Annotated in this window: 74 protein-coding genes and 2 pseudogenes (1 of these 76 cut by a window edge); 67 read left to right on the top strand and 9 right to left on the bottom strand. The window is 35.1% G+C overall.

Annotation, left to right across the window (positions count from 1 at the left end):
- Positions 1–990 precede the first annotated feature (990 nt).
- Both V1L66_RS10490 and V1L66_RS10495 read left to right on the top strand, forming a co-directional pair.
- Complete coding sequence (locus V1L66_RS10490) at positions 991–1,842, top strand: hypothetical protein (RefSeq protein WP_016993761.1); 852 nt, start codon at positions 991–993, stop codon at positions 1,840–1,842.
- A gap of 247 nt (positions 1,843–2,089) precedes the next feature.
- Positions 2,090–2,569 (top strand): GNAT family N-acetyltransferase, encoded by a 480-nt coding sequence (locus tag V1L66_RS10495; protein ID WP_016993759.1) that lies wholly within the window; start codon positions 2,090–2,092, stop codon positions 2,567–2,569.
- A 130-nt stretch (positions 2,570–2,699) separates the two neighbouring features.
- On the opposite strand, the gene V1L66_RS10500 is transcribed toward V1L66_RS10495, so the two are convergent.
- Positions 2,700–3,641 (bottom strand): DMT family transporter, encoded by a 942-nt coding sequence (locus V1L66_RS10500; protein ID WP_312754619.1) that lies wholly within the window; start codon positions 3,639–3,641, stop codon positions 2,700–2,702.
- 248 nt (positions 3,642–3,889) lie between these two features.
- On the opposite strand from V1L66_RS10500, the gene V1L66_RS10505 reads away from it, so the two are divergent.
- Positions 3,890–4,450, top strand: coding sequence for a hypothetical protein (locus tag V1L66_RS10505; RefSeq protein WP_016993757.1), 561 nt, complete (start codon positions 3,890–3,892; stop codon positions 4,448–4,450).
- Positions 4,451–4,910: 460 nt separating this feature from the next.
- Here V1L66_RS10505 and V1L66_RS10510 read toward each other — a convergent pair whose 3' ends face one another.
- On the bottom strand, positions 4,911–5,540 hold the full coding sequence (locus tag V1L66_RS10510; protein WP_312754623.1) for a TetR/AcrR family transcriptional regulator: 630 nt from the start codon (positions 5,538–5,540) through the stop codon (positions 4,911–4,913).
- Positions 5,541–6,124: 584 nt separating this feature from the next.
- On the opposite strand from V1L66_RS10510, the gene V1L66_RS10515 reads away from it, so the two are divergent.
- Entirely contained in the window at positions 6,125–6,523 is a 399-nt protein-coding gene (locus tag V1L66_RS10515; RefSeq protein ID WP_312754629.1) for a MerR family transcriptional regulator, read from the top strand.
- A gap of 605 nt (positions 6,524–7,128) precedes the next feature.
- Positions 7,129–7,518 carry a VOC family protein gene (locus V1L66_RS10520; RefSeq protein WP_036076378.1) on the top strand — a complete coding sequence of 130 codons (390 nt, stop codon included), beginning with the start codon at positions 7,129–7,131 and terminating at the stop codon, positions 7,516–7,518.
- 729 nt (positions 7,519–8,247) lie between these two features.
- On the opposite strand, the gene V1L66_RS10525 is transcribed toward V1L66_RS10520, so the two are convergent.
- Complete coding sequence (locus V1L66_RS10525) at positions 8,248–9,465, bottom strand: type I restriction endonuclease (protein ID WP_312754632.1); 1,218 nt, start codon at positions 9,463–9,465, stop codon at positions 8,248–8,250.
- A 959-nt stretch (positions 9,466–10,424) separates the two neighbouring features.
- Between V1L66_RS10525 and V1L66_RS10530 the strand changes: the two genes are divergently transcribed.
- Positions 10,425–10,745, top strand: coding sequence for a DUF1827 family protein (locus V1L66_RS10530; RefSeq protein WP_016993748.1), 321 nt, complete (start codon positions 10,425–10,427; stop codon positions 10,743–10,745).
- Positions 10,746–11,315: 570 nt separating this feature from the next.
- On the opposite strand, the gene V1L66_RS10535 is transcribed toward V1L66_RS10530, so the two are convergent.
- Positions 11,316–11,804: a hypothetical protein gene (locus V1L66_RS10535; RefSeq protein ID WP_312754635.1), complete on the bottom strand. Its 489-nt coding sequence runs from the start codon at positions 11,802–11,804 to the stop codon at positions 11,316–11,318.
- A gap of 1,403 nt (positions 11,805–13,207) precedes the next feature.
- Between V1L66_RS10535 and V1L66_RS10540 the strand changes: the two genes are divergently transcribed.
- The 3 genes from V1L66_RS10540 (at position 13,208) to V1L66_RS10550 (ending at position 15,043) form a co-directional block, all read left to right on the top strand.
- Entirely contained in the window at positions 13,208–13,447 is a 240-nt protein-coding gene (locus tag V1L66_RS10540; RefSeq protein ID WP_016993743.1) for a hypothetical protein, read from the top strand.
- Positions 13,448–13,458: 11 nt separating this feature from the next.
- Positions 13,459–14,175 carry a hypothetical protein gene (locus V1L66_RS10545; RefSeq protein WP_312754640.1) on the top strand — a complete coding sequence of 239 codons (717 nt, stop codon included), beginning with the start codon at positions 13,459–13,461 and terminating at the stop codon, positions 14,173–14,175.
- A 514-nt stretch (positions 14,176–14,689) separates the two neighbouring features.
- Positions 14,690–15,043, top strand: a complete 354-nt coding sequence (locus V1L66_RS10550) for a hypothetical protein (protein WP_036074861.1) — start codon at positions 14,690–14,692, stop codon at positions 15,041–15,043.
- Between the two features lie 542 nt (positions 15,044–15,585).
- On the opposite strand, the gene V1L66_RS10555 is transcribed toward V1L66_RS10550, so the two are convergent.
- Together V1L66_RS10555 and V1L66_RS10560 are read right to left on the bottom strand one after the other, a co-directional pair.
- Positions 15,586–16,332, bottom strand: coding sequence for an Ig-like domain-containing protein (locus V1L66_RS10555; protein ID WP_312126372.1), 747 nt, complete (start codon positions 16,330–16,332; stop codon positions 15,586–15,588).
- 154 nt (positions 16,333–16,486) lie between these two features.
- A complete protein-coding gene (locus V1L66_RS10560; RefSeq protein WP_036074858.1) occupies positions 16,487–17,080 on the bottom strand; it encodes a DUF4352 domain-containing protein in 594 nt (197 codons plus the stop codon).
- A gap of 300 nt (positions 17,081–17,380) precedes the next feature.
- Here V1L66_RS10560 and V1L66_RS10565 point away from each other — a divergent pair, with 300 nt between their 5' ends.
- The 16 genes and pseudogenes from V1L66_RS10565 to V1L66_RS10640 all read left to right on the top strand — a co-directional run bounded on the left by V1L66_RS10565 (position 17,381) and on the right by V1L66_RS10640 (position 24,157).
- Positions 17,381–17,596, top strand: coding sequence for a hypothetical protein (locus tag V1L66_RS10565; RefSeq protein ID WP_312126369.1), 216 nt, complete (start codon positions 17,381–17,383; stop codon positions 17,594–17,596).
- On the top strand, positions 17,596–17,742 hold the full coding sequence (locus V1L66_RS10570) for an XkdX family protein (protein ID WP_312126367.1): 147 nt from the start codon (positions 17,596–17,598) through the stop codon (positions 17,740–17,742). Before V1L66_RS10565 ends, V1L66_RS10570 begins: the two co-directional genes overlap by 1 nt.
- Positions 17,743–18,033: 291 nt before the next feature.
- The gene (locus tag V1L66_RS10575) at positions 18,034–18,294 is read left to right on the top strand and encodes a hypothetical protein (protein ID WP_016993143.1); all 261 of its coding nucleotides are present in this window, start codon (positions 18,034–18,036) and stop codon (positions 18,292–18,294) included.
- Between the two features lie 238 nt (positions 18,295–18,532).
- On the top strand, positions 18,533–18,772 hold the full coding sequence (locus tag V1L66_RS10580; protein WP_312126364.1) for a hypothetical protein: 240 nt from the start codon (positions 18,533–18,535) through the stop codon (positions 18,770–18,772).
- A gap of 21 nt (positions 18,773–18,793) precedes the next feature.
- On the top strand, positions 18,794–19,021 hold the full coding sequence (locus tag V1L66_RS10585) for a hypothetical protein (RefSeq protein ID WP_016993145.1): 228 nt from the start codon (positions 18,794–18,796) through the stop codon (positions 19,019–19,021).
- Positions 19,022–19,039: 18 nt separating this feature from the next.
- Positions 19,040–19,216: a hypothetical protein gene (locus tag V1L66_RS10590; RefSeq protein ID WP_016993146.1), complete on the top strand. Its 177-nt coding sequence runs from the start codon at positions 19,040–19,042 to the stop codon at positions 19,214–19,216.
- Between the two features lie 259 nt (positions 19,217–19,475).
- Positions 19,476–20,087, top strand: coding sequence for a hypothetical protein (locus tag V1L66_RS10595; RefSeq protein ID WP_081977433.1), 612 nt, complete (start codon positions 19,476–19,478; stop codon positions 20,085–20,087).
- Between the two features lie 50 nt (positions 20,088–20,137).
- Entirely contained in the window at positions 20,138–20,479 is a 342-nt protein-coding gene (locus V1L66_RS10600) for a hypothetical protein (protein WP_312126360.1), read from the top strand.
- A gap of 461 nt (positions 20,480–20,940) precedes the next feature.
- Positions 20,941–21,102 carry a hypothetical protein gene (locus tag V1L66_RS10605; protein WP_016993149.1) on the top strand — a complete coding sequence of 54 codons (162 nt, stop codon included), beginning with the start codon at positions 20,941–20,943 and terminating at the stop codon, positions 21,100–21,102.
- Positions 21,103–21,316: 214 nt separating this feature from the next.
- Positions 21,317–21,622 (top strand): hypothetical protein, encoded by a 306-nt coding sequence (locus V1L66_RS10610; protein WP_333004181.1) that lies wholly within the window; start codon positions 21,317–21,319, stop codon positions 21,620–21,622.
- A gap of 367 nt (positions 21,623–21,989) precedes the next feature.
- Positions 21,990–22,286: a hypothetical protein gene (locus tag V1L66_RS10615; RefSeq protein ID WP_036075073.1), complete on the top strand. Its 297-nt coding sequence runs from the start codon at positions 21,990–21,992 to the stop codon at positions 22,284–22,286.
- A 14-nt stretch (positions 22,287–22,300) separates the two neighbouring features.
- Positions 22,301–22,471, top strand: a pseudogene (locus V1L66_RS10620) (hypothetical protein); the annotation flags it as partial.
- Positions 22,472–22,473: 2 nt separating this feature from the next.
- On the top strand, positions 22,474–23,217 hold the full coding sequence (locus V1L66_RS10625) for a hypothetical protein (RefSeq protein WP_333004182.1): 744 nt from the start codon (positions 22,474–22,476) through the stop codon (positions 23,215–23,217).
- An 11-nt stretch (positions 23,218–23,228) separates the two neighbouring features.
- A complete protein-coding gene (locus V1L66_RS10630; RefSeq protein ID WP_016993154.1) occupies positions 23,229–23,438 on the top strand; it encodes a hypothetical protein in 210 nt (69 codons plus the stop codon).
- Between the two features lie 19 nt (positions 23,439–23,457).
- The gene (locus tag V1L66_RS10635; RefSeq protein ID WP_333004183.1) at positions 23,458–23,745 is read left to right on the top strand and encodes a hypothetical protein; all 288 of its coding nucleotides are present in this window, start codon (positions 23,458–23,460) and stop codon (positions 23,743–23,745) included.
- On the top strand, positions 23,726–24,157 hold the full coding sequence (locus tag V1L66_RS10640) for an ASCH domain-containing protein (RefSeq protein WP_333004184.1): 432 nt from the start codon (positions 23,726–23,728) through the stop codon (positions 24,155–24,157). The genes V1L66_RS10635 and V1L66_RS10640 overlap by 20 nt, the downstream gene beginning before the upstream one ends.
- Before the next feature lie 352 nt (positions 24,158–24,509).
- Here V1L66_RS10640 and V1L66_RS10645 read toward each other — a convergent pair whose 3' ends face one another.
- Positions 24,510–24,737, bottom strand: a complete 228-nt coding sequence (locus V1L66_RS10645; protein ID WP_333004185.1) for a hypothetical protein — start codon at positions 24,735–24,737, stop codon at positions 24,510–24,512.
- A gap of 233 nt (positions 24,738–24,970) precedes the next feature.
- Here V1L66_RS10645 and V1L66_RS10650 point away from each other — a divergent pair, with 233 nt between their 5' ends.
- The 3 genes from V1L66_RS10650 (at position 24,971) to V1L66_RS10660 (ending at position 26,139) form a co-directional block, all read left to right on the top strand.
- A complete protein-coding gene (locus V1L66_RS10650; RefSeq protein ID WP_333004187.1) occupies positions 24,971–25,249 on the top strand; it encodes a hypothetical protein in 279 nt (92 codons plus the stop codon).
- Between the two features lie 97 nt (positions 25,250–25,346).
- The gene (locus tag V1L66_RS10655) at positions 25,347–25,523 is read left to right on the top strand and encodes a DUF3954 domain-containing protein (protein ID WP_333004189.1); all 177 of its coding nucleotides are present in this window, start codon (positions 25,347–25,349) and stop codon (positions 25,521–25,523) included.
- 49 nt (positions 25,524–25,572) lie between these two features.
- A complete protein-coding gene (locus tag V1L66_RS10660; protein ID WP_333004190.1) occupies positions 25,573–26,139 on the top strand; it encodes a sigma factor-like helix-turn-helix DNA-binding protein in 567 nt (188 codons plus the stop codon).
- Between the two features lie 101 nt (positions 26,140–26,240).
- On the opposite strand, the gene V1L66_RS10665 is transcribed toward V1L66_RS10660, so the two are convergent.
- Positions 26,241–26,501, bottom strand: coding sequence for a hypothetical protein (locus V1L66_RS10665; protein WP_333004192.1), 261 nt, complete (start codon positions 26,499–26,501; stop codon positions 26,241–26,243).
- Positions 26,502–26,775: 274 nt separating this feature from the next.
- On the opposite strand from V1L66_RS10665, the gene V1L66_RS10670 reads away from it, so the two are divergent.
- The 38 genes and pseudogenes from V1L66_RS10670 to V1L66_RS10855 all read left to right on the top strand — a co-directional run bounded on the left by V1L66_RS10670 (position 26,776) and on the right by V1L66_RS10855 (position 52,391).
- Positions 26,776–27,228 carry a hypothetical protein gene (locus V1L66_RS10670; RefSeq protein ID WP_333004193.1) on the top strand — a complete coding sequence of 151 codons (453 nt, stop codon included), beginning with the start codon at positions 26,776–26,778 and terminating at the stop codon, positions 27,226–27,228.
- A 162-nt stretch (positions 27,229–27,390) separates the two neighbouring features.
- Entirely contained in the window at positions 27,391–27,969 is a 579-nt protein-coding gene (locus V1L66_RS10675; RefSeq protein ID WP_333004195.1) for a hypothetical protein, read from the top strand.
- 145 nt (positions 27,970–28,114) lie between these two features.
- Positions 28,115–28,972: a DUF456 domain-containing protein gene (locus tag V1L66_RS10680; RefSeq protein WP_333004197.1), complete on the top strand. Its 858-nt coding sequence runs from the start codon at positions 28,115–28,117 to the stop codon at positions 28,970–28,972.
- Between the two features lie 108 nt (positions 28,973–29,080).
- On the top strand, positions 29,081–29,698 hold the full coding sequence (gene terS, locus V1L66_RS10685) for a phage terminase small subunit (RefSeq protein WP_333004200.1): 618 nt from the start codon (positions 29,081–29,083) through the stop codon (positions 29,696–29,698).
- A 55-nt stretch (positions 29,699–29,753) separates the two neighbouring features.
- Complete coding sequence (locus V1L66_RS10690) at positions 29,754–29,888, top strand: hypothetical protein (RefSeq protein ID WP_333004202.1); 135 nt, start codon at positions 29,754–29,756, stop codon at positions 29,886–29,888.
- Complete coding sequence (locus tag V1L66_RS10695) at positions 29,881–31,155, top strand: PBSX family phage terminase large subunit (RefSeq protein ID WP_333004204.1); 1,275 nt, start codon at positions 29,881–29,883, stop codon at positions 31,153–31,155. The genes V1L66_RS10690 and V1L66_RS10695 overlap by 8 nt, the downstream gene beginning before the upstream one ends.
- 9 nt (positions 31,156–31,164) lie before the next feature.
- Positions 31,165–32,607, top strand: coding sequence for a phage portal protein (locus V1L66_RS10700; RefSeq protein WP_333004205.1), 1,443 nt, complete (start codon positions 31,165–31,167; stop codon positions 32,605–32,607).
- The gene (locus V1L66_RS10705; protein WP_036075144.1) at positions 32,600–33,613 is read left to right on the top strand and encodes a minor capsid protein; all 1,014 of its coding nucleotides are present in this window, start codon (positions 32,600–32,602) and stop codon (positions 33,611–33,613) included. The genes V1L66_RS10700 and V1L66_RS10705 overlap by 8 nt, the downstream gene beginning before the upstream one ends.
- Before the next feature lie 98 nt (positions 33,614–33,711).
- The gene (locus V1L66_RS10710; protein ID WP_036075108.1) at positions 33,712–34,299 is read left to right on the top strand and encodes a phage scaffolding protein; all 588 of its coding nucleotides are present in this window, start codon (positions 33,712–33,714) and stop codon (positions 34,297–34,299) included.
- A 15-nt stretch (positions 34,300–34,314) separates the two neighbouring features.
- A complete protein-coding gene (locus V1L66_RS10715) occupies positions 34,315–34,623 on the top strand; it encodes a hypothetical protein (RefSeq protein WP_036075109.1) in 309 nt (102 codons plus the stop codon).
- A 30-nt stretch (positions 34,624–34,653) separates the two neighbouring features.
- Entirely contained in the window at positions 34,654–35,679 is a 1,026-nt protein-coding gene (locus V1L66_RS10720; RefSeq protein ID WP_333004206.1) for a major capsid protein, read from the top strand.
- A gap of 13 nt (positions 35,680–35,692) precedes the next feature.
- Positions 35,693–35,872 carry a hypothetical protein gene (locus V1L66_RS10725; RefSeq protein ID WP_036075112.1) on the top strand — a complete coding sequence of 60 codons (180 nt, stop codon included), beginning with the start codon at positions 35,693–35,695 and terminating at the stop codon, positions 35,870–35,872.
- An 11-nt stretch (positions 35,873–35,883) separates the two neighbouring features.
- Complete coding sequence (locus V1L66_RS10730; RefSeq protein ID WP_036075113.1) at positions 35,884–36,228, top strand: hypothetical protein; 345 nt, start codon at positions 35,884–35,886, stop codon at positions 36,226–36,228.
- A gap of 1 nt (position 36,229) precedes the next feature.
- Complete coding sequence (locus V1L66_RS10735) at positions 36,230–36,622, top strand: hypothetical protein (RefSeq protein WP_036075114.1); 393 nt, start codon at positions 36,230–36,232, stop codon at positions 36,620–36,622.
- Positions 36,622–37,020 (top strand): HK97 gp10 family phage protein, encoded by a 399-nt coding sequence (locus V1L66_RS10740; RefSeq protein ID WP_036075115.1) that lies wholly within the window; start codon positions 36,622–36,624, stop codon positions 37,018–37,020. Before V1L66_RS10735 ends, V1L66_RS10740 begins: the two co-directional genes overlap by 1 nt.
- The gene (locus V1L66_RS10745) at positions 37,013–37,471 is read left to right on the top strand and encodes a DUF6838 family protein (RefSeq protein WP_052125288.1); all 459 of its coding nucleotides are present in this window, start codon (positions 37,013–37,015) and stop codon (positions 37,469–37,471) included. The genes V1L66_RS10740 and V1L66_RS10745 overlap by 8 nt, the downstream gene beginning before the upstream one ends.
- Positions 37,419–37,622: a hypothetical protein gene (locus V1L66_RS10750; RefSeq protein ID WP_036075116.1), complete on the top strand. Its 204-nt coding sequence runs from the start codon at positions 37,419–37,421 to the stop codon at positions 37,620–37,622. The genes V1L66_RS10745 and V1L66_RS10750 overlap by 53 nt, the downstream gene beginning before the upstream one ends.
- Positions 37,622–38,917, top strand: coding sequence for a phage tail sheath subtilisin-like domain-containing protein (locus V1L66_RS10755; protein WP_036075117.1), 1,296 nt, complete (start codon positions 37,622–37,624; stop codon positions 38,915–38,917). Before V1L66_RS10750 ends, V1L66_RS10755 begins: the two co-directional genes overlap by 1 nt.
- Positions 38,918–38,934: 17 nt before the next feature.
- Positions 38,935–39,402, top strand: coding sequence for a phage tail tube protein (locus tag V1L66_RS10760; protein WP_036075118.1), 468 nt, complete (start codon positions 38,935–38,937; stop codon positions 39,400–39,402).
- A gap of 14 nt (positions 39,403–39,416) precedes the next feature.
- Complete coding sequence (locus V1L66_RS10765) at positions 39,417–39,818, top strand: phage tail assembly chaperone (RefSeq protein ID WP_036075119.1); 402 nt, start codon at positions 39,417–39,419, stop codon at positions 39,816–39,818.
- A 244-nt stretch (positions 39,819–40,062) separates the two neighbouring features.
- Entirely contained in the window at positions 40,063–40,425 is a 363-nt protein-coding gene (locus V1L66_RS10770) for a hypothetical protein (protein ID WP_036075121.1), read from the top strand.
- 68 nt (positions 40,426–40,493) lie between these two features.
- Positions 40,494–42,995 (top strand): tape measure protein, encoded by a 2,502-nt coding sequence (locus V1L66_RS10775; protein WP_036075124.1) that lies wholly within the window; start codon positions 40,494–40,496, stop codon positions 42,993–42,995.
- Positions 42,992–43,690, top strand: a complete 699-nt coding sequence (locus tag V1L66_RS10780) for a LysM peptidoglycan-binding domain-containing protein (protein WP_036075127.1) — start codon at positions 42,992–42,994, stop codon at positions 43,688–43,690. Before V1L66_RS10775 ends, V1L66_RS10780 begins: the two co-directional genes overlap by 4 nt.
- A 1-nt stretch (position 43,691) precedes the next feature.
- The gene (locus tag V1L66_RS10785) at positions 43,692–44,657 is read left to right on the top strand and encodes a hypothetical protein (RefSeq protein ID WP_036075129.1); all 966 of its coding nucleotides are present in this window, start codon (positions 43,692–43,694) and stop codon (positions 44,655–44,657) included.
- Positions 44,657–45,094: a DUF2577 domain-containing protein gene (locus tag V1L66_RS10790; protein ID WP_244905115.1), complete on the top strand. Its 438-nt coding sequence runs from the start codon at positions 44,657–44,659 to the stop codon at positions 45,092–45,094. The genes V1L66_RS10785 and V1L66_RS10790 overlap by 1 nt, the downstream gene beginning before the upstream one ends.
- Positions 45,088–45,504: a DUF2634 domain-containing protein gene (locus V1L66_RS10795; protein WP_036075134.1), complete on the top strand. Its 417-nt coding sequence runs from the start codon at positions 45,088–45,090 to the stop codon at positions 45,502–45,504. Before V1L66_RS10790 ends, V1L66_RS10795 begins: the two co-directional genes overlap by 7 nt.
- Positions 45,497–46,588: a baseplate J/gp47 family protein gene (locus V1L66_RS10800; protein ID WP_333004216.1), complete on the top strand. Its 1,092-nt coding sequence runs from the start codon at positions 45,497–45,499 to the stop codon at positions 46,586–46,588. Before V1L66_RS10795 ends, V1L66_RS10800 begins: the two co-directional genes overlap by 8 nt.
- Positions 46,585–47,241, top strand: a complete 657-nt coding sequence (locus tag V1L66_RS10805; RefSeq protein WP_052125289.1) for a putative phage tail protein — start codon at positions 46,585–46,587, stop codon at positions 47,239–47,241. Before V1L66_RS10800 ends, V1L66_RS10805 begins: the two co-directional genes overlap by 4 nt.
- Positions 47,238–47,546 (top strand): hypothetical protein, encoded by a 309-nt coding sequence (locus V1L66_RS10810; protein WP_036075138.1) that lies wholly within the window; start codon positions 47,238–47,240, stop codon positions 47,544–47,546. The genes V1L66_RS10805 and V1L66_RS10810 overlap by 4 nt, the downstream gene beginning before the upstream one ends.
- Positions 47,539–48,138: an integrase gene (locus tag V1L66_RS10815; protein ID WP_333004217.1), complete on the top strand. Its 600-nt coding sequence runs from the start codon at positions 47,539–47,541 to the stop codon at positions 48,136–48,138. The genes V1L66_RS10810 and V1L66_RS10815 overlap by 8 nt, the downstream gene beginning before the upstream one ends.
- A gap of 76 nt (positions 48,139–48,214) precedes the next feature.
- Positions 48,215–49,663 carry an Ig-like domain-containing protein gene (locus V1L66_RS10820; protein ID WP_333004385.1) on the top strand — a complete coding sequence of 483 codons (1,449 nt, stop codon included), beginning with the start codon at positions 48,215–48,217 and terminating at the stop codon, positions 49,661–49,663.
- Positions 49,664–49,915 carry a hypothetical protein gene (locus V1L66_RS10825; RefSeq protein WP_205444760.1) on the top strand — a complete coding sequence of 84 codons (252 nt, stop codon included), beginning with the start codon at positions 49,664–49,666 and terminating at the stop codon, positions 49,913–49,915.
- On the top strand, positions 49,908–50,051 hold the full coding sequence (locus V1L66_RS10830) for a hypothetical protein (RefSeq protein ID WP_333004221.1): 144 nt from the start codon (positions 49,908–49,910) through the stop codon (positions 50,049–50,051). The genes V1L66_RS10825 and V1L66_RS10830 overlap by 8 nt, the downstream gene beginning before the upstream one ends.
- Positions 50,052–50,139: 88 nt before the next feature.
- Positions 50,140–50,430 (top strand): hypothetical protein, encoded by a 291-nt coding sequence (locus V1L66_RS10835; protein WP_333004222.1) that lies wholly within the window; start codon positions 50,140–50,142, stop codon positions 50,428–50,430.
- 280 nt (positions 50,431–50,710) lie between these two features.
- Positions 50,711–51,091, top strand: a pseudogene (locus tag V1L66_RS10840) (BclA C-terminal domain-containing protein); the annotation flags it as partial.
- A gap of 49 nt (positions 51,092–51,140) precedes the next feature.
- Entirely contained in the window at positions 51,141–51,485 is a 345-nt protein-coding gene (locus tag V1L66_RS10845; protein ID WP_333004223.1) for a hypothetical protein, read from the top strand.
- A complete protein-coding gene (locus V1L66_RS10850; protein WP_333004224.1) occupies positions 51,475–51,732 on the top strand; it encodes a phage holin in 258 nt (85 codons plus the stop codon). The genes V1L66_RS10845 and V1L66_RS10850 overlap by 11 nt, the downstream gene beginning before the upstream one ends.
- A complete protein-coding gene (locus V1L66_RS10855) occupies positions 51,729–52,391 on the top strand; it encodes a M15 family metallopeptidase (protein ID WP_333004225.1) in 663 nt (220 codons plus the stop codon). The genes V1L66_RS10850 and V1L66_RS10855 overlap by 4 nt, the downstream gene beginning before the upstream one ends.
- Before the next feature lie 37 nt (positions 52,392–52,428).
- On the opposite strand, the gene V1L66_RS10860 is transcribed toward V1L66_RS10855, so the two are convergent.
- Entirely contained in the window at positions 52,429–53,589 is a 1,161-nt protein-coding gene (locus V1L66_RS10860; protein WP_333004226.1) for a Ger(x)C family spore germination protein, read from the bottom strand.
- 676 nt (positions 53,590–54,265) lie between these two features.
- Between V1L66_RS10860 and acnA the strand changes: the two genes are divergently transcribed.
- A protein-coding gene (acnA, locus tag V1L66_RS10865) for an aconitate hydratase AcnA (RefSeq protein WP_016994223.1) crosses the window boundary here: on the top strand, positions 54,266–56,640 show its 5' portion. Its footprint extends 331 nt past the window's final position; 2,375 of the gene's 2,706 nt are visible here — the first part of the coding sequence; it begins with the start codon at positions 54,266–54,268; its stop codon lies off the right edge, out of view.

The following is a 56,640-nucleotide window of genomic DNA, read 5'->3' on the forward strand; positions in this document are numbered from 1 at the left end:
TTCTGAGGGGTGTCTTTTATTTTAAAGAAGCTCCTTAGATAAAGCCTCTCTGGTTGTAGGGAAAAATGAATAAAAAGTGGTAAGAGATGGGAGGGAAATATAATTAGAAAAATTGAAATGGGTTTGTTTGTAGTTGGAGTAGTAATGGCTTTAATAGGTATGCCTTATTTATTGGGGTATTCAACGAATGAATGTTTAAAATATCCTCTCTCTAGGGTTAATATTAATGGTTGCCACTATCCCTGTAACAATATCCAAGAGAAAGTAAACCAATGAGATTTTAATACTTGCTGTCTTTTATATTTTTAGAGATGGTAGAGACACACTTGTGATATTGATCCTAAAGAGTAGTATTATCCATAAGTAACGAGGATTTAGCAGTTTATCTTGCTGATATGTACTATAAAAATGATTTTAAGGAAAAATACATTGTTATAATTATAAAATGAATGCTAGAAAATAAGAAGCTCCATAAAACTAAAGAAATACTACTCAAATCCCCTGGATAACTTTCTGCAGCTGTAAATCGAATACCTCACATAAAAAGCACAGTCAACCATTGGATACTATAAGTTAAGAAAAGTACGGTTACAAAATAAACAATATACGATAAAGTAAGAAAAAATCTCTTATGCACCATTCCAGTCTCCTCCAATATTTACAATAACGATATTTCTATTAGTTAGTTGTACATTTCTAAAAGTAATGCTCCTTCCATTTATGAAGAAGGGAAGTGGAAAAAGGGAAAAATTACATATATAAAAGAAGGCAAGACATTGTTAAGATTTGATAGGTAAAGTATTCTATGGAATTGGAATAGAACGCTAATTAGTCACTATAAAACGATAGAAAAATGGTACATAGCTTAGGAGCAAATATAGCTATCGGAAGTTAATACGTAATAAATATACAGAAAGGAAATAATTCTCCAATTTATTTAACAGAGCTGATAATAGCTTTTAGAGGTTTGTAAAAGGAAGGAAGTATTTTATGAAAAATCAATTGATACGATTAATCGCTATCATTCTACTTGGTGTGTGTGTATATATTAATATGTACGAAAAAGATGAATTAGGGTTGATGCAATTTTTTGCATATGTTGGCTTATTAGGTTTTACTTTTGCGGTGGGTATTCCAATCATCTTTATTAAAAATAAGATTAGTTTATCCAAAAAATTTGGTTTTTTGTTTTTAAGTATGATTATCGCAGCAATAATTCCTTTATTGGGATTAGGAAATTTAAAATATATCTTTGAAGAACATTTCATGAATAAAGAGATGAATAAAGTTGTAAATCAATATAATGTAGATTTGCAAAATGATGAGGTGTTTTTAACCTTTCAAAACCATCTTCTAGTTGGAAAAAGAGATGATTTGTTTGGAAGTATAGACAAAACACTATTGGTTTATAATGCCGCAGGGAAAGAAACGAAAAGAATAAAAATAACGGAATTAGCAAAAGCAGCCGTTCCTTATCTGCCCCTTACTGATAAAGAAAAGGAAACAACTTATTTTGATGGTATGAAGGCGCAAGGAAATACATATGACCTTTGGAAAAAAATAGATGAAAACGACATACAACTATTTTTTAGATACGTTACAACGGAAGTTCCTGAGGATTATCAACCTGAACCAGATATGCCAGCCGATGCAAAGGACATAAAGTTCCATTATGATATCACCTATTCACCAGTTTTAGATGAGAACGGGGAATTTGTTTTTAGTTCGGATACTTTCCATTTATATAAAAGCAACGAGTCAATCCGAGTTAGCTACAAAGCTTCGGGCATTGAAGCGATTGTTGCTCCAAATACGGCAGTGTTAGTGAACGAAATCAAGTAAAGTTTACATTGCTAACAAAAGTACAACATGAAGCCTGTAGAGTGTTAGCGGCAAATCCAAAAACGTTATTAGGATGAATATACTAAGAAACACCAAAGCCTAGGTACTCAAATTAATGTGAGCCTGGGCATTTTTTACGTGATTTATTTATCTAACGAACGTATTGTTTTTCGAAATTTCAAATAAATGAATGACCACAACCTATTAAAATGGTAAAGTATAGAAAAAGTGAATGGAGAATTATGTAATGGAAAAATTGAAAGAGGTTGAATTAAAACATTTTTCAAGTGAATATATGCAAGGACTGAACGCTTTTGTACTTACTGAAGAGCAAAAACAATTTTCTGCACTGCCGAGCAATTTTGAGGAAATTAATGAAGGACAGCATCGCATTGTAATTCTAAGTGAAAATACACCTGTTGGTTTCTTTCTCCTAAATGCAAATGAACGAGTTAAGAAATATTCTACGAATAGAAATGCGATGCTATTATCTGCATTATCAATTAATCATACAGAACAAGGGAAGGGCTATGCAAAACAAGGAATGACATTACTAGTTGAGTTTGTTAAAGCAGAATTTCCTAATTGTGATGAAATTGTTTTAGTTGTAGACAAAGATAATATACCAGCACAGAAACTATATGTAAAAGTAGGGTTTGAAGATACGAATGAGAGGCTAATAGGACGTATCGGCGAAGAAATAATCATGAGGCAATTCATAAAATAAAGATAGGCCACCATCGTCACCAGAGTTTATGCTACATTTTGTAGATGAACTCTGGTTTTATGTTTTGGGAGAATTGTCGCATCCATTCTTGAAAAAGAGTTTCATGATCAAGGTTAGCAAAGAAAATTATTTAAAATATCCTGATTAAAAATACACCGGCTATCATCACCATTAAACCAATTATTTGTAATGGTTGAATTCGATTCTTTAGCGAGTTAAACAATCCGAATTGCTGTACAAGCAAGCTACCAGTGATTTGACCGAATAAAGCAAGGACTACAGTTTGGCCATTTCCAATTTGATTGACAAGAAATACATTGATAAGAACATAAGATCCTCCTAAGATCCCGCCAATCCAGATCCACCAAGGGGCAGCTTGTTTAAAAGGTTCTTTAATATTTGAGTAAGATCGATCCTTTAACCCAACAATTATACTCAAGGTAATAGTACCAACAAAGAATGAAACAAGGGCAGCATGAGAAGAAGAGTGAAGAACTTTTCCTAATTGCCCATTAACAGCGATTTGGATAGCTAGTAACATTCCTGCTAGAATCCCTACTATGCGCCAAATCCATAGATTCCGCACACTCTCCTTATTTGTTTGGGGAGAATACTGTTCATTTTTCTTGCTTCGTATAGCTGTAGCTAAAAGGACGCCTAGTAAGACTAGTAATATGCCAAAGATTCGATTCCATCCAAAGGAATATTGTGTTGCATTAAACCAGCCATTATGATCGATTAACATACTCATTAGCGTCATTCCAAAGATCGGTAGGATAGTTGTTTGCACACTTCCCAATTTAGGAAACAAGAGAATGTTAGTAGTTATCGCAATAGCGCCACCAATTCCCCCCAACCATATATAGATAGGTTGGTTCAACAATAAATCTAAGGGAATCCCCAGTGATGTACCACTACTTACTAATGTAATAGTTAAGAAGATGACACCAACAGCGAAGGAGATCAATGAAGCTAAAAAAGGAGAAATCACAAACTTTCTTAATTGAGCATTAATGGCTGTTTGCACAGCAAGAATAGCTCCAATACTTATAGCCAAAAGTACTGCAAACATAAAAATTCATCACAACCTTTGTTGAAGAAAATGTAAAACAACGACATGTTTGATTATATCAAAATATTTGTCAAATTTACTAAGCATTGAACGATTAGTAAAAATCCCTTATCCATTGCAGCCATTAGTGAACAAGGCTGAATGCAATGAAAAAATGTAGAAGCGGCTAATAAATAGTAGCCTTATGTCAATAAAGTATAGTGTAATCTCTTCAAATTCTGTATATTGGTGTATGAGGAGGAGATTGAATGGCAAGAAAATGGATACTACCATTAATTTTATTACTAGGTGTTATGATATCTGGTTGTAGTGAGGGCCAAGAAAAAGGTAGCAAAGATGGTGGAGATGTAGAAGTAACGATTCCAGCTATATTTTTTGAGGGTCAGGACATTGATTCTGTTATTTCAAAGGCAAAAAGCAGTGGGATTGAGGAAGTCAGTAAGAATGATGATGGTTCTTTAACTTATAAATTGTCTGAAAAAGAACATAAAGAAATGATGAAAGGTTTAAAAGAAGGCATTCTAGCAAGTGTAGATGAGCTTAAAGCAAGTGAAGAGTTCAAATCTATTAAAGATGTAACCTATGACAAGTCTTTTTCAGAATTCACTTTATCTGTAAACAAAGAAGAATTTGATAATAGTTTTGACACAATGGCCTCATTCGGACTAGCTTTAACAGGTATGTACTATCAATTATTTAATGGTGTGGATGAAAAGGATTATAAAGTCAAAGTAATTTTTAAAGATGAATCAAATGGAGATGTAATTAACACGATAATTTATCCAGATGATTTAAACAAGAAAAATTGATCGGAAGAACGTCTAACGTGGGTGTTCTTTTTAAATGCGTTGTGCATAGTAGTTGTTCCTGATTCCTGATGTTTTTTATTTTTACAAAGCATATATGAATAGGTATAGGAAATGATGGAATTTGTTTTAAGAAACGACTGACGATAGCATAGTTGTAAGTAAAGATAGACCTAAATGATTTCACAAAGCCCAGATACTCATTAATTTGGGCCTAGGCTTTGTGCTTATTCAATTTGTATTTCCTAACCTCTAATAGACCGCCCTAAAGAGCTATCTAAAAAAATTTTTAATGGCATCCATTCGAATTTTACTATAACATTCTTCGCAGCGAAAAATCTTCTCTGTTCTTTCCTTTAACTGTCTGAATCTCAGTGACCCCTCATATACTCTGAATTTTTTTCTACAACTAGAACAAATGACCTCATAGTAATGCATAGCTATCCTCCTCAAGTCTTTCCTATTACTTTTTAGTTGATTTATCGAATATTGTTATCAGTTCTCTCATATATTCCTCAACATTTAACTGGGGATTTCTCATTAATTCAATGGTGAATCCGTCAATGGAATTTCTTATCGCTAACGCCATCACTCTCGCAGACAATTGGGTGAATTCTCGGAAAACACCCTCATGCATTCCTAGTGTAAGAATGTTTTCAATTGGAAGAAAAATAGTATCATCATGATCCGCTGCAAATCGAAGTTTGCCATCAGCAGTTCTTTCATTAGAAACAATTTCAATAACAGCGAAAACATGTTGCCGATTTTCGTCTATGAATCGAAGGTTTGATTCTATATACACTCTAAGCATATCGATAGGAGATTTTTGATTTTCTATTAGAGGTGCAGTATAGGCTTGACATGCCATGTAGTAATCGTAAATTACTTGCTCTAATAATTCCCCCTTGTTTGCAAAGTGATAGGAGATAACCCCCTTACTGATTTGTGCACGCTTTGCTATTTGACCTAAAGAAGCTTGGGCGTATCCTACTTCTGCGATGGTTTCAATAGCACATTCCACAATTTGAGTTCTACGGGCTTTTTCAATAAACGACATTTCTTTTTGGTTAGTTGTTTTATTTTTTTTACTCATGTATTTATTTTAGCACGGTCGTACTAATAAATCGATTAAAATTACATTTAGGTAGGGTCCTAAATCTTTGAAATTAAACCAAAGCTTGTTCAAGGGCTAGACTAGGGTGTTTCGTGAGGAAGGTTATGATACTTGAGCTTAATGGAATTATTTCTTAGCCTATTTGAAAGTGAAAATAAGTTGTTTATTATCTGTTGACATGGAGTCAGCTCCATCTTTTAAGATGAATGTTATCAAAGAATGGAGTGATGGAGATGGTAATTATAACTAATATACTAATTGGGTTATACGCGGTTTTAATAGGAGTGGCAGGGATAAAAAAATGGCAAGAAGTTGGATTTGAAGTACGAACATTCATGTTTGTTATCGTATCAATTAGTATGCTCTTAATATTATGTATACCAAACAAAGATTGGTTATTTATATTACTGTTAATTGCATTTATCTTGTTACATATACTAGCAGTTACAGAAGGAAGGTTATCAAATGGACGAATTACATTCAGCCATCATATCATTCGTTTCATTTTCCATTGTATAATTGCCCTAATGGTTTACAAATTTATATGATAGAAGGGGATCATAATGAAAATTGGTGAATTTGCAATATGTACTGGTCTTAGTAAAGATACTATTCGTTATTATGAAAAAATGAATTTATTGCATCCAGAAATTAATCATAAGCACCGCAATTATAACAAGGAAGACATTGATACAGTGGAAGCAATCCTTAAACTTAAACAAACGGGATTTTCTCTCCAAGAAATCAAAATGCTTTTTGATTGGTCGGGAAATATTGATCAAAATAAAAAACTGACAAAAGAGGAAACACAAAATCTACTTGAAATAAAAGTTATATTCCAAGAAAAGTATGAGCAGATGTTACAAAGAGAACATCAGATTAAACAAATTAAACAAGTTTTATTAAATATAGATAATAAAATAAAGCAACTTTTAGAGAAAAATAAAGGAGAAAATTGTTAGTTGTGTTTAGAAAGTAAAGGAAAAGAATATATTCAATAATTTAAAGCTGTTGTTGTATACTTTAGGAAACTAAAAAAGGGCCTCTGATCTGGAAGTAACCCTAAAATGAGAGCGGTAGTGACGGTCAACTAACGCCACCACCTAATAAGTGCGTGCGAAACACTCATATTAATGTGAGCAATCAAGGCTTCTTATACAATAAAAGCTATCTTGTATTATGGATGATGGGATAGCTTAGCTTGGTAAATCGTAGGGCGATATTGGCTATCTCAACATAAATTATGTTTAAGGGGTTATATGACAAGTGGCTTGAAGTATAAAAGGGTAGTGTGAAAAATAAAAATGACTACTTTCTATTTAGAAAGTGATAAAGATGGATCCTCAAGAAGTATGCGAGCGATTGGCAAATAAATGAAACTTCCGAGTACTACGATATTCAGGATGAGAAACAATTTTTAAAGCTGCTTCAATTTAGTTAATTCTAAAAGTGTTGTTCCTTCAACCTATCGGGTAGGTTAGGCAAGAAGGAATAGTAGAATATCACGTTGAATAGAAAAAATATAGAGTTCCACAAGTAGAAATGAATTATTAAGGAGGATGTATTTATGACTAGCCATGACGACAAATCACCAATAAAAAACAGAATCGGAGGTGTATTTATCCCAGTTCGTAACCTAGAGAAAGCAAAAGAATGGTACAGAAAAATACTAGGTTTGGAAGGGGGAGAAGAATATTTTGGACATTTATTCGTGGTACCCATGAAAGGTACGGCTGGATTAATTCTAGATTCCATGCCAAAGTGGAGAAATGAAGATGGTGATATTTCCACTTACCAAGTTCCATCAATTCAGCTTTTGACCGATGATATTGAAGCTTCTTACCAATTTATGAAAGAAAATAATGTTGAACTTGTTACAGAGATTCAGGATAATTTTTATTTTGTATTCAAAGATATTGATGGCAATTTACTAATGATTTGTAAAGAAGCTTCTTAAAAAAATGTGAACATTGCCCTTGGGACTTTACTAAATAAATCAAACCTTCATTAAAACAGAGAAGAAGGTTTCAGACTGACAAACTCAAACTTTATTGAGTTTGTCTACAGATAATCAATTCAAGGTTGATGAAAAATTAATCAAGTTTTACATGACACCAACATAGCAAAAGCGTACTAGCAAGGAAAAGGCAGACAATTAATTAAGTTCACCGAGGATAAATAGAAAGAAAAAGGTCACTTCTATTAAAAGTGACCAGAATGCTTATTTATGCTTTATTAAACCTCTAGGGGATTAGGTGTTTATTCGATTTTATTGAATTGTAATATTTCCTTTATATGTTGCAAAGTAAATACCTGCATCAGGATCGTATGCATAATCAAATCTTGTTAGGTATCCTGCGTATTTAAAATCTCCATCCCATTCAACATGATAAATTTGTCCAGGTGGAAACGTTGAAGTTCTTTTATTATTATATTTATGGATATTAAATTATTCACAGATGGTTTTTTTACTTTTTTATTATTAAACAATCATCTATATAACTTATTCTATTTTTTAGAGTAACTTCTGATTAATAAAATCATTATTAGGATACTTCTCCGATTCTTCTTTCTTCGTTTCCCCAACTCTTTGATAATTTTAGAGGGTTGAGCGGTTGGGAAATGCTTGGAATTCAACTTCTTTATTATTAATTAGATGTAGTTGAGTTCTACTTTGGAATTTATTTTAAAAAAACTTCTCTGTGTCTTCTATTCTAGAAATAAGGTTAGGTATATCTCTAAACGAAAGGTTATTTAGACAACTTTTTAAGAAGTATGTTGTTTCATTATTCTTTTTATTTAATCGAGAACCTAATCGGGCGTTAATAAAACCTGTCTCTTTGAGAATAGGGTTTTCATCCAAAAACCTTGCTATTTCGTTAGATTTAACGGTATATAGTTTTATATCTTCCATTTGATTAACATACTGACCAACTAAATACCCAACAATCATAGAACCTTGAGTTACAACGGAAGAAATAAAGAAATCACTTAATGGGTTACCTTTTTCAACTGAGTATTCTTCTGATGTTAACTTCAATAATTTTATGTAAGAATCTGGATTGGGTAATACAATTGTTACTCCCTCAAACTCTTCAAATTTCCCTAGTGAATCAATTTCATCCTGAGTGTAGTAAACCTTTTTTTCTTCTTTTGTAATACCTTCTATACTAGTACTAGCAATCTCTTGAGAAGATCGTGAAGTATCTATATTAAATTTTTCACTAATTACTTCAGATATTGCCTCTTGAATACTCTTCACTATTAAAGGGCGAGAGGTGTTTATAAACTGCTGAGTTACCTTAAATTTAAACCGTTCTTTAATAACAAATTTGATAAAATCATCATTTGGGGATTCAAAAATTTCTTTAATTACAGATTTAAATGATTGGAAATATATTAACGATTCAGCGAGGATTTTTACTGTTTCTTCATCATATAAATTTTTAGAAAACTTAATGAGATTTTCAAAATCCTCTTCATTATGATTTATAATATTGAAGATAAAAAAGGGCTTAGAATCCATTATATTTGAGTTATTTAAATCAGTAAAAAAGTGATACTCAATTCCGTTTGTTAATATCCCTAATTTAACACTTGGAAATGTACTGAAATACCTACTTAATTGTGGGGCACTTTTATTGATTTTCGTATTGATTGATTTTGCCTCAATAAAAATTCGAGGTTGCCCATTGATAGAAATAGCATAATCTACTTTTTCATTTTTTTTATGAAAATCAGCTGTGAATTCTGGAGTGACTTCTTGGGGACTATAGGTATCGTAACCCAACCCTTTAAGCAATGGTAAAACTAGAAATTGTTTTGTAGATTCTTCGTTTTTGATCAGTTCACTATTCTCGGATATTACGTTGTTTAATACTTCTATAGTTTCTTTTAGATTCATTTGTACCCTCTCCTTTTGTTTTGAATTAATGTATGGCAACTATTTTGTATACTGTAGTCAAATAGATTAGTTATCTTTCTTAAGCCAAGTTAAGTTTGCTTCCTGAATAAAAATTTCTCAATAGAGTACAAGTATTTAATCCATTTTCATATTAATAGTTAATAATTCTTGCGTAAATATACCTATATTCATTATAAAAAATATAGCATAAATAAATAATATTTCCAATAGAGCTAACATTATGTCTTTAATTTACACTTAGTGCCCATCAAATGTATAAATTTATCTGGAAAAATTATGTTTTTCAAGTTTCTTACTCTTTGTGTACCTATTCTTTCTGAGAAATTTTGTATATAAGTATCCACAATTTATTGTAAATAAAATCAGTGGTATCTGATATTATTAGTTATTTTGGTAGGGATTGGAAATATTAGTCGGATTTTTAGGGCGCGTTCCTTCAGCATTTTATGATGACAAAATCTCTAAACGTCTAAAACAGAATAAAAATAACCTAATTGCTTTTCATAATGCAGATGCTAACAGATTTATTGTTAAGGACATCTTAGTAAATGGAGTTGTAACAACTCAAGGTATATAGATCAGTCCGTGAAATTGCAAATTTATTAGAAGGTTGTCTATAACAATGAATGCATAACAACAAAATAATATTTTGATCAGAAGTTGTACAGGTTAAAGTTTTAATCTAAAAAAGCAATACCCGATGACAAAAAAGCCAAGGTACTCAATAAATTATGAGCCTGGATTTTTTTGTATTTAATATTTTATGATTAAAAAATTGATTTATTAATAAATCTTAGTTCTTATAGTAAATACAAGAAAGATTTTAATCACTATCAAATAACAAAGTTTTTTTATTTTCATAAATTTCTCCTTGCCATAACACAAACGCTTGTTCTATTATAAATACAAACAAACGTTCTGGGGAAGGAGAGGTCAAAATGGCGAAAATATATAATTTTCCAACTAAAATATTTCGAGATATAACAAAAGAAAGAGTCGATGTTGTAACTATTGCTTCCGGATTTATGGGTGGTGTTGTAAAGGTATACGAATGTGAAGGGACAGTCATTATTCATAGTGAAAATAAAAAGTCTAGCCATGCTAGTATTTCAAATGATCTTGGTCAGGTTAAAGAATGGGAAATTAGATATGCAATAGAACATATTTTAAAAAGAGGCATAACAGAAGTGAATATAAAAGTTAGTAATACTGGAGTTGTTCATATTCGTAATAAAGAAATTAATTCACTTTCTCAGTAAAGTCAGGTCACTTATAAAATAATAAGAGTACAGGTTTTATCGTAAATAGTCTTTTTTAAAACGTAATTTGCAACGATCCCTTCGACTGTTAGAGACTTTTAAATTTGTTCCAGCTAACATGAAATGTCCAATTTCAAAATGTGTTTTCATTTCATAACAACTCCTGTTATTAGGTTAGCAACTTACAAAATGATAATATGATTAGGGGATATTTGGAAATATGGTTCGTTTTTCGATTATTGCACAATATGGAATTTGAAGTTGATGGAGGAAGAACAAATGTGTGAAAGTCAGTATGGGCTGTCAGTAAATTGATATGAATTTATAATAAAGGAGTATGTTTATGAAACTATTTATGTTACGTTATAAATTTGGTTGGCTACCTAACTATCGCAGAACCTATACCTAGGTTTTAAAGGTGAAACATACGAAAATTATACTTTCAAGCTAACAAAAATTTCATGGACTAAATAGTTTATTAACAGAATGAAATGAGTTCGGTTTAAACGAACTCATTTTTGTGTTCAATTATAGAGTTTGCATTTAGGCGAACGGTCTGTAAGTAAAATTCTATTTATTACAAGATTCATAAATACAAACGTCCTTTGCTTTCATATTTTCATCCATAAAATTTTTATACCTTGCTATTGCTGTTTCAAGTTTTTTGACATGTGTCTGTCTCTCTTTATCCGATGAGGAACTTTGGAAGGAACTAGCCTCCATTCTAACATTAGATTCTAACTCTACAAATTCATCAACATTGACTTGTTTATATAATAAACTTCTTATAGAATCAGAATGATTCTCCGATAAGAACAATAAATTACTATGATTTTCAAGCATTTGTTGCTTTTTGTTAATATCCTTTTCCATTAAGTAGCTCTTCTCGAAATCTAAAATCGATTGATAATTTTCTAACAAATCTTGCGTTCCCATAAAAAAAGAGGTTTTATAGTATCTAATTTGTTCATACTGTGTTTTGGCATAAGCACCTAACAGTAAAGTTGTTAGAGCAAAAATAATCGCTAGTAAGACTATAAATGTAAACCTTTTTTTCAATTTAAATCCTCCCATATTGTTGAGATTAATTTACAACCAGTGAATAATGACTATTTTTATTAACTGCCTATAGTATGTGTGACTTCAGCTTCTGCTGTTTTTACACCTATTTCTAATGGAGGCTGTAACACTTTTTACATAATAATTGCCTATGAAGTAAATGATCCTGAGTAAACCCATTCTCCGTCCGACAGTTTGATTTTATACATTAAACCAGTACCGTTAAAATTATAATTTCTCCAGTAATAGATTTAATGACTCCATTTGTAGAAGCTTCATATACTTCTTTATTATTAGTTGTTTGTAAAATCTTGAAATCCTTTATATGTATATTGATAGAAGATTGACCTAGATCTCCACCAAATTTATTTCTATTCCCTTCTACTAATACTCAGCTACTATTGTTTGGCAATTCTAAATATTCGGTGTTAACTTTTAAATTAAAATGTAAGTTCTTTGGTAAAGAATTTTCGGCATTTGAGGCAATTTTTTGGACTGTTTGAGGCTGTTTATTTTCTACAGCTTCAGTCTTAACAGAGAATTCAACTTATATCCAAAATACAGTTAATAAAATAAAAAATACTGAAACCAAGTAGAAACTCTTTTTCAAGCAAATCACTCCTTATAATATCTAAAAATTAAAATTTGTTGGCCAACAAACATGGATAAACATATCATAATTTACAAAGTTACAAACTGCTTAATATATCCCTAAAATGGTTATAGTTGGAGACGTTATTTAAAGATAATTCAATTTAAAATGTTGTAAAAAATGGGGGGAGTTATTATGAACTACGAAGTAACAGTATCAGGTTATTCAAACGTATGCCTGGATTCTTGGCTTTTTAAGCTTACATTTAACAAACGTAGAACATAAAAGCGATGTTGCTCTAAACCTTTTACAAGCACAGGTTTCCAACGTAATCAGAATGGTAATGTTGAGATTGATACGATTAATGCTCAAATGAGCGTAAGTAATTGGCAAATATTTAACGTGAAGGTGGTATAAAGTGACGCAAAAAGTATTTACATCTACGGAATCAACAAATCAAATCGCAGACTCTTATAGTAACCCTCCCTAATTTACGTGAAGTTGTCTTCAATACATTAGATAAAGGCTTAGCGTTAAATTTTTTCGATTTTTTTAACCTAAATTTAACCTTGATAGAATATATTTAAACTGGGGAAATAAGTTTTGAAGATCTATTGCTGACGGATCGCCGTATGCGATGAAAGTCGCCTGTACGGTGAAGGCTCGTTATAAAGCTGAGATAGAGAAGGTATAAGACGAGAACAGCAATGTAGCTCCACAAATTTCAAGCATCAATATCTTTAGAAATAGTAACAATCAGTACACTAAGGCAGAAATAAAATTTTCACAACCTATCAATGATTTGACTGTAGTGCCAGGGGAATTTAAATTTTTTGACATTAATAATCCTTATAATCCAATTATGGGTTCGTTGTTTAATACTTATCGTACAAACCTACCTCAAACACCAAATCAAATTGATGATGAGTATATTACGGTAGAGTTCGCTCCAAAGAGTACTGTGGCTAACGTAACATATACTAAGGGATCCTTAAAAGGTGTTAATGGGGTAGAGGTTGAATCACAATCTGTGACACCAGTGCTAGAATAAGGTGAAATACTATGGTATATAAACAAAGCGTTGAACAAGAATGGTCAATTGAAGAACAAGAAAAATCATTAAATATCGTTGTTTCTACAAAACTCCATCATACCCAACTAGAAGTACTGTTAGCTCATTTTGCAGATGAATATGGAACTTGTAATAAGGATATTTATGTCCAAGTATCTGAAGTAGAATTTAATGAAAACAATGTTATATCTTCTGATAAATGGAAAAAGGAAATAGCTCAGCATGTTTTTATACTAGATGCGCTAAAAGTTAAAGAACTACCCATCTTTAATCGAAATCATTTAAAAGAAGGATTTACTATCCATTCGATTCAAGAGTTAACACCACAAGATATTAATTTTATTGAAAAAGGTGAAAATGTTTGGTTTCCAACTAGATTTCATCCACTTTGTTATGATACAGTAGCGACTAATAGTTTGATTTTACGCCACCATAAGGAATTAGTAGGCTGGTGTGTTGTGTTACCATCTACGAATCAATTGCTAATGTATGATAATCTTTTTGTTAAAGAAAGATATCAATCATTGGGAAGAAGCTTGACATTGTTTTGGCACGCTATTTTACTACAATTAGAGCAAACACCAATGAAATATCTTACCTTTGTGGTAGATGGGGAAAATGAAAAAATGTTAAAGGTTTTGAGGAATAAAGTTCATGCTCCACTAATTGATTATCAAAAAGTAACTGTGTTCAAATTAATGGATTAAATTAAAATGATGAATCGTTGATTTTAATAATACGTGTAGAATTCAATCTTTATAAAGGATACGTCATATCGACGTATCCTGGATACGTCATATCGACGTATCCTTTTCTCATTGCGTCTCACAACTTTAGTGGGCTTTAATTTTACATTATGAGAGCAATCGAGATGGGCAACGAAACATATTACTGAATTTCTATTCGCCTTATGGCTTTTTATTTACACAAAAATTGGCGAAGGATAGGTGATAGTAAAATGAAAGAAGTACTATTAACAAAGTCAATCGGTGGTGAAGTGAATAATGAGAGGGTATGTTAAGATTTCTTTACCTTGTCGTGATTCTATTGATTAACTTTAAATTTGTATTTATGATGACGGTAGGGGAAATAAGTATAAAGATCTATCGTTGACGGATCGCCGTATGCGATGAAAGTCGCCTGTACGGTGAAGGCTCGTTATAAAACCTGACCTTTGTAAGGAAAGGATAAGACGAGAATAGCGTACCAAATGTGGGGCCGTTGGATGTTCTTAAATCAACTGTCACAATATCTGCACCATTAAATGGGGTAGGGACTCGAATTGTGACTGTAAAAGCTTTGGACAGCAATTCTAATCCGATAGCTGGATATCAGTTTAACTTAGAAATTATAATTACTAATAACGATAATACAAGGGCTGAGATGTACGGTGTACAAGAAATACTTCAAGGTAGCAAGACTAAGCCTATTACGGAAGTAACTAATGCTCAAGGAGAAGTTGGATTTGATATAACATTCTTTACTGCAATAGACAGTGGAGATGGTATTTCAGTTCAAGTCAAAACAATAGATAACCAAAATATTGGATTGCCTTTTAGTTACATCAATCCATAATCATTGAATTGAACCTCATCTATATGGTGGGGTTTCTTTTTGCTTTTTCACTTTCGTGAAGAGTTTTTAATGTACAACAAGACCTAAACAACGCACTGTGCCGAGCAGTGCTATTTTTTATGTGTTTTTTAGCTATGAGAGCAATCGAGATGGGCAACGGTACATGTTACTGAATCTCGAAGCTTCTCATGGCTTTTTATTTTAAATAGGGTATGAAGGTGGGGAATAGGGAGTCTAGAAACATGTTGATCCATTCGCCTATTTAGCGAGTATGGGGATCTCCGAGGCGCAATTCAAGCTAGATATTTTTAATGGCTTAGAGGAAGTAAAAGGTGCGCAAATTACAGAAGAGAAGTCATGCTCAATGATGCTAAGACCATTTCAGCAATTATTGATGGTAGGACACATGTTCAGGTGAGTGAACTAGCCGAGCTTTTAGGATTAAAGCTCGTTTATAATGACGAAAGCAAAACAACCATATGAAGTAAAATAACATAAATAAAGATCCAAACAGCTTAATTTGCTGTCTGGGTCTTTGCTGTTTATTTTGTTATAAATTGCATTTTTACATTTTCGTTTAAAATTTGACCATCTTTAGAAATAATATCTTTTATATATAGCGTATAACTACTTCCTGATCTATAACTTCCTACTGGTGCAATCGTGACCTTGCTTGTCTGCATGTCTGAACTTCTATCGATAATAAACATTAATGGTATGTTTTCGCCACGGGCATCATCTTTAATATAAATATTTTTTTCCAAAATAGTAGAAATATCAATATTTGAATTAAATGATATTGTAAATTCTTTATTTAATTCAACATTTTGTTGTGTTTCCCAAGATGTAAAGCCCTCTACAATAAAGGATTTGTTTTGAAGAAATTCGTAACCTTTATTTGTGAAATATGAGTAGGTGTTAAAAGCAAAATCCTGTACTGATATATAATCTAATGTCCATTCACCAAGAATCCCAAACTCTGCCATTACATGACTTTCTAAAATGTAAGTACCTTTGAGTTCACCAGGTTCATCTATAGATAGATCAAAAGGATAAAGGTGGTTCTTGCCATCTGGTGATTTAAAATGTACATTTACATATCTAATTCCAGATAAATTATCTGAAACTGTAAGTTCAATCTTTGCCGTAGAGCCAGCTTTAACAACAGGTGTTAATACTTTTATTTCTTCAATAGTTGGAGCTTCAGTATCTTGTGCAGCATAAACAAAAGAAGAATTTGAAACAAATAAAAATAATGCACATATAATAACAGTTAGACTTTTCTTCAATTTTAAACTTCAACCTTTCAAAATATAATATTAATATATTTTATGGTTAATAGTGGGATTTGTATATGATAAAAACGAGTAAACTTTATTAGTTATTTGACAATAAAAGCCCAGGTACTCAAAATTTGAGCCTGGGCTTTTAAGATAAATGAAATTATTTTTGTAAATTAATCATACCTGTTTCTGTTCCAAACAAACCAGTTTGAACTTGTAATTGTAGGTCAGTTGCCTCGGCTGCCTCTGGAGCTAAGTCAAATACCACCTTACCACTGATTTCCATATCCGGGTTAACCTCTTGGAAGAAGAAGCTATTTTGAATATCTCCATTTTCTCCTTGGTTAGCTGACATACTAGCAGTACTATCAGATTCATATGTTTTTTCGCCGCGTTTTAATTTAAAGAAGCTTGAATCAATTGTCACAGCTTCATTGCCATTGTTTTTGTAAGTTACATTTAAGACTACATATTTTCCACTTGCGTGTGTCGGTAGCGCTGATGGACCTACTTGATCTGCTAATTGAACCTCATTAACTGTAAATACTGCTTTTCCAACTTCTAAAGCCGTACCAATTCCAACAACTTTGTCTTGATCATCTTTTTTAGTTGGTTTTTTATCAGTGCTAGTTGCAGAAGATTTTTGATCATCAACTTTTGATGAATCATCTCCGCCACCTAATGCCCCAATAATAGCGCCTAGGATAATTAAAGCAATTAATGCTCCACATCCTAATTTAAAAAATTTCTTCATTTACGTACTCTCCCTATATATGTATTTAGTACATTTGAAACTATAGCAAAATAGTAAAAAAATGTCTGTATGTAATTATTGGATGGGAATGATTCCCTAGATCCAAGAAATAGAAAAAATGCATTGATAAATACAAACGAATGTTCTTAAAAGGAGAGAGTAGCATGTCAAAGTCCAAAAAAGATTCAGCTAAAAAAGTTTGCTGAAAAGAGTGGGAAATCAGATATGCCGTTGGGGTATTTTAAAGAAAGATATTGTGGATGTTAATAATACGAGTAGGTGCAAATGGGTAATTGATTAATGGAAATTCGAGAACGCGATAAATACGGAAACTTAAAACCACCTACTAAAATTTTCAGTGGGCCAACCGAAAAAGAAACAATTGCAGCATTAGGTCCTCAATTAGCACAAGAAAAGTTAGATAATATGCAGAGGGATATAGTGATCAACGGACTTGGTGCGCAGTTGGCCCGGATGAAAATAGAAATCATGCAATTAAAAGGAGGGGCTTTTTAATGGAATTTTGGGAAATGGCTTATAAGTTAAAGTGGGTTACAGCAGAAAAGCGTCGCATAGTAATAACAGAAGCTAATCCTTTTGGTGAGATTACACCTGAACAGTATAAAGAAATAACTAAGCAAGATTTTAAGTCGCAAGCATAGCTTAGCGTTATTTTTATTGTCTAAATGAATGGGTACGTTAAGATTTCTTTACCTTGTCGTGATTCTATTGATTAACTTTAAATTTGTATTTATGATGACGGTAGGGGAAATAAGTATAAAGATCTATCGTTGACGGATCGCCGTATGCGATGAAAGTCGCCTGTACGGTGAAGGCTCGTTATAAAACCGTGTTATAAAAGGGTATAAAACGAGAATAGCGACATAACACCTCTTGCAGCTTCTTTTAATCTTACAGAATATGAGGCTAATAACGGTGGAAACTTTGCATATATGTATGCTCCTTTTTACATCGAGGATGATGATAGTAACCTAATTGAAACTTCCGTCTATAATGGAAGCTTTTCTATTGGTGAAATCTCCAACTTAACGGGGGCTTTAGTAGGGAAAAACGTAACGTTTACTGGCTCATACAAAGCTATATCTATCGGTACAGGATATAGTGTTGGTCAATCTGGTACATTTGATTTAGAATTAACAGGTTTAAATGGTCAAAAAATAATCGTTACTTTTACAATTACAATTGGGAAGTAATCGATTTTACCTCACCTATAATTAGGTGGGGTATATTCTTGAACGAATTAAACGTAACATAGTTAAGGTTAATTTTAATGCCTTCCACGGTAATCGTGGAGGGCAATTTTTATAAAACAAGACCTAAGTAATGCACTGTGCCAAGCAATGTTATTTTTTATGTAGAGTTGAGGACAGTGGAGCTTTTAGTAATAACAGGGGCAGGTATAGCTGAAAAAGTGGCCAAGAGTTCAAATCCGTGGACTTACTTATCAATCATATTAATAAGCGCGGTATTGATTGCTGGACGCTACATTTTCAATCGCATCGTGATGAATCAAAAGAGCGGGAAAAAGCATTAATGACGCATTTAGAACGTTCTAATGAATCACAAGAAAGGACAGCAAATGCATTAGAAGGAATTCATTCAAGTCTTTCGAAATTAGAGGGTCGAATTGACCGTATTGAAAAACATACTTTTAACAAGGAGAGTGCGTAAAATGGATTAACAAATATTTTTATGATTGCAATCGGAATGGTTGCAATTGTCTTAGCAGTTGCGGAGGTACTTAAAAAGACTATTAATCTAAATACTCAAAACATGCCAATCACATCAGTAGTGATTGGTATTTTTATTGGTTTGGTATTATGGCCGTTAGCTGAATTTCCACTGTACGTTATGTTGATTTCTGGCTTTATAGCAGGACTAACAGCATCAGGCACATTTGATTTGATTATAGGCAGCTAATAAGGAAGGTGAACAATAATGAGTTACGTTATTGAGCAACAGTTGATGTCTGGATTACCAAATCTAGCGCTCACGGCAGCAAAATATGTTATTGCCCATGAATCAGGAAATCCGAAAAATTGTAGTCCTGATGCTTTAGAAAGAGAAATAGCATATATGAACAAAAATAAAGCAAAAGCATTTACGTCTCACTAGGTTGGTGGTGGTGGGCGTATCGTGCAAATTGCGCCAATTAATCGTGTGCAGTACGGTTGTGGCCCAATAGGTAATCCACTTAGCTAAACAAAGAATCATAGACCAAATGATAAAAAAACTTTATTATAAAATTATCCAATGATTATTAGTAATTATTAACCATTTTATAAATAATATGTAAAAAAAGAGGTTTTTCAGGAAAATAATAGAATCATATTATTGTACCGGTGCATAATATAATCGAAAGGGGTAAAGAGCAATGAAGAAAGTTTATTTATCTGTTTTGTTTACAATCTTAGTATTGCCACTGTTTTTTTTAAACCAACCTGCTGCTTTGGGTGCACTAGTGGATAGTGAAAGGAATTTAGACAGCCTTTCTCCTGCCGTATTGGAAACTAAAGAAATCGATGGGACAGTAGTAACAGTTTACGAAGAATTACCGGATGAATTTACTGTAAACGTTAATCAAGAAACTGATGTACAGGGTATTTCTCCATTATGTGCTACTTGTAATCAAAAATACTATACAAAGGTAAGCTCATGGACTGAATCATCAGATTATAACTTTGGATGGCATCCAGGCTTCAAGGATTATAATCGCGCAAGCGGGTACTGGTTTAGCACGTCTACAACATCATTTGGAGTATCTGTATCTTACGGTTTTGTCTCAGTTTCGATCAGTTCTGCTGGGGGTAACGGCTATTACGTTAGTGCCGATTACAATAGATGGAGTAGACCAGCAGTATACGGAAAGTATAATGTAACAAAGTATAAAGTAGAGGAATATAATCCTGCTGGGATTTATCTGAGAACTTATTACGAGAACTTCCCAAGCGCACAGGATACTTATGTGAAAATTCTATACAAATAAAAGAGATGGAGGGTGCGCCCTCCTTCTTTTTACAAGGTGGGGGATAGCTGATGAGAAAGATAATAGTATTTTCTTTATTTTTTACTCTTGTATTATTAAGTGGGTGTAATGAAAATGAAAAATTATCAAATCCAGTTTTCAATTGGGACGGAAATAATTATTTTGTCACTAATGAACCCATAAATAAAATTGAATTGGAAGAAAAGATCGGGGAAATTGTATTACAAACAAAAAAATTACCCACTAAACACCAAGAGGGATACAGACTTAGTGAAGGAACTAATCTATACAAAATAAAAAATAAGGAAATTACGAATAATATTGATAGTGTAATAGCTGTAGAAATAAATGGGGAATATAAAATAGCCAGAATACTTAATGAGATAAAGTAAAAAATACGTTAATATAAAGGATATGTAGCAGATGTAACAAAAGGAACAAATGTAAAACATGTAGCATGTTTTTGTGATAGAAAAAATATATATGTAAACTCGGAGGTAGGTCGGCGCGGTAAGGTTTTCCTCTCTTGGTATTACATTAACAAGGCACGGAAATGCACTATAAAATTAGAACACAATTCCTTACAAAATAACGTGGTACCCTCTGCCATGAGTCGCAAGTGAGCTCTCGACAATAGGATTATCACAATATTAAAGCCTTCATCCATGAGAAGAGGCTTTTTCTTTATCTGTTTTTTTATAAAAATAGGTAATAAAACATAGTTAGTAATTTTTGGTGAGACAAAAGTTTATTTGTCTTGTCAGCCCTAATAATCAAATGTATCTAAATGAATTGTCAGAAAATATTAATATATTCTATAATGAGTAAAAATTTGAGAATTTGAGGTGATTATTTGGGTAAACCAGTAGATGACAATCTATTTCCAGCCTTTCAAGACTCCCTAGATTCCAGACTCGATGAACGTAAAAAAGACTATATTGAAGAACTAGAAAAAGTGAAAAATGAGGGTGTTGTATTAAGATTTGAAGAAGCTACTGACGACTTGCCCCCTTAAAGCATCTCTTATCGAGGTGTTTTTTATTTTGCTTTGAAAACGGCATCAAACAGCCAAAACGCTATGAGTTGAGAGGGCAGAGTTTGGTGTGGTTTTTGAGAGTGGAATTTGTAGTATATGGTTCCAAATTATTCTCTTCCTGATTATTATAGTGTGTAAGGGGTTTATGAAATTGTAATTTCGTTCTTACTACTAATACTGAAGGAGTGTTCTTATGAATAAGTTTTCTATGTATTCAATAATTCTTGGAGTTATCGGTATACTATCTTTTATCACTTCAGGTTTCAGCGCGATACAAAGAGGAATGGAAGACTATTCCGTTATGCAGTTAACGCTTTTTTATGTATTTTTTGCTACGGGGATACTTTGTTTTATTATGAGCTTTATGTTAGGTTTATTAGGTTTTCGTAAGAATGTAGGGGATAAGAGATTAAAATATGTAGGTCTTCTTTTTGTACCGATTATCGTAAGTACTAGCGTGACATTTGGATTGTTTATAGCTTGGACTGCTTTTGGTTGATCGGTGTTTATAGATAAAGAAAAAAGAATCAAAATTCATGAAGCCATCTAAGGAAGGCTTTTTCTTTTGCTTTGAAAAGTGAGTATCGAGCAGTTTCCTCCCCTTTGATTCGTCGGTACTTGCTTTTGAGAGCAAAAACTTTACCACATCTACTAAGATAGGGGTGGAGGTGATTGTATGTCTATTCTAGAAGAAGTACGTTGTGTTGAATGTGGTGAATTTTATAATCAATTGCTATGAATGGTAACAAATGCTTTTCTTGTTCTGAGGACCAGAGGAGTATGAAACTGAATCAGAAGAATAATATTTGGGTCTGTCCTAAAAAGTACAGGCCTTTTCAAGCTATTAGCATAATGGGGTGATGCCATTGGACATCGTAGTAACGATTCCTAAGAGTGAATATGTAAATGATGATAAAGAAACTTTTGTTTATGAACAAGGTGGATACGAACAATTCTGGCAACTATCCAGGCAACCTAAAAAACTAAACATTGGTGACAGAATGTATTTCGTAAAAAATGGAGTTATTGGATCATCAATGAGGATGATAAGAATTGAAACAAAGGCAACTGTGTCATGTGAGGTAACTAATCGCACATGGAATGGTTGTCTTATTTTTATGGATGATTTAAGGCAACAAGTAAGAGGCTTCCAAGGCTTTTAGGTAGCGAGTTAGATAAATACTATCGCTTACCATTTCCACCGCTTCAAGCAGCTTGGCATACAGCTAAAAGTGGTGGGCGCAAATCGATCCCGCTTGAAACATTTGAAGAACATGCAAGCGAAGCTGTATCGATGTATGGCTATACATTGCACTACTTGTTGCCATTTATCGAAAGTAGGTGGTGAGGATGTTACAGGGAAAATGTGTTGATACTAGTGGTTCTACTAATCTTACAAAAGGTGAACTTTACTATCTTTTCCCACATGGCGGTCATGCATATTGTGCTAGCCGTTTCCTTAGACCCGGATCTCACTTTGGAACCTACCAAAAGAATCACTTTGAGTTAGTGGATGTTTCAATTGATACTCCGATGCAAGTACTTAATAAATATTTGGCCCGTGTAGTGAAGCCACCCTCACATTTTTATCGAATTGACGAGGAATACATCATTACGGAGCCACGAGCAGATGGTTACTACAGTGTGTTTTTTAAGCATCGTCCAGATGGTCCTCCAATCGGCGCATATAAACGTACAGAATGTTTTGAGCGTATTGTAAATCCTGAAAAATCAGTAAAAGACACAGCTACCATATTTGAGGTGGGTGACATTGTAGAAATTATAGACGCATCACTTATCAGGCATAAACATTATGAAAATGGAGAGCAGGCAACGGTGATTGAGGATTTTTATGGTTGCATATCAATTAAGAGAAATGAGCTTGTAGATAGGAAGGACATAAGTAGCGTGCTTTTAATAGGAGATGAACTACAGGCTATTAGAAAAGTTGGATCTAGACCCGTACTGGAAGCTGTTATGGTGAACGATAAGCAGGAAAAGGTGAACCAAACGACAAAAATTGAGTGCGAAATATCTGAAATAGTGAAATTACCTGTCAAGAAGCAAAAATATGAGCAGTTGAGCTTATTTTAGGAGGGACTAAAATGAATGAGCAATTAAGTTTTCGTGATGAATTACGAAAGCAAGAACTAGAACGCCCATGGTTTTTACAAGCAAGTTCTGCACCAGTTGTCCAATTTGAAGGAAGTAAATCAGAGCGAAATCTACCAAAGGGATCATTAATTTTGTTAATGGCTGCAGATCAGGTGAATTTAATACCCATGTTTGGTCCCGAAGTAAAAGTTCATTTGTAGATTACTTAGATTAGTGCCCATGAAAGTAATCGACTTTACAGAGGAAGAATTGACACGAAAATATCTAAAAAGGTGGGAGCATGTACGAATTATTTCAAATGCCACACTACAAGTTGTAGACGAAGGGGTACTTGCTGTCATTGGACCACAATGGTGTAAGATAACAGAGAAACTTTCCAAAGGTGGATATACCCAAAATCGGAGAGTGGATATGCTAACTAGTCATTTCGATGGTTACAAACCCGCACGTCTTTTGGTCTACAAAGACGAATTAGAGGAGAATACAAATGAAAGCAATCACAATTAAACAACCTTGGGCTACTCTTATTGCTTTAGGTGAGAAGCGGTTCGAGACACGTAGCTGGCAGACGAAATATCGAGGTCCAATTGCTATCCACGCTGGTAAAACAATGGATAAGGAATATTGTGAATATCCGCCAATTAAGAGAGCGCTTCAAAGACATGGAATTAAAAATGAAGATTTACCACTTGGAGTTGTCATTGCTACTGCAGAATTAGTTGAATGCCATTTAATACCGAACGAGTTAAGTGCTGCAGGCATGGAATTCGGAAAAAAATTAGAGGGTGACGAACTTTACTTCGGTGATTTTATGGATGGTCGTTATGCATGGGAGCTGAATACAGTGCAAGTTTTACTTAAGCCAGTGCCAGCTAAAGGACAATTGAGCTTGTGGAATTGGGATGATGGGAGCAAGTGAAAGAAAATGTGCAGTAAAAAGATGTGATTTCTCATCTGAATTTATGTATGTAAAAAGATTTAATTGAGTTTATTTTTTTCAAGCTCTTCAATACGTTTTTCTAATTTCTTGATTTTAGATTCATTATAGAAACCTAAGATGAAAGTTAAAGACGCCCAAATCAAAGCTAAATATGCCATTTATTTACCCCCTAGAAATTTGTTAATAGGATTATACAATATGCTTCTCAAAATAACAATTTTTGATATTAATTTTAAAATTACTGCACAATTTGAGGAAATAATACAAAAGGTTCTCTATTCAAAGAGGACCAATCATATTAGTCAAAGTCAAATAAATCTTGACCGAATGCTTACTTTGCATATTCAATAATTTGCTCATATGACTCATTGGCTTCCTTGATAAGACCATCTTCATGGTAGTGCTTAACATCAATAGAATCTAAGAGTGCTAATATAGCTTTTACCTTTAAATCGTGATTCCAAAAAGGGATTTTAGAATCACCTTCGATGGAGATTTTTAAGTCAGTTGAACCTGTTTCTATACTTCCAGATGCCATTTTAATAACTTCGTGTGCCATAAAATCAACTCCAATATTTATGTATTTGTTTTTAACCTATAGAGATTCTATCAAAAAACATAAATTCCATAAATAGTAAATATTTGAGTTGTTAAATAAAAAAGCCACAGTGTTGCCATACTCTTCAACCAACTGAGTAAACGCATTATTCATTTGTTAGCTCACCTATGATTATCTAAAACTATGATCCAGCTACACTCTTTTATGATAATTTTATTATAGGAGGGATTTATATGAATATTACAGGATTTGAAAATTTTTTAACCCAACAAACATCAATTACTAGCAAAACTAAGGCAGTTCAATCTAGGGTTGCGAAAGCTAGTAAAGTCGAACGAGATTTGAAAGTTGATTTAGATGATATTGTAAAAGATGATCAATTAACCTATGAACTTTTGTTAAGGGTTCAAAATGAAATGAATGAATTAAATGGAGTTTATCAGAATGCCGCTAGAAAATATTACGAGTATAGGACTGGAAAGAAGTTTCCGCAACTGAGACACTTTAAATAGTAAAAAAAGCCGCAGCGTCGACACACGCTACAGCTTGAATTGGTTCCTGCCCTTTAAGTTCAGTCAGATGATTAATTATATCATAGGGGGCAAAACTATGACAAAACAGATACCTACCGAAAAAATCAACACATCTGTAAACGGTGTATATATCGTTCAAGACGGTATAATTACACCACTAAAACCCAAACCATTTGGGCAAGATACAATCTTTTGGCACAATGGACAAGTGCTTGACGTGGAGCGAGCGGAACGTATTCGTATAAAAAACTAAATAATCGTCCTTACGGAAAAACCGATGGACACTAATAGGATTGGCAATTATGTCAGCACTATTAGTGTCCTTTTTATTTTTACATAGAATAGAAAGGAAGATGGCCATGTACTTTCCAGATTTAATCGATGAATACAAACAATCGCTAAAGGAGTTAAAGGCAGCTGGTGGATGTCCAGGTATGGAGCGGGATATGTTGGAGGCTATTAAGTGGATGGAAACAGGCTATGAGCCAGCAGAACATAGAGCCGCTACACGTACAGATGTTTATGTTATGGACCATCACTTAATGCAAGACTTAATTATGTATGTCGATAGCGACAAAAAGTCCTCTGACATGCTTGCAGAAGTAATTGATTATAGTTCCGACAATTCGGCTGTTAAAGAAATTGAGAGAATGTTTAATGTTAAAAATATAGCTAATAAAGCTTTGGCCGGTTTAACGAAAAATGAACGTACTGCATTTATTATGATACGAGCCGAGCACATGACTTTCGGTAAAGCGGCCAAAATACTAGGGGTAAATCGTGGTACCGTGCAAAATTATGTGAAACGTGCAGAATCCAAAATTGCAAATAACATTAGAAAAGAAAAACTTTTTTTATTTGCAGTATAAAGTTTGTCGTACAAATGCCTATATAGTGATAGAAATAAATTTTTCTCTACGTGAGAGAACAAGATATTGATATGATGAAATGACCTTCAGGTTGCTTTACTTTATTTAGTATTCAAAGAATACAAACCGTTTTCTAACATTATTAAATCATCATAATTGGTTGCGTGGTAGCGTTGTTTAGCATTGGCACAGCATCTATATTTAATGTGATTTCTGATCGTACCTTTTTTAAACATTGTTCCTTGATTGTTCATAAAAGTAACGATTTCGTTTATAGAGAATTCATTTTTTCCTGTATCTTTAATAAATTCACGAACAGCTATTAATAATTCATCTCGACATGTTTTCTTTTCAGTTAGCAATTAAATCACCTCTTACATGTATTTTAGAATAATTTATCAGATTTTATGAAAATATGTAAGTAAATGGAGAGTTATGATTAGAGTTTGGAGATTAGAAGTATAGGTGTTATAAATGTCAAAACGTATCATTTTATGCGATATAGAATGTAAAATTGAAGGCAGAGCGGCACAGTAAAGTTTTCCTTCCTTGGTATTTATATTTTACTAATTTTTGTTATAGAAAATTGTACCATTTTTTTCACCTTCAGTTTATGATTGTTTAGGAGGTAAAAACATGGAAAATAACAATTTATCTATCTTTAAAATCAATGAATTACATTCTTACTTTAGAGATTTGATGAAAATAGATTTCTACGATAGATGTACTATAGAATGGTTTTCACGTAATATCTTAAAAAAGGTAAGTATAGAAGAATTGAAGGAAATGGAAAAAACAATAACCTTAGATATTAATAAGAATAGCAGAATTAATTCTGCATTTTGGACGGGGTTAAGTGTTGTAATGGCAGTCTTTATTGGCACATATGCAATCTTAATATCATTGTCGTCAGAGTTCGAAATAGATTTCGGTATTGGGATGATTATGATTTTTTTTATTCTAATAGCATTATTTGGTATAATTACATTCGCATTTAACCATGAAATGTTTTTTGGTAAAAAGGCAAGTAGATTGCATGATTTAATTAGAATATTGATATATTTAAAAGAAAATGAAAAAAAGATATAGTAAAATGCTGCTGATTATAAATCAGTGGCTTTTTCTTTTGAAAACTGTATCAAACAGCCAAACACTTTGTGATTAGAGGGCCGAGTTTGGTGTGGTTTTGAGAGCAAAAAGTTATTACATATATTTCATCTCCTAGTTTATGATTGTTTGGGAGGGTTGAAAATGCATAAATTTTTTCTATATACAACAGTATTAATACTAATTGTGTTTTTAGTAACATCTGGATATATCGTTATAGAAGTAGCAATTAAATACTTCGGGTTTAAACTTGATTGGGGATTCATTGGTGCATTAATAGGTGGAGCTATATCAGGTGGTATTACATTAATTGGTGTTAAACAAACGATTCAGGAAAATAAAAGGACTGATAACCATAAAAAACATCTCATTGCTAATTATATTTTCACTGAATTACTATCGAAAATAAATGAAGTGAGCAGTAGGATAAAGTCACTGCCTTGTGATTGGGATACAAATATTGATGAGATTGCACAGTTTTCAAAAGAACTTACAGAAACTACGTTAGTCATGAAAGAAGAAGCAGTGAAAATAGATATATTAATCTATCGAGAAGTAAAAAGCGTTGAATACAATGCTGAAAATATTTATAAAACTATTATAAAGGCACTTCCTGGAATAACTGATCAACAAATAATGGAAGAATTAATGAGATATCGTAGACAACTTTCAATAGCAGATGTGAATTTAGAAAAAATAAAAAATACAATTAGACACTCTTGATGGGTGTTTTTATTTTGCCTTGACAAGTGAGTATTGAGCAGTTCCTCCCCTTTGTTTCGTTGGTACTTACTTTTGAGAGCAAAAAGTTATTGAGGTTTTGTACATACCTTTTACTTTATTATGGAGTGGGAGGAGAGATTATAAATTGGAATCAATACAAGAGAAGAAAAAAATATCCTATTTTAAAGTATTAATATTTTCATCAATCATATCATTTGGAGTACTTTTAGCTATTTTATTTGTCATTCCATATATAGTGAATAATTGGGTCATAAGTAGCGTAGGGAATAATGATAGTAGTTTAGCTGGTAGTTGGATAAGTTTTTGGGGAAGTTTTTTAGGTGGAATAGTGGGTATGTTTGCAGTAATTGTGACAACTCACCTTTTAATAAGTAATCAAAACAAACAACATAAGGAGTTATTAGAACAACAAAAAAATGATGTTCAAATGGCAGCAGACCTTAATGATAAAAAAGAGAGAGAAAGGTATTATTTTTCATTTTTAATTGGACAAAATGAAAAAATAATTGAACTTTTAATTGAATTAAGAGGCATAATAACTCATCGAGTGAATCTGTTGTTATCTATTAGTCATGCTAGAAAAGACTACGATGGAATGATACATTTAAAAACTATGTATATGGGGCAAGGAGATCCACAAGGAATAATAAAGAGAATGGAACCTAAAATCTTTGAGAGAATGGAAGAGGTAGATAGACTTAAGCGTGAAGAAACTCAAATTAAAACTAATATTTTTGAGAAACTAGCAGAGTTAAACGTGAGAATACTTCATTTGAATGTAGGTATTGATGAGGTACTGGAATTTAAAAAGAAACAAGAAAGAAATATTAGTGAAATGTATAATTTTGTGAATTCTAATAATTTTAACGATGAATTTGAAGAAATTTTGAATAATTATGATGACAATAAGGATAATGATTTTAATAATTTATTAGAATTATATTCTAATAATCTAGTTGCATTATTAGAGCACTTGAAATAATTATCTTTTAAACTTCCGTTATGGAAGTTTTTTATTTTACAAAGCAACTAGCATACAGGGGTGATTACAAAACAAACAAATGATGATGGAGGTGGTGGTGTATGAGATATGGCTAGACCAAGAAATCCGAAGCGTGACGAAGCTTTTCAAATGTGGCTTGAAAGCAAAGGGCAAATGCTCCTAAAGGATATTGCTGAGCAGTTAGAATTATCCGATTCACAGATTAGAAAGTGGAAGAACCAAGATAAATGGGACGACCAATTGAAAGGTAACGTTACTAAATCCAATGGTAACGTTACTAAACGAAGTAGAGGTGCTCCTGCAGGTAACAATAATGCAAAGGGGCATGGTGCACCTAAGCAAAATCAGAACGCTGTTACTCATGGCTTCTTCTCAAAGTTTCTCCCAGAGGAAACACTTGAAATCATGGAAGCGATGAATGAACGTTCTCCAGCCGATTTAATCTGGGACCAAATACAGATACAGTATGCTGCAATCATAAGGGTTCAACGAATTACGCATGTTGAATCAAAAGACGAAATCATAAAGGAACTCAAAAAAGCAAAATACGAATACTATCCACGTTCTAAGGAGGATGGTGGAGGCGTAGAGCAGGCTGTAACTGAAGAAGAATATGAATTCCAATTTGCATGGGAACGACAGGCGCAACTACTCACTGCTCAATCGAGAGCAATTGGGGAGTTGCGTTCTTCGTCAATTTGTTGAGATGGCGGATTATGATGATGAACGCAGGATCAAACTGGAACAGATGCAGCTTAACATGGAGAAAACAAAAGCAGACATCGTACTATCGGAAATCGCTATTCGTAAAGAAAATGGTGATTACGAAGATGAGTTCGAAGATGATGGCTTCCTAGAGGCGCTGAAGGGAACGGAAGTGGATTGGGATGAGTAAACGGAAGAAACCCGCTCTATTCAAATTCAAGCCGTTTAGCAAGAAACAACTCAAAGTACTCAAATGGTGGCAATCTGATTCCCCTCACAAGGATAAAAATGGCCTTATTTGTGATGGTTCTGTTCGTGCTGGGAAAACAATCGTTATGTCTCTATCGTTCGTTATGTGGGCAATGGAAACGTTTGATGATGAAAACCTTGGTATGGCCGGTAAAACAATCGGTTCGTTCAGGCGTAACGTTTTCAAACCTTTGAAGCGGATGCTGCAGTCCCGTGGTTATAAAGTAAAAGAATATCGTTCAGAAAATATGTTCACTGTCACTCGAAATGGCAAGGTGAACTATTTTTATATTTTCGGTGGAAGAGATGAGGCGTCACAGGATCTTATCCAAGGGATTACACTCGCTGGAATGTTCTTTGACGAAGTAGCCCTTATGCCTCAATCATTTGTTAACCAAGCAACTGCTCGATGTTCTGTTGATGGAGCTAAGTTTTGGTTTAACTGTAACCCAGCTGGTCCTTACCATTGGTTCAAATTAGAGTACTTAGATCAACTAGAAGATAAGAACATGCTACATCTGCACTTTACGATGGATGATAACCTTTCGTTATCACAGCGTATTAAAGACCGGTACAAGCGCATGTATAAAGGTGTGTTTTATAAACGTTTCATCCTTGGTTTATGGGTGCTGGCAGAGGGCGTTATCTACGACATGTTTGATAAGAAATTGCATGCAGTCGAGACGATACCACGTAACTATACGAAATACTATGTCAGTGTCGACTACGGCACTCAGAACCCTACAACATTCGGTCTGTGGGGCTTTTTTGATGCAGTTTGGTACAAGGTTAAAGAATATCATTATGACGGCCGTAAGAGGAGTAAACAAAAGACGGACCAAGAGTATTATAAAGACTTATTAGACTTCATTGAGAGTATTCAAAACTTCCAAGGTGTTATTGTTGACCCGTCCGCTTCTTCGTTTATCACACTTCTAAAACAGAATGGTATACGTGTGATAAAGGCGAAAAATGATGTGTTAGAAGGTATTAGAAATGTTGGCAATGCGCTTATTAATGGTTTAATCAAGTATAACGATTGCTGTAAAGAAACCTTTCGTGAGTTTTCGTCTTACATTTGGGATGAAAAAGCGGCAGATCGTGGAGAGGATAAGCCAGTAAAACATAATGATCACCAGATGGATAGTGATAGATATTTTGTTAACACAGTCGTATTTAAAAAAGGTAGTTTATCCGTTCTAAAGTGAGGTGATTAAATGCTAATTGAGGATTTATATAGACCACGTTGGCATGAACAGATGGAGGAGGTGATAAAACGAATGGTGGAAAGCGTTATTAAAAATGAAAAAGTGCTGCTTAATGAGATAAAGGATTGGGAGGATTCTCCGAAGCGGAAGCTCATGTTAACAGGTGACAGGTATTACAAAAATAAGATGGACATTGAAGAAAAGAAGCGGGATGCAGAGTGGAAGTCCAACTTAAAGCTGATACATGGCTACGTGAAGAAACTTGTTGATCAAAAGATTGGCTATGTTCTGTCGAAGCAACCTTCAGTCACTAGTGAAAATGAAGGTTATCAGAAAAAGTTAGATGACATATTTGATGCTGGCATGATTAACCGCTTGCGTAAAGTAGGAAAAGAGGCAATTAACAAAGGTGTTGCTTACTTGTATCCTTACTTTAATGAAGTTGGGGAGCTTAGCTTTATGCGTTTCCCATCCGAGCAGATCATATCGTTTTATGCTGACTCTGAAAATATGAAAATTGAGTCTTTCTTAAGAGTATACGAAAACAATCATTATGAAGGTACGACCAAAAAGACGTTGAAAAAGGTTGAACATTATCATAGTGATGGGATTGATCACTACGTATTTGAAGGTTCGACACTCATCCCAGATGTTCCAGCGGGAGGAAAACAAGGCTATCACTTTTTATTAGGTGATCAACCGGTGTTATGGGAAAAGATACCCCTTATTCATTTCAGGTATAACGAAGAAGAGCAGCCTTTGATTGAGCTAATTAAATCACTCGTCGACAATTACAATACACATGCTTCGACAAATGCAGATGTGCTTGCGGATATTCCTAATATCTATAAACTCATTAACTATGGTGGGGTCGATTTAAAAGGGTTTCTCCACGATCTTAATGTCTATCGTGCGGTCAAAACAGATGAAAATGGTGATGTTGATAAATTATCGGCTGAGATTCAAACTGAAGCTAATGAAAAAGAACTTGAACGTACACGTAGAACTATTTATGAGCTTGGCCGTGGTGTTGATACATTACATGAAAATTTGGGCAATGCATCAGGGGTGGCACTTAAATTCCGCTACAGTGATTTAGATATGGATTGCAACATTTTAGAAAGTGAAATGCAGTCGAGTATTGAGCACATGATGTGGTTCATTACACATTATTTGCAAATGATTGGAGAAGGTGATTTTACTGAAGAAAGAGTAAAATTTGTTTTTAATCGTGACATTATTATTAATGAAGTAGAAGCGGTTGAAATGTGTGAGAAGTCAGTAGGGATTATTGATAATCAAACAAACCGTGAAAATCATCCATGGTACACGCCAGAAGTTGAAGACAGGTTAGCCAAACAAAAAGAAGAAGAGCAGAAAGAGATAGATGAGTACCAAGAGGCTTTGGAGAAACAGCGCCAGTCTCAATCGGAAGTGACTGACAATGAGTAAGTATTGGGAAAATCGTTCTGCACAACGTGAATTGGAATCACAGCTTATTGCCAGTAAGTACCTTGCTCGTATGGAAGAACAGCTACGCATGGCACAAGTGAACATCATACAGCAGATTGAGGTGTTTTATTCTCGTTATGCTATTGATAATAAGATTTCCTATGCAGAGGCTAAGAAGTATTTAACGGCCAAAGAGTTAAAAGATTTTCGTAATATTACATTGCAGCAATACAAAACACTTTCCGTGTCAGGGAATCCAGAATACGATCGTATATTAGAGGCAATTGGCTATCGTGCCCGTATCTCTAGATTAGAGATGCTCCATTTACAGATTCAATTGCAAATGCTTGAGTTATATGGTGGTGCGAAAGGGTTACAGGCTTATACGTATACAGGTTTAACAGAAGTATACGAAAACTCTTATTATAAAGGTTTATATGACATTGCCACATTCACTGCTGTTTATCAGCCTGTCACTAGGTTAACGGATAGCGTTATGAAAGAAGTACTCACCTATAACTGGTCAGGTAAGGAGTTTTCAAAGCGCATTTGGGGCCATGAAGCGGCAACTATGGTTACGATTAGAAAGGAGTTAGAAAAGGCTTTTATGCAAGGCCGCTCCCTTAGTAAAACATCAAGGGCAATCAGCAAAGCTACTGACGTGGTATTAAGTAGAGCAGAGGCACTGGTAAGAACAGAAGCTAACTTCTTTCATAACATTGCCGCTAATAACTCATACATTGAAGCGGATCTGGAACGTTATCAAATCCTTGCTACTTTGGACAATCGCACATCTGAAATTTGCCAAGAGCAGGATATGAATATTTACTTTGTGAAGGATTACAAGCCAGGTACTAATGCACCTCCATTTCATGCGCGATGCAGAACTACGACGATTCCATTTTTTGATGAAGCTGAGTATATGGCTTATGAAACACGAAATTCTGCTAACGGTAGGATTAAGAAAATGAACTATAAAGAATGGGAAACGAAGTACGTCCTATAAGTTTATCGTCTTTTTTTGCGCTTGTAGACGTTAAAGAGCAAGTGTCTAATACCTAACGTGTCGTTGCACGTAAAAAACGAATTAGGAGGAAAATAGACATGAATAAAGATCAATTAATAGCATTAGGTTTATCAGAGGAACAGGCACAATCGGTTTTAGATGGTTTTGGTCAAATGGTTCCCAAAAGTCGATTGGATGATAAAATCCAAGAGCTTAACACAGCTAAGAACATCATCACAAAGTACGAAATAGATTTAGAGGAATTGAAACCGAAAGCAGCAGGCAACGAGGCTTTATTACAACAAATTCAACAATTGCAAGACGATAATAAAACAGCTAAAGACCAATATGAGGCAGAGCTTGCGGAAACGCGCTTAACAAGTGCGGTTAAACTTGCCCTAACTGGTAAGGTACAAGATTTAGATATTGTATCAAGCTTACTTGATAAATCAAAAATTGAATTAGATGAACAAGGCAATGTAAAAGGTGGCCTTGACGAACAATTAACGACTTTAAAAGAATCGAAGTCGTTTTTATTTGTGCCTGAAACCGAGGAAAGAACGCTACCTAAGGGAACTAAACCAGGTGAAGGTAGATCGAGTGACAAACCTATTTCTATAGGTGCTCAATTTGCACAACAAGCCAATGAACAATCAAAAAGCACAGAAAAAACACCTTGGGATTAAGAAAGGAGAATTAATATGTACGCAAAAAAACAAAACGTTAGTCAAGTTAATTTCTTAGCAAGTTCACGATTTCAAGCATTTACAACGCAAGTGGAACAAACAGGTGTAACGGCAGATGAGAATGGACGAAAAATCGTTCCCGCTGGCACTGTTTACCCTGCAAATGATGCAACTGCAAAAGGTATCTTGTTGCACGATGTGGATGTAACAAATGGTTCGCAAGCAGGTTCACTTATTGTTGAGGGCTATGTTATTGCAGAACGTTTACCAACCGCTCCTACACCAGAAGCAAAAGCAGCTATGCAAGAGATTAAATATCGATAAAAAATACATTCAGAAAAGAGGATATAAACAATGCCAAACGTATTAGAATTATTTAATCAACGTGAAGTTTTAAATTACTTACAAAACCGTGAGTATCCCGCTTTATTAGGAGCAACGTTATTCCCAGAAACCAAAAAAACAACATTAGAATTTGATTCTATTAAAGGTGCAGGCCGTACACCTGTAATCGCTTCTGTTCATGCTTTTGATACTGAGGCGGAGATTGGTTCCCGTGAGGCTAGCAAAAAGGCTCTTGAAGCGGCATTAATTAAACGTAAAATGCAATTGACGGAAAAAGAGATCATTGCACTTGAAAAACCACGAGACGAAGCTGAGAAACAATACTTAATGCAAAATGTCTATAACGATATTGATGTATTGGTTGCAGGGGTAAACGCACGTGTAGAAGCAATGCGAATGGAAGTATTAGCGAAAGGAACAGTAACTTTAGATGAAAATGGTTTAGATGCTGTTATTAACTATGGTGTTCCTACTGAAAACCAAGAGACTTTATCAGGCACATCGTTATGGACAGATAAAGACAATTCTGACCCAATAGCTGATATGCAACGCTGGGTTAGTAACTTAGCTACCCGTCCTTCACGTGCTTTAACATCAACAAAAGTCTTAGGAACACTTTTATCACATCCAAAAGTAATTTCTGCACTTTTCGGAAAGGATTCTGGTCGTGTTGCTTCACGTAATGATCTAAATGCATTTTTAACTCAATTAGAGTTACCAACTATCGCGGTATATGATGCAAAATATCGTAAGCAAGAAAAGAATGGAAAGTATACACAACATCGTTATTTCCCAGAAAATTGCTTTGTAATGTTCCCTGACGGTTCATTAGGTGAAACTTTATTTGGTCCAACCGCTGAGGAATTACGTTTAACACGTGACCCATCAATTGAAACGAATATGATCGGGAATGTTTTAGCTATGGTCTATGAAGAAAATGTAGATCCAGTGAGTACCTGGACCAAAGCTGTAGCGACTGCTATTCCGTCTTTCCCAGTCGCAGATGAAGTATTCCAAGCACAACCGATTGCATAAGGGAGGACTCGAATTGAAAACTTTAGTTAGAGTAAAAAAGGGCAGCTTCCCAGTACGTTACAACAATGAGAAGTACAATGTTGGGGATGAGTTTGAGGTGCTTAATGAACATGCAAATCACTCGAGTTTTGAAATTTTAGGTGAAATTGAGCCACCTAAAAAACGAAGTACAAAAACCACGCCTAATGAATAGGAGGTATGATCTTGAATGTATTCAACATGGTAAGAAGTAAAATACCAATTGAACAAGTTCCTGATGAAGAATTACTTTTCAAAGTTGAACAAGTATCGCAAACTATTAAAACTTATTGTAACCGTGAGGACATACCCAACGAATTGAGATTTGTTCATACAAATATGGTAATAGACATTTTGACGCAAGAAATAAAGGCTAAAGAACCTTCAAATTCTATGGTAGCGAAATCGGTTAAAGAAGGAGATGTGAGTGTGGAGTTTGGGACTACCACGACAGCAAGTGAGCAGTCCACAATGATTATTCTAGCTAACTATACATCTCAACTTAACCGCTTCCGTAAATTGAGGTGGTAGTATGAACATCCGAAAGTTATTGGCTACAGCAACGAAGTCAGTTGAACTTTTATATGATCGTGAGGCTATTGTGAAGCGGTATGAAGAATATGAAAAACCAAACGGTTCAACGTCCCAGAAATGGGTCACTAAACACGAAAAAATCCCTTGTCGATTATCGACAGTAGGTATGCAGACGTTAAACAATACAGCACAAGATGATGCAAATCAGATTACTTATGATGCTAAGTTATTTCTTACATCAGAAGTTGATATTTTAGCAGGCGACGAAATAACAGTACAGCTCTTTGATGGTGAAATACTAATTATTACAGAGGAGTTTACATCCGCTAAAAAGCCTTTTTTATATGTAACCCATCAAGAAGTATTACTAACAAAGAAGGTATATGCTTAATGGCCTTTGAGTTTGATGAAGTAAAGCAACTCGCAGAAAAGATGAAAGAACTGACTATTGCTTCGGGTAAAATCCATAAGAAAGTAGCTGAAAGAGTTGCGCAATTAGCCATCCGTAAGGTTAAAATGCTCACCCCAGTTGATACAGGAGATTTACGGAACAATTGGAAGTATCACATTTTAAAGCAAGGCGATACTTATAAAATAGTCATTTATAACAATGTAGAATATGCGTTGTTTGTTGAGAAAGGCCACCGTATAGTAATAGCAGGCCGTACAGTAGGCTTTGTTGACGGTCAGTTTATGTTAGAACTGACAGAACAAGAAATGGAGAGACTGGCACCCCGGATGTGGGAACGTGAAGTTGAGAAGGAGTGGAGGCGTATCTTAGGTGAGTAATGTAACAGAGGGAATTAAGACGCTTGCTATTATGCAAATACGTACTCTTTTCCCATCAATGAAAGTTTATGATAAACCGATTAAGCAGGGCTTGAAAGTACCTGCTTTTTTAGTACGTATTTTTAATGTGCATCAAGAGCGAGGAATGAAGTATCAAGCAAATCGTACCTATTCGTTTAGCATGGTTTATTTCCCTTCTACAGACGATATAGACGAGGAATGCCTAAATGTATTAGAAGTCGTGCATAACAACTTTAAATACCTCGCTGACAGGTTTCACGTACATGAAATTGATGGTGAAATAGTAGATGAAACGCTTGTAATTAAATATCAAGTCAAAGCTTGTCTACACGACATATTAGAAGAAGTGAAAATGAGAACATTGGAGGGCGTTGATTTTGACACAAGAGACGACAAACAAAACAAACACGAAGAAGCAGCCGGAGAATAAAAAGTTCTCTAAGGTTGCTTTTTTAGAGTCCGCTTCTTCCACAAAAGCTCGTTTAGAGTATGAGGTAGTGCTTGAAGATGGTAAAACCTATACGAAAAATGAAGCTGATAAATTGGTCGATGAGTGGAAAAAGAAAGGGGTTGGAGCTTAATGGGTGGTATGTGGGAAACACAAAATAAAGTACGACCGGATGCGTATATCAATTTTGAAACTAATAGCTTAAATACGATGGGGCTAGATTCAAATGGCGCTCTAGTAATACCTGTAATGTTCGATTGGGGAGAAGTTGGGAAGTTTATTAAACTTTCTTCTAACACTAAATTTCGGGCTTTATTTGGTAAATCACTAGATGCTATTTTACCAGTTCGTGAGGCATTTAAAGCTACAAGTAACATCTTTCTTTACAACTTAAATGGATTAGGTGAGAAAGCAAAGGCAACTGCCGAAAGTTTTACTGTGACTGCGAAACATGGAGGTACAGACGGTAACAAGATTCATGTTACTGCAACAGTAGGGTTAGATGGCTCTACAACAGTAAAAACATATTTTGATGCTATTCAAGTTGACTCTCAAAAGGTGTCCACTTTCGGAGAATTAAAATCAAATGATTATGTAGTGTTCAGCGGATCTTTACCAACAGGAGATGCCACATTGACGTTGGTTGGTGGAACTACAGTAGCAGCTACAAACGAATCTATATCAGAGTTTGCTTCTGCATTAGATACATTAAATTTTAAGGTTGTTGCTTACGGAACTGATGACAATACTACAAAAGCTTTATTGTCTTTAAAATCAAAAGAGTTTCGTGAACAGGTTGGAAAGAGGGTAACTTTTGTAACGAACAATTACAATGTAGCAGACCATGAGAGTACCGTATCTATTAAAAATGGCGTCACTTTGGATGGTGGAGAAGTGCTAACAGCAAAAGATGCTGTATATTGGTTTGCTGCAGCATTTGCCGCTTCTACAGTAGGATCGCTTACCTATGCAACATACCCTGGGGCGATTGAGGCAGAAGCGATGACCAATGATGAGATTATTCAAGCATTAAAAGACGGCCATATTGTTTATTCATTCAATAATGATGAGGTTGTGGTGGAGCAAGATATTAACACATTCCGTTCATTCACACCGAAAAAAAATCAGGATTTTCGGAAGGGGAAGATTGATCGTGGCATGTCGATTATCGAGAACAACGCTCGACATATTTTCCGTAAATACTTCATTGGTAAAGTGAATAATGATTCAAATGGCCGTGATTTATTTAAGAAACAACTTATGAAAACTGTTCTTGATCCTTATGTAAGACTAGGTGTAATTGATCCGTACTTGCCAGAAGATATTGTGATTGAACCAGGTGATGAAAAAGACGCTGTGTTCGCAGTCTTAGGTGTCAAGTTCATTGATGCAATGGAAAAATTATATATGCGTGTCGAGTGCAAATAAGAAGGAGGTAAGACTCAATGACAGCAAATGTTATGCAAACAAAAGACGCCATGTCCTCACGTGAAGGCTTGGTGTTTATTAATATTGATGGACAAACATTCGAATTTGCTGAAATTCTAAAATTTAAAGCAGAAGTAGAATACAACAAAGTGGAAGTAAAACGCCTAAATGCGCGTATGGAGGGTTCAAAGATTGTTGGAGCTAAGGGTGTTGGAGAAACGACTATTTACTATCATCGACCAGAAATCCGATCAATGGCTTCAGAATATTTACGGTCAGGTAAGTCTCCAATGTTTGATGCAACAATCGTCAATGCTGATATTACGAGTGCTGCTGGCAAACAAACAGTAGATATTCGAAACATAGTGCCTGACAAAACTTTACTAACAATGCTTGATGCAGACAGCGCCGATACATTAAAAGACGAATTCCCATTTACATTTGACGATTTTGAAATCTTAAACCAATTCAGTGTTATCCAATAAGGAGGAACTTATAAATGAGTAATTTTAAAGCTTTTATGAAAGAAAATGTACGTCAAGCAGATCCAGTAGAACTGAAATTAGAAAGATTTACAGAATCAATTAAATTACGTCCTTTAACATCTGCGGAGTCCGATTTAATTAATGACCGTTGCTTTAAAAATAAGCCTGGTAGAAAAGGGCGCCAAGAGCGTGTGTTTGATCCAGTCGCTTATAACCGGGGTATTAGTGTTGCTTCGATTATTTATCCGGATTTAAACGATACAGAGTTACAAAAATCATATGGAGTTAAAGGTGCTGAGCAATTGTTTGGTGCAATGTTCTGGGTTGGAGAAGCATCTCAAATTTCTGAAAAAGTATCAGAGATTAGTGGTTTAGATCATGCTTTAGAAGATGAAATAGAAGAAGCAAAAAACTAATACAGGGCAGTGAGGATGAGCGTGACGGACTAGCTTTCTATGCACACGTTGCGCTTCATCGGTTCAATATACTGCCCAATAGCTTTTTGAATATGGATCGTAAGGAAAGGGCATTTATCATTGCGAGCTTGGATATAGAGCTGGAAAAAGAAGCAGAAGCGGCAAAGAAATAGTATATTTATGCCAATACTGTATAGTGAAATCCCTCCAAGTTATGTATATTTGTGTATGAGGAGGGATACACATGGCTCAAAATAAGGTGCTTGCAGGAGATTATGAAGGAAAAAACATAATGATTGGCCAACAGGGGTTCTTCAGTAAAGAAGAGGTTTTTTTATTCACAGGATTTACTAAAAAATTTCCTTTAAATAAAGAAACTGTTGAATCTTATGAATTAATTACGGAAGAACATAGAAAAAGTGCAGTAAGCGGCGTGACTCGGGGATTAGTTGGCGGAGCATTATTAGGACCTGTCGGACTCTTAGCAGGCTTATCTGCAAAAAATAAAGGTACACATACATTGGTTATTGAGTTCAAAGATGGCAAGAAAAGTTTGATTGAAGTTAATGAAAAAATTTATAAGTTATTGATGCAAAAAATGTTTTAAGCACTCTTATTGAGTGCTTTTTATTTTGGCTAGAGAGGAGGACGATTAAACTGTCTGTACGCACAACAATGTCATTAACAGATAAAATGACTGGCACTCTTCAAAAAATGATGAAAGCAATGAATAGTACCATTAGGGCAATGGAACAAATGCACACAGCATCTAATAGAGCTAGTGATATGCGCAGTTTGCAGAGAGCTCGGCGAGACATAGAAAGTGCAAGTGCTTCTTTTGAGCGTTTAAGATCAAGTGCTAGGTTGGCAGGTAGCGAGGGGCAAACTTCAGGAAATAGATTAAGAGATAGTCTAAATGGAGTCCGAGATAGTGCGAATTCGGCCACCAGTAGCGTACGTATGTTGTTAACTAATCTATTGGGTTTTACAACTGCGTACCTATCTATTCAAGGCATTACTAACGGGTTTAGTAAATTTACACAAGCATCTGATAATTATTCAAATACTAATGCCCGTTTAGCTAATATTAACGACGGATTGCAGACCCAGAAGGAGTTGCAAGACAAGATTTATAGGGCATCTCAACGAAGTTTAAGTTCATATAACGATACAGCGTCAAGTGTTGCTAAGTTAAATCTATTAGCTAAAGATGCTTTTGCAAGCAATGATGAAGCTTTACGTTTTACAGAGCTTATGAATAAATCATTTAGCGTATCAGGAGCGGGGACACAAGAGAAACAAGCAGGTATGTACCAATTGACACAAGCGATGGCTTCAGGGCGACTACAGGGCGATGAATTTCGTTCAATAATGGAAAATGCTCCGCTCCTAGGCCAAGCGATTGCTGATGCTACAGGTGTTGGAATGGAAGGCTTGAAGGATATGTCGTCAGATGGTGAAATTACTGCTGATATTATTAAAAAATCTTTATTTGCAGCAGCTACGGAAATTGAAGACAAATTCAATAAAATGCCACTGACATTTGCTGATGCTATGACAGTCTTGAATAACTGGGCACAGCGAGCTTTCGAGCCGTTATTCGTACGTTTTAGACAATTTGTAAATTCCAATGCTTTCGGAACTTTAGCAGGGCATGCAATGGTGTTTATTAATCTTTTTGTATCAGGGCTATCATTTGTATTCTCGATTCTTGAGGCATTGTATAACATGATTGGGGCTATAGGCCAGTTTATGTATGATAATGCTAGTTTGGTGGTACCTATTTTAGTTATTTTAGGAACGATTATAGGATCAATAGTAGCAATACTAGCAACTAAATATGCAATATTAGGTTTAATTAGAGTAGCCACTCTTGCTTGGGCAGCGGCACAATGGGTTGTAAATGCTGCATTTCTTTCAAATCCAATAACGTGGGTACTTATTGCCATCATTACAGTAATTGCCTTAGTAGTAATGGCCATGGTTATGTGGGGTGAAGAGACTGCCACGGTAGTTGGGTTTGTAGCAGGCATTTTCGCAGCATTAGGAGCCTATATCCTTAATCAATTTATAAATATAGCAAATTTCTTAACAATTTTTGCCGAATTCTTTATTAATTTATTTATTGATCCCGTTTATGCAGTAAAAAAATTATTTTATGATTTGGTTATGATGGTAGTCGAAAATATGTCAGCTATGACAGGGAGTTTTGATAGTGCTGCAACAGCGTTAGGAAATGCCTTTGTTGCAGGCGTTAACATTGCTATCAAGGCTGTAAATGGATTAATCACCTTAGTTAATAAAATACCTGGTGTTAATTTCGGTAAAATAGGTGAGTTACAGACTGGTAAATCAAATGTTATTACAAAGCATTGGCAGAACTTTGCTGCAAATATTAAAGCTCCAACCAGTGATAAAAACGTAGTTAGTTTGTCTAAGACCAAGCTCTTTAGTATCCCAGATACTTTTAATAAAGCAAACGAATGGGCATATGACGGTATGATGAGCGCTGCTGATAAAGTGAGTGGCTTAGTTGATAAGGCAAAAAGTTTAGCTGGATTAGGTAAAAATGATAAAAATAAAGAAAATCCTTTTCTTGATAAAGCAAGCTTAATGGACGACGTTGTAAAAACCGCTCCTTCTGAATCTGGATTAGGTGCAGCAGGAGATCCAGACAAAGGAAAATTAAAAGGTGGTAAGCTTGATAAGGTCAAAAAGATTGAGGACAAAATAAACCTTGCAGACGAATATCTTGAGATATTTAAAGATATAGCAGAGGGTAAGGCGATTAATAACATTGTATCTTTAACACCAAACTTACAGGTCCATAATAAGTTTGAGGATACCACAGGTAGCAAAATGGAGAAGATGCTTAATAAATTTGGTGATTTGTCTAGGGTAGGCGGCAATACAACGGAAATTAATGATCTCGTATCCCAAACATTAACCTCTCCGTCAAGAGATGACGTTGCAGTGTCAAAAGACATCCGTGAAAATGTTTCCGCTTCACCAATTACCAACAATAACAAAACCATAGTACAGCATATTAAAAGTGATCCTAAAATTGAATTTTCAGGTGATATTCATAAGGATGTGGACTTGCAGGAACTAATCAAACAAATTGTTAAGTGGTTAAAAGATGAGCAAGATCGTTCAGTTGAGGGGGTATATACATGATAGGCATCTATCTTAGTGCTAAAAATGATACCGAGGGCTTTCGTATACCTGTAAATCCGCCTGAACTCCCTTTTAAAAATACCGCCGATGGTGAAGAATTTTCCATCGCTAAAAAGGGAACTGTTAATGTACCTAAACCAATGAAACTAACAGAGTTTGCATTCTCATCATTTTTCCCTGCTGATGATACACACTATGCAGAAACTCAATTCAAAGAGCCTCAGATATATATAGACCAGATAAACAAGTGGATGGCCGCAGAAACGGTTATCCGCTTTATTTATGTTGGTGGTTCCTTTTCCGTTAATGAATTGGTGACAATTGAAAGCTTTGAACCAAAGGATCAATTTGGCACAGAAGATGTAGATTACACGATTTCTTTTAAAAAACATGTGCCGTTTGGTTTTAAAAAGATGGAAGTAGTAAAAAAGAATGCTGCTAAAAAGGGAGCGGCCACTAAACAGGCAGTAACAGTGGCTAAAAAGGAAGCTCCGCGAGATAATCCTAAACCTGTTCCACAGACTTATAGTTTAGTAAAAGGGGATTCGCTTTGGAAGATTGCTCAAAAGTATACAGGGAATGGAGCAAACTACAAGGCGCTACAATCGTTGAATGGAATAAAGGACAGTGAGTTAAGGAAATTACCTATAGGTCTAAAAGTAAAAATACCGCCTGAGTGGACAGCTAAGAAATGAGGTGACAGGTATAGAAGTATTAATCGACAATCGTGATGGAAAGATATATGAAATCCCTGTCACGTCAATTAGTTGGAAAACAGAAAAAACAGGAAAAGCTTCTGAACTGAATGTTAATCTGTTAAATCCGAAGCCACTCGAAAATAAAATTATATCTGGTGCGATTGTAAGGGTGACTGATGAGAAGCACAAAATTTTCTATGGTTATTCATTTAAAGCTGGATTGGGGAAAAGCAGCGAATTTAAGATTACTGCCTATGATCAACTGAGGTATTTAATGTTCAATGACACGTTTGTCATGAAATCAATGCAGTCCGAGGCGGCTATAGCTCAAATATGCAGTCAAGCAAAATTAAAATTAAGTGTATCTACGAAGACAGGCTTTAAAGCACCAGCAATGATAGAGGAAGATAAAAAGGCCTTAGATGTCATTATGAAATATATTGATTCGGCTATTGTAGCAACCAATCAAAGTTTTGTTTTCATGGACGATTTTGGCTCGCTTGGGCTTCATAATATTAAAGATTTAGTTATTCCACCTACTGATTTTTATATAGGTGAAGAAAGTCTTTTGCATGATTATGATTATTCCATCTCTATAGATGATAGTTACAATCGCATTAAACTCGTTTTAGATGATAAAAAGGCATCAAAGAGACGGGTATTTATAGCGCAGGATAGTAACAATATCGCTAAATGGGGGCAATTACAGTATTACGAAAAAGTAGATGAAAATATGACGAAAGCGCAAGTTGAGAGCTTACTAGATGCATTACTAGCTGTACACAATAAAGAAAAAAAGAAACTGTCTTTGAAATGTTTAGGTGACTGGCGTGTACGAGCAGGCAAAATGGTGTTTATCTTCATCGAAAAGCTAGGGTTAAAGCAATTGTTTTTGGTGGATGCTTGTACCCATGATTGGACACCTAAAGTTCATACAATGTCATTAGAATTGAAGGTGATATGATGAGTTTACTAGATTTAATCAAAACAACAGCCATGGCTGCCTTCCAAGCATCCAATCCAGTCAATATCGTTGTAGGCGAAGTAATTGAATCGAAGCCCCTGAAAATAGAAGTCCATTCCAAGCTCATCTTAACGGATGAGTTTTTGCTTGTTGCAGAGCATTTGACAAGGCATGAACGTATAGTTTCGCTTGCTTATGAAGATGCACAAAATTTTTCTAGTGGTCGTATGGGAGATTCATTGAAACAAGCAAGTTCTTCACGAAAAAATATAGGGGAATCGGCACCTAATCCTTATGAAAAATACGAGATGAAATACGCAAAATTTATTTATGAAGATGGACTTAAAATTGGTGATAAAGTTGTGCTCCATAGAGTGCAGGGCGGTCAAAAATATTTTGTATCAGACAGATATAAGGAAGGTGATAGTGTATGGTAGTCCCAACAGAGGCAATAACAATAACCCCAGAAATTGAGGTAATCGAAGCCGTTGAATTACCCACTCGAACATACCACTTGGATTTCAAAAAAGGGTGTTGTACAGGATTTATTGATGGTCAGAAAGCAATGGAACAAGCAATTTTCAAAGCTTTAAATACCATCCGCTTTGAACATCTTATCTACACAAATAACTATGGTTTTCAGAATATGGTTGGTTATGATGAATTGTATGTAAGAGGAGACTTAGCTAGGCGTATACATGATGCAGTCCTACAAGATGAGCGTATTACATCATTAGAAAATTTCAGCCTTGAATTTACTTCAAAGGAAGATGTATTAGTGACTTTTACTGCTCGTACTATTTATGGTGATGTAAGTCTCTTGAAGGAGGCGATAAGAATTGCTTGATTACTTAGAAGCTCAATCTTTTGATAGTATCTTAACAGCATTGCTTGAACGGGTTCCAGATGACGTTGATAAGCGAGAGGGTAGTGTCATATACGATGCACTTGCTCCATCAGCGTTGAAACTTGCTGAGACTTATTGGGATATGGCTATGCTCTATCGTCGCACTTTTGCTGCTACGGCAGACGGTGATGATCTTGAAAAGCGTGTAAATGAGCATGGAGTTGAGCGAAAAAAAGCAGGTAAGGCTATTCGTCGTGCTTTGTTTACAGATGGTGATGGACAACCACTTGATGTGTCAATAAGTAGCCAATATCGTTTAGATGAAATTGTATATACGATAATTGAAAGGATAGAAGCGGGTGAATTTAAAGCCGAAGCTCAGACAGCTGGATCCGTTGGAAATAAAGATTATGGCGAAATGCTCCCTTTAGAGGCAAACAATCAGTTAGGGAAAGCGATTTTAGCAGATGTCCTTGTGCCTGGTGAAGATGACGAAACAGACGAATCCCTTTATCAAAAGTTTTTAGACCATATTCGTGAGAAAGCTTTTGGAGGGAATCGTGCTGATTATAAGAAAAAGTTAAGGACCATTCAAGGTGTAGGTGGTGTTCGTTTAAGGCGTGCGCCATTTGGAGGGGGAACAGTAAAGGCTATTATTATTGATTCTGATTTTAATGTACCGACACCAGAGTTTGTATCCTATGTTCAAGAGATTATAGATCCAATCGAGTTTAAAGGTGAGGGCTACGGCACGGCACCTATTGGCCATGAAGTCACCGTGGAAGGTGTAGGAAAAAATGATATTGTTGTTGAAAGTGAACTAATTCTTAATGGAGTAACAATTGGGCAAATCGAGGCACAAATAAACGAAACTTTAGAAGAGTATTTTGCAGAACTACGTGCAATTTGGTATAAGGATTTAGACATTAATGTGCGGATTACCCATATTGAAGCGAGACTTTTGGAAATCGAAGGAGTAGAGGATATTACTTCAACCACGTTAAATGGGCTTGATAAGAACATCAATATGATTGAAGATATCCCTGTTCTCTCACAAGTAATACTGAGGGAAGTGAGTACATGACCAATCTCTTTTTAGAGGAATTACCACCTTACTATAAAAATATTAGAGAGTTTCGTGAGATGTCCAACACAGTTACAGCAAGTTGGGACCAACTTGACGAAGCTCTTTTTGGTATGGAAAATGATCAGTTTATTTTAACATCAAGCGAAACTGCTGTTGCGATGAGAGAAAAAGATTTCGGGATTCGTGCTGACTTGAAAAGTGAAACATTGAAATTTCGCAAGCTGAGATTACTTGCTCGTATGCAAGATAAAGCGCCCTATGTACTTGAACACTTAATTAAGGTTCTTACTAATTTATTGGGTGAAAATAAACATCAAATTTTACTAGACATTGATCATTTCGAAATGGAAGTATCCATTGATGTAGAGCAAACAATTTACTATAAAGAGGTAATAAATATAATTGAGCGTATTGTGCCTTTGAATATAGACTTAATGGCGACAATACTTGCTATTAAGGATTCTTTAGTGTTGATCGCTGGAACATATGCTTGGAATTTTAACAATAATCGTATATGTGGACGATTTAAAACAGGTTCAAAATCAGCAATCATAGGCAAAGAAAATGTAAGTGTACGAGATGGATCGTATGCTTTTTTACTTCGCGCACGGACTTGTGGGCGATTTAGAGCAGGAGGTGGATTAGTGTGAGCGAAATACAGCCTTTATTAATACAACTTACAGAAGCAATTTTAAGTAATTTGGTAGTTGGAGCAAAGGTAACAATTGATGGGGTGGTTTATGATAAACCTATTTCACATACTAGTGATCGTTATGGATTGAGAAAATATGTGAAATTAACAACCGAAAAAGGTCTTATTACTCGAGTAGTTTTAGTAGATTCGATGGACCGAGAGCTGTACGTAAAAAATATGAATTACCAAAAAGGCGCGCAGGGTTATACCATTGCATTCCCACTCACACTTGAAGCAAAGGAAGTGAAAGAAAATGGCTGAATTTATGACAGGAGAAATTCCTTTGAATTTTAAAACAAATCCATATAAACGAGTGGAATGGGAGGATGATTTAACTGACCCCAACACTGGTGAAGTGCTAGAAGAGGGCACGATTTTTTGGGCGGAATATGGAAATAATCTTGAGTGGGGTCTTTATAATGCATACCGTTTTTTGATAGAACAAGCTCGTCAAATGCAACGTATACAAGTTCAACTTGAGTTGGATGGCCGTGTTCCAGAGAACAGCGGGACATTTAGTGATACATTGGATGGCAGCTCAAATAAAATCAGCTTAGATAAAGCCTTAACGGACATTATTGAACCTGTGGCAGTTGGTACAACTACTTTAATAGTGGCTAGTGTTGATGGTTTTACACCATTTACGCAAGTCACTATTTTTGATGATGATCACAGCGAGGACGTTGTGATTACAGCTGTAGGCGAAGCCACAATTACGGTATCAGCGCTTACTAATGCATATAAAAAAGGTGCTAAAGTGGCTCGAAGTAATGTACAAATTGATACAGTCAACTCTGAGATGAGTGTTGGTAATTGGCAGACGTTTAATGTTGAATTAGTGGAGGTGGTATAAAGTGACGCAAAAAGTATTCACATCAACAGAATCAACAAATCAATCGCAGACTCTTATAGTAACCCTACCAAATTTGGTGAAAATTAATTCTGTTAAAGTTGATACAGGTAATGCTGTAGTAAAAGCAGTTAATGGGAACGAAGTTACACTTTCCATGTCTGGCGGTGCAAAAAAAAGGAGCGTGTGGACTGGTGGTACCTACACTCCAGCAGATAACAAAACAGTAACAGATTCTCGATCAATTTCAGCAAGTTGGGCGACAGGGAGCGATGGTGTAGTTATTCGTGCGAACACTGGGGGTTCTCTTCCCGATTCCTTAAGTTATAATAGTTCTGGGTACACAGGCACGTTGAATCGCGTGAATACCGTTACAACTGGCGAGTATGTTAATGCAGCATATAACGCGATTATGAATCCAGTAGGAACAAAAATGCCGTATGTTAATCTATCCTACAGCGGAACGCAAAAATACGAGTATTCCGGGACGGTGACAAAGCCGGCCACTGATACGCGAACTTATACGCATTATTATCAATATGTCGTCACCGTGGATTATGAGGATAACAAGGCACCTACGGTAACTGTAACTAGTCCTGAAAACAATATAACTTTGTATGAAAATGATACCTTAAACGTGACAGGTACAGCAATCGACCAAGACCCAGACCAATCAGTTACTGTTTATTATCAAATTGATGATAATCCCAAAAAGGTCCTAGCAACAAATCTAAGTCAGATACAAATATCCTTATCAAAGCAGCTCACATTTAAGGGTGGTAAGCTGTATGATGGCGAAACAGTCCTGACTGAAATGCTTGCAGAGGGTATAGAACATAAATTAAAGGTTTGGGCGATTGATAATGAAGGAGCACAATCTACCACTGTGGAACGTACATTCTATGTAGTGCCTAACCGTGCTCCATTACTTTCAGTGGACACCATCATACCAGGTGGAATCATTGATACTGATAAATTTAAAATTAAAGGTTCCGCAGGCGATCCAGATGCAAATGCAAGTATAAAAGTATCGTACCGTATTAATACAGGAAATCCTGTTCAAATTTACAATGGTCCAGGTGGAACATGGGAACTTGAGATAACACTTAGTCAACTTGCTGTTGGTGAAAATACGATTGTGGTTGAGGTAATTGACAACTATAATGCTAAGACAAGTAAGACGATAAAACTTAATAAAAACACAGTAAAAACACCTATTTTGCAATCTGTTGCTCGATATAAAATTGAGCCTCCAAAGGGATCAGCAAAGGGTGTTTTATTATTTATTGAGCGTGACGCAGATTTGGTAGTAAAAGTCGAGTTGTCAATGACTTTGACAGGAGAACAGGAACAATACATCACCCTCACACCAGTTAATACTGCACCGACAAATAGTGGCACTGTAGAAGATACTTTCGAACACACAGTTTCAGAAGAGAAGCAAAACATTATTCTGAAAATCACACCATCACGTACAGATTTATCGTTCAATCATAAAATTCATCTTATTTCGGGGGTGGTGGACTAAATGCCATTTGAGTACAAAGTACGTAATCCAGACGGAACTATTGGTGGAATAAAAAAATTCGGGATTGAAGAAACAGCAGAGGAAAAGGCTGTTCGTTTAGAGCAAGAAAATAAATTATTGCTTGGTAGCATGATGGAAATGTCATCTTATATGGCAATGCAAGAACAACGTCTTGAAGGACAAGAAAATGCTATTATGGAACTTTCCACATTAATTGCAATGTCGCTACCTGGAGGTGAAAATGATGTTTAATGAAAACAGTGGCTTAGTCGGAATTTGGTGCAATTTTGTTAAAACGAATCCAGACAAGCGCGAACAGGTACCTAATCTATCTAATTTACGTGAAGTTGTATATAAGAAACTAGACGAAGGTGAAACGCAAGCATAGGCAAAGTTTTATTTTTATTGTCAAAAATAGAAGGAATTCCTTTCTTGTTTCCAGAATTATTAATGTAGAAATAAAGGAGGATTACCACATGTACAAAGATGAAGATTTTATAAAATTAAGTAAGAATTATGATGTTAAAATTACAGAAGTCAATCAAAGTTCTTTTGACCAAGAAGAATCTCTTATAGAAGTGGTCACAGAATTGAATGATGAACAGTTATTAAAGTTCAAAGAAATTTATGGTAATTCTAACTTTGGAAACGAAAATGGTTTAGAGTTTAAAGTTAGTGATCATAAAGTTACTTTAAAAGCTGGAAACGTGAATAAATTCAATAATGTGTTTTCGTTAATAAGTAGTTATAAACCTAATTATTTTTAGCACTCTTTTTTGAGAGTGTTTTTATTTTAGGCTATGAGACCAATCAAGATGGGCAATGTTACTTAATCTCAATGCTTCTCATGGTACATTAACTTTTTGTCTAAAATATTTAACCTAAATTTAATGTTGATAGAATATACTAGAATTGGGGAAATAAATTTTGAAGATCTACCGCTGACGGATCGCCGTATGCGATGAAAGTCGCCTGTACGGTGAAGGCTCGTTATAAATCCGATAGGTATAAGACGAGAATAGCACAGTTTTAAGTTCTGCAAGCAACACATCTGGGTCACTAATTGCTGTTGTGTTGAGTGGAACAAACATTCCATTACCTAATGCTCAACAGTTAAATAATGTAACTGTAAATGGTGCAAATGATATTTTCACAGTGCAACAAGCAGGAACGTATGAACTTGAGTATCATGTTTGCCTTACTGCGGAAATATTTGTGAGTTCTAGATTATTAGTAAATGGCACTATGCTTACGGATAGCGAGGTAACGCCATTAACAAGTACGGATTATTTAACTAGAAAACTTACAACAGTAAACCTAAATGCAGGTGATACTATAAGTTTGCAATTGTACGGATTGTTAGGCGTTGCTACATTAGTTGGAAATGATTCTACTAAAGCTACATCATTAAGTATTATGAAGAAATAGTCTTAATATCTTTTCAAACCTTCCACAGTTATTGTGGAGGGTTTTCTTTATGTTCCAGCAATGCACTGTGCCGAGCAGTGCTATTTTTATTAAAGTAGGTGACCTTATGTCCATTGAAATTGGCGTGTTAATAGCTGTAGGTTCGTTTATTATCAGCTACTTAACATTAAATCGAAACCGAGACAAAGATGTAAAAAATGATGCATCTGATTCGGCTGTAATACGCACGAAATTAGACAATATTAACGCTGGAGTAGAATCTATCAGGATTGATATAAAAGCCCAAGAAATGCGTGTTACAGGGTTATCAGAACGTGTAATTCGTGTAGAGGAATCAAGTAAACAAGCACATAAACGTTTAGATAAAATGGAGGGTATTACACATGAAAATTAACTGGAAAGTACGTTTAAAACATGGGCCATTCCTTGTGGGTGCATTTTCATTGCTACTGTTATTGATTCAACAAATTGCAGCTTTATTTGGATTTGATACTACGATTTACAATGAGCAAGTAACAGATATTTTTAATACTGTGCTTGCTTTATTAGTTTTATTTGGTGTTGTGAGTGATCCAACAACACCAGGGCTAAATGATAGCGAAAGAGCTATGGGGTATTCCCGAAAGGATGATGTGAAATGACAAGCGTAACTCAAACATGTCGAGATTTAAGCGAATTAACTGCAGCTGCTCAAACAGCATGTCGCCTATTGTTCCAGGAATGTTACAAAGCTGGGATCGTGGACATTTTTATTACAGAGACATACCGCAGCCAAGCACGTCAAAATTATTTACATGAGCAAGGACGTACAAGACCAGGGCAGAAAGTTACTTGGACATTAACAAGCAATCATACATCACGTAGAGCCTGGGATATTGCCGTAGCTCCGCCTCGTGATCTATATGATAAATCTACATTGTCAAAGGTCGGTGTAATCGCCAAAAAGTTAGGGATCACATGGGGAGGGTATTGGCCTGCTGGACAATATGATGCTCCTCATTTCGAGATTCCTACATCTTGGTCAATACCAAAAGGATACAAGTTAGAAGGACAAGTAATTGTTCCATCTAATAGCAAATTAAAAGTACAACTATTTGTTGAAGATAAACCAAAAGAAAAGGATGATGATGTTATGAAATTTACAAATCCAACAACTGAAAATGCAGTACGTGATTACATTAAACAGGCTGTAGATAAAGGCAAGATTGATAAGTCTTGGCTTGATAAATTCGATCAAGGTACGATGACAAGTGGTGATTTTGAAGGTTTGAAAATTATCATTGCACAACGTAGCGCTTAATAGTAAAAGCCTGTTACAATTAATGCAACAGGCTTTTTTATTCTTCAATTGTCTCATCAAAAGTTTTCCTTCCTGGATTTATTTTATTAACATGAACATTTATTTTACTTATTGAATCTACCGTTAAAGGTATTTTTCCATTATGCTCGATTTTTTTCCACACCTTTACATTACTCCTGTATAGATATTCTGATAAACGATATACATCAGCATCTAGTTTTAGACCTTCTTGATACGTTTCTTTAATTTCCTTTTCTATTTGTTGAGCGATATTTTTTCTCACTTCATCCGTAGTAATTTTTCCTTTAAATCCATTGAGTATTCCTTGTATTTTGATATCAACTTCAAATTGAACTTGATTGTTTTTATTAACAATTGGTTTAACTTCGAGATTTAAATGATCTAAATCGATAGTTAGATAATCCCTTTCACCACCTTCTATTTTAATTGTGACTTCTCCCCGACTTGTCTTGTCATTCATCCATTGATTCCCTCTTGTGGAGGAATCTGTAATAAAACCTTTAACCCCATCTTTTGAGAGAATACCTATGCCAGAAAAAGAGGTTTCCTCCGTTTGTTCCTTATCATTTTCCCAATTTTTCATTATTTTCACATAAGGTATACTAACCTCATGGCTTGGTTCATTTAAACCAATAATTAATTCCCTCAAATTTATAGGTTGAACAAATGATAATTGTTTATTAGTACTAAGTGGATTACTTAACTTTGAAGCTGTCATAGAATTTCGCAATATTGGTGTTACTAGCATTAAGTCATTAATAGGATCCTTTGTGCAATAGACCCAGATATGATATCTCGTCTCTCGAAAACGAATAAAAGTATCAATAACAGGAATGCTTCGTTCATTTTCCATGGCACGTTCTGAGAATATTAGGTATCTCATATGCCCCCAAAAGATCTCTTGATCAGATGAACGATACAATTTATAAATCGCTTCTTCAATTGTTTTACCTTCAGCATACCCGACTTCAGCAGGTTCAACATCACCGCCCGATTGCTGTGATCTAGCTACATCAGCAAAATTGATAATTTGTAAGTAAACTTTATATTTATCGTCTTCAAAATCAACCCCAACGGCATTGATATAGTACATTCTTTGAGGTTCCGTTACATCCCAACAGCCTGCCAGGAGCAGAGTAGAGGATAAAATAAGAAATAATAATTTATTCATTGTCATTTTTTCGCCTACTTTTATTAATAAAGTGTACCTTTAGTATTCGCCTACCGTTTTGGTTCTAAACTATAAAAAAAAACACTTTTGTACTAGGGAGGCAAATAACAGTATTGTTGATAAAACAGATCGCTAATTATTAGAGAATTAAAAAGTGTCAAATAAAAGAATTCTCCATAATGTATTTACTCTCTTGGTAGTTATTTGTAATAATAAAAATGTATTAATATATTAGAATGTTGTTTGTATTTAAAAAAATAAAAATGCCACAGATAGTGGCAAAGAAATAATATTAACTTTAAAGGAATTTATATCGTTCATTCCTTATAAGAGAGTACCTGTCCAAACCTTCTTTATCCACATTTTTACGAACTGGGGCACCATTTTAAAAAAAGTTACAGGTGCCCCAGCAAGTGCCCCAAAAAGTGCCCCAGTTAAATACATTTAGATATGCTTCGTTAGACAGGTATAGAAACCCTCATTAATACTAAACCTTGATATTATGCACATCAAAAAATTAAAAACATCAGGATAGAAACCAAGGTCATAAGTTATGCTTATCAAAAAAGATAATATTAATGTAATTTACTTATGAATATAAATGCGCTATCATGGGTATTGGAGAAAAGATGCTACACATTTTTAAAGCCTTTTCAAAAAGATATATTAGGGGGATCCGCAAATGGCACAAGGTAATTTACACAACAGCCGTGCATCATTCGAAGTGAATGGTAAAACTTACAATTACTATGACTTAGCTGCGATTGAAAAAGCTGGCGTTGCAAAAGTTTCAAACCTTCCTTACTCAATTAAAGTATTATTAGAATCTGTTTTACGTCAATATGATGCGTATGTAATTAAAGAAGAACACGTAAACGAATTAGCGAAATGGGGTAACGGTGCTGACCCAGAGGCAGAAGTACCATTTAAACCTTCTCGTGTTGTATTACAAGACTTTACTGGTGTACCAGTAGTTGTTGACCTTGCATCTCTTCGTTCTGCAATGAAAGAAATGGGCGGCGACCCAAGCAAAATCAACCCTGCTATTCCAGTTGACCTTGTAATTGACCACTCAGTACAAGTTGACAAATACGGTAATGCATCTGCATTACAAGCAAACATGGACCTAGAATTTGAACGTAACGCTGAGCGTTATAACTTCTTAAAATGGGCTCAAACTGCTTACAATAACTTCCGTGCTGTACCACCAGCAACTGGTATCGTTCACCAAGTAAACTTAGAGTACTTAGCTCCAGTTGTACACGTAAACGAAAATGCTGATGGCACATTCGAAACATTCCCAGATTCAGTAGTAGGTACTGACTCTCATACAACAATGATCAACGGTATCGGTGTTCTTGGATGGGGCGTAGGTGGTATCGAAGCTGAAGCAGGTATGCTTGGTCAGCCTTCATACTTCCCAATTCCAGAAGTTATCGGTGTTAAATTAGTTGGCGATCTTCCAAACGGAACAACTGCTACTGACTTAGCATTAAAAGTAACACAAGTATTACGTCAACGTGGCGTAGTTGGTAAATTCGTTGAGTTCTTCGGACCTGGCGTATCTAAATTACCACTAGCTGACCGTGCGACAATCTCTAACATGGCTCCTGAATATGGTGCTACATGTGGTTACTTCGCAATCGACGAAGAATCATTAAACTACATGCGTTTAACTGGTCGTGACGAAGAGCACATCGCGGTTGTAGAAGCTTACTTAAAAGCGAACCACATGTTCTTCGATCCAACATTAGAGCCAGTTTACACTGACGTTTTAGAAGTAAACTTAGCTGAAATCGAACCAAACCTTTCTGGTCCTAAACGTCCACAAGACTTAATTCCACTTTCTCAAATGCGTTCTCGTTACAAAGAAGCAGTAGTGGCACCACAAGGTACACAAGGTTTCGGTTTAACAGAAGATGAATTCGCAAAAACTTCTGTAGCGAAATTCGCTGAAGGCGATGTAGAAATTCCAACAGGTGCTGTTGCGATTGCTGCGATCACTTCTTGTACAAACACTTCTAACCCATACGTATTAATTGCTGCGGGCTTAGTGGCGAAAAAAGCTGTAGAAAAAGGTTTAACAGTGCCGAAATGGGTAAAAACTTCTTTAGCACCAGGTTCTAAAGTTGTAACTGGTTACCTTGAAGATTCAGGTTTACAAACATACCTTGACCAAATCGGTTTCAACACTGTAGGTTATGGTTGTACAACATGTATCGGTAACTCAGGTCCATTATTACCTGAAATCGAAGAAGCAATTAAAGCAAATGACTTATTCGTAACTTCAGTTCTTTCTGGTAACCGTAACTTTGAAGGTCGTGTACACCCACTTGTAAAAGCTAACTACTTAGCTTCTCCACCACTTGTTGTTGCTTATGCACTTGCTGGTACAGTGGATATCGATCTACAAAAAGATTCATTCGGTAAAGATAAAGATGGTAACGAAGTATTCTTCGCTGATATCTGGCCATCAACTGAAGAAGTTAATGCAGTATTAGGTACTGTTGTTAACCGTGAGTTATTCCAAAAAGAATACGAAACTGTATTCACAGCGAACGAAAAATGGAATGCAATTGAAACATCAACTGAGTCTCTATACACATTTGATGACAAATCAACTTACATCCAAAACCCACCATTCTTCCAAGGTCTTGCAAAAGAGCCAGAAGCTATTAAAGGCTTAGACGGCTTACGCATTATGGCGAAGTTCGGTGACTCAATCACAACTGACCATATTTCTCCAGCTGGTGCAATCGGTAAAGATACACCTGCAGGTAAATATTTAATTGAAAACGGTGTTGCAATCCGTGACTTCAACTCTTACGGTTCTCGTCGTGGTAACCACGAAGTAATGATGCGTGGTACATTTGCAAACATCCGTATCCGTAACCAAGTTGCTCCTGGTACAGAGGGTGGATTCACTACTTACTGGCCAACAGGCGAAGTAGAGTACATCTATGACGCATGTATGAAATACCAAGAGCAAGGTACTGGCTTAGTCGTACTTGCTGGTAACGACTACGGTATGGGTTCTTCTCGTGACTGGGCTGCGAA

The sequence above is a fragment of the Lysinibacillus sp. IITD104 genome (genome assembly GCF_036698265.2).
Classification (GTDB): Bacteria; Bacillota; Bacilli; order Bacillales_A; family Planococcaceae; genus Lysinibacillus; species Lysinibacillus boronitolerans.

Coding starts and splice junctions, on each gene's coding strand:
- V1L66_RS10830 (WP_333004221.1), top strand. CDS start 49,908: ATGTTTAATGAAAACAGTGGCTTAGTCGGAATTTGGTGCAATTTTGTT.
- V1L66_RS10655 (WP_333004189.1), top strand. CDS start 25,347: ATGACAAAACAGATACCTACCGAAAAAATCAACACATCTGTAAACGGT.
- V1L66_RS10595 (WP_081977433.1), top strand. CDS start 19,476: ATGAAGAAAGTTTATTTATCTGTTTTGTTTACAATCTTAGTATTGCCA.
- V1L66_RS10700 (WP_333004205.1), top strand. CDS start 31,165: ATGCTAATTGAGGATTTATATAGACCACGTTGGCATGAACAGATGGAG.
- V1L66_RS10515 (WP_312754629.1), top strand. CDS start 6,125: ATGAAAATTGGTGAATTTGCAATATGTACTGGTCTTAGTAAAGATACT.
- V1L66_RS10815 (WP_333004217.1), top strand. CDS start 47,539: ATGGCTGAATTTATGACAGGAGAAATTCCTTTGAATTTTAAAACAAAT.
- V1L66_RS10630 (WP_016993154.1), top strand. CDS start 23,229: ATGAATGAGCAATTAAGTTTTCGTGATGAATTACGAAAGCAAGAACTA.
- V1L66_RS10510 (WP_312754623.1), bottom strand. CDS start 5,540: ATGAGTAAAAAAAATAAAACAACTAACCAAAAAGAAATGTCGTTTATT.
- V1L66_RS10505 (WP_016993757.1), top strand. CDS start 3,890: ATGGCAAGAAAATGGATACTACCATTAATTTTATTACTAGGTGTTATG.
- V1L66_RS10600 (WP_312126360.1), top strand. CDS start 20,138: ATGAGAAAGATAATAGTATTTTCTTTATTTTTTACTCTTGTATTATTA.
- V1L66_RS10805 (WP_052125289.1), top strand. CDS start 46,585: ATGACCAATCTCTTTTTAGAGGAATTACCACCTTACTATAAAAATATT.
- V1L66_RS10790 (WP_244905115.1), top strand. CDS start 44,657: ATGAGTTTACTAGATTTAATCAAAACAACAGCCATGGCTGCCTTCCAA.
- V1L66_RS10705 (WP_036075144.1), top strand. CDS start 32,600: ATGAGTAAGTATTGGGAAAATCGTTCTGCACAACGTGAATTGGAATCA.
- V1L66_RS10695 (WP_333004204.1), top strand. CDS start 29,881: ATGAGTAAACGGAAGAAACCCGCTCTATTCAAATTCAAGCCGTTTAGC.
- V1L66_RS10860 (WP_333004226.1), bottom strand. CDS start 53,589: ATGACAATGAATAAATTATTATTTCTTATTTTATCCTCTACTCTGCTC.
- V1L66_RS10585 (WP_016993145.1), top strand. CDS start 18,794: ATGATTGCAATCGGAATGGTTGCAATTGTCTTAGCAGTTGCGGAGGTA.
- V1L66_RS10855 (WP_333004225.1), top strand. CDS start 51,729: ATGACAAGCGTAACTCAAACATGTCGAGATTTAAGCGAATTAACTGCA.
- V1L66_RS10520 (WP_036076378.1), top strand. CDS start 7,129: ATGACTAGCCATGACGACAAATCACCAATAAAAAACAGAATCGGAGGT.
- V1L66_RS10780 (WP_036075127.1), top strand. CDS start 42,992: ATGATAGGCATCTATCTTAGTGCTAAAAATGATACCGAGGGCTTTCGT.
- V1L66_RS10835 (WP_333004222.1), top strand. CDS start 50,140: ATGTACAAAGATGAAGATTTTATAAAATTAAGTAAGAATTATGATGTT.
- V1L66_RS10530 (WP_016993748.1), top strand. CDS start 10,425: ATGGCGAAAATATATAATTTTCCAACTAAAATATTTCGAGATATAACA.
- V1L66_RS10660 (WP_333004190.1), top strand. CDS start 25,573: ATGTCAGCACTATTAGTGTCCTTTTTATTTTTACATAGAATAGAAAGG.
- V1L66_RS10610 (WP_333004181.1), top strand. CDS start 21,317: ATGAATAAGTTTTCTATGTATTCAATAATTCTTGGAGTTATCGGTATA.
- V1L66_RS10690 (WP_333004202.1), top strand. CDS start 29,754: ATGGAGAAAACAAAAGCAGACATCGTACTATCGGAAATCGCTATTCGT.
- V1L66_RS10525 (WP_312754632.1), bottom strand. CDS start 9,465: ATGAATCTAAAAGAAACTATAGAAGTATTAAACAACGTAATATCCGAG.
- V1L66_RS10740 (WP_036075115.1), top strand. CDS start 36,622: ATGGCCTTTGAGTTTGATGAAGTAAAGCAACTCGCAGAAAAGATGAAA.
- V1L66_RS10590 (WP_016993146.1), top strand. CDS start 19,040: ATGAGTTACGTTATTGAGCAACAGTTGATGTCTGGATTACCAAATCTA.
- V1L66_RS10825 (WP_205444760.1), top strand. CDS start 49,664: ATGCCATTTGAGTACAAAGTACGTAATCCAGACGGAACTATTGGTGGA.
- V1L66_RS10500 (WP_312754619.1), bottom strand. CDS start 3,641: ATGTTTGCAGTACTTTTGGCTATAAGTATTGGAGCTATTCTTGCTGTG.
- V1L66_RS10770 (WP_036075121.1), top strand. CDS start 40,063: ATGGCTCAAAATAAGGTGCTTGCAGGAGATTATGAAGGAAAAAACATA.
- V1L66_RS10795 (WP_036075134.1), top strand. CDS start 45,088: ATGGTAGTCCCAACAGAGGCAATAACAATAACCCCAGAAATTGAGGTA.
- V1L66_RS10640 (WP_333004184.1), top strand. CDS start 23,726: ATGAAAGCAATCACAATTAAACAACCTTGGGCTACTCTTATTGCTTTA.
- V1L66_RS10545 (WP_312754640.1), top strand. CDS start 13,459: ATGGTATATAAACAAAGCGTTGAACAAGAATGGTCAATTGAAGAACAA.
- V1L66_RS10765 (WP_036075119.1), top strand. CDS start 39,417: ATGAGTAATTTTAAAGCTTTTATGAAAGAAAATGTACGTCAAGCAGAT.
- V1L66_RS10715 (WP_036075109.1), top strand. CDS start 34,315: ATGTACGCAAAAAAACAAAACGTTAGTCAAGTTAATTTCTTAGCAAGT.
- V1L66_RS10735 (WP_036075114.1), top strand. CDS start 36,230: ATGAACATCCGAAAGTTATTGGCTACAGCAACGAAGTCAGTTGAACTT.
- V1L66_RS10565 (WP_312126369.1), top strand. CDS start 17,381: ATGGAAATTCGAGAACGCGATAAATACGGAAACTTAAAACCACCTACT.
- V1L66_RS10710 (WP_036075108.1), top strand. CDS start 33,712: ATGAATAAAGATCAATTAATAGCATTAGGTTTATCAGAGGAACAGGCA.
- V1L66_RS10625 (WP_333004182.1), top strand. CDS start 22,474: ATGTTACAGGGAAAATGTGTTGATACTAGTGGTTCTACTAATCTTACA.
- V1L66_RS10635 (WP_333004183.1), top strand. CDS start 23,458: ATGAAAGTAATCGACTTTACAGAGGAAGAATTGACACGAAAATATCTA.
- V1L66_RS10775 (WP_036075124.1), top strand. CDS start 40,494: ATGTCATTAACAGATAAAATGACTGGCACTCTTCAAAAAATGATGAAA.
- V1L66_RS10570 (WP_312126367.1), top strand. CDS start 17,596: ATGGAATTTTGGGAAATGGCTTATAAGTTAAAGTGGGTTACAGCAGAA.
- V1L66_RS10495 (WP_016993759.1), top strand. CDS start 2,090: ATGGAAAAATTGAAAGAGGTTGAATTAAAACATTTTTCAAGTGAATAT.
- V1L66_RS10845 (WP_333004223.1), top strand. CDS start 51,141: ATGTTCCAGCAATGCACTGTGCCGAGCAGTGCTATTTTTATTAAAGTA.
- V1L66_RS10850 (WP_333004224.1), top strand. CDS start 51,475: ATGAAAATTAACTGGAAAGTACGTTTAAAACATGGGCCATTCCTTGTG.
- terS (WP_333004200.1), top strand. CDS start 29,081: ATGGCTAGACCAAGAAATCCGAAGCGTGACGAAGCTTTTCAAATGTGG.
- V1L66_RS10720 (WP_333004206.1), top strand. CDS start 34,654: ATGCCAAACGTATTAGAATTATTTAATCAACGTGAAGTTTTAAATTAC.
- V1L66_RS10645 (WP_333004185.1), bottom strand. CDS start 24,737: ATGGCACACGAAGTTATTAAAATGGCATCTGGAAGTATAGAAACAGGT.
- V1L66_RS10760 (WP_036075118.1), top strand. CDS start 38,935: ATGACAGCAAATGTTATGCAAACAAAAGACGCCATGTCCTCACGTGAA.
- V1L66_RS10755 (WP_036075117.1), top strand. CDS start 37,622: ATGGGTGGTATGTGGGAAACACAAAATAAAGTACGACCGGATGCGTAT.
- V1L66_RS10560 (WP_036074858.1), bottom strand. CDS start 17,080: ATGAAGAAATTTTTTAAATTAGGATGTGGAGCATTAATTGCTTTAATT.
- V1L66_RS10650 (WP_333004187.1), top strand. CDS start 24,971: ATGAATATTACAGGATTTGAAAATTTTTTAACCCAACAAACATCAATT.
- V1L66_RS10575 (WP_016993143.1), top strand. CDS start 18,034: ATGTATGCTCCTTTTTACATCGAGGATGATGATAGTAACCTAATTGAA.
- V1L66_RS10490 (WP_016993761.1), top strand. CDS start 991: ATGAAAAATCAATTGATACGATTAATCGCTATCATTCTACTTGGTGTG.
- V1L66_RS10670 (WP_333004193.1), top strand. CDS start 26,776: ATGGAAAATAACAATTTATCTATCTTTAAAATCAATGAATTACATTCT.
- V1L66_RS10675 (WP_333004195.1), top strand. CDS start 27,391: ATGCATAAATTTTTTCTATATACAACAGTATTAATACTAATTGTGTTT.